The 51,000-nt window shown below is 55.9% G+C and carries 48 protein-coding genes, 1 tRNA gene and 5 pseudogenes; 40 read left to right on the top strand and 14 right to left on the bottom strand.

Going from position 1 to position 51,000, the window contains the following annotated elements; translation table 11 throughout:
• The 10 genes from H6B51_RS06045 to H6B51_RS06000 all read left to right on the top strand — a co-directional run.
• Nucleotides 1-782, top strand: a 782-nt coding sequence (locus H6B51_RS06045) for an AAA family ATPase (protein ID WP_243421159.1), incomplete at its 5' end; no start/stop codon positions are given.
• Between the two features lie 107 nt (nt 783-889).
• Nucleotides 890-1,147, top strand: a complete 258-nt coding sequence (locus H6B51_RS06040; protein ID WP_204882827.1) for a hypothetical protein — start codon at nt 890-892, stop codon at nt 1,145-1,147.
• A 13-nt stretch (nt 1,148-1,160) separates the two neighbouring features.
• On the top strand, nt 1,161-1,298 hold the full coding sequence (locus tag H6B51_RS06035) for a hypothetical protein (RefSeq protein ID WP_204882824.1): 138 nt from the start codon (nt 1,161-1,163) through the stop codon (nt 1,296-1,298).
• Nucleotides 1,299-1,311: 13 nt separating this feature from the next.
• Nucleotides 1,312-2,757, top strand: a complete 1,446-nt coding sequence (locus H6B51_RS06030; RefSeq protein WP_204882823.1) for a DUF3991 and toprim domain-containing protein — start codon at nt 1,312-1,314, stop codon at nt 2,755-2,757.
• A 155-nt stretch (nt 2,758-2,912) separates the two neighbouring features.
• Nucleotides 2,913-4,730 (top strand): type IV secretory system conjugative DNA transfer family protein, encoded by a 1,818-nt coding sequence (locus H6B51_RS06025; RefSeq protein WP_204882822.1) that lies wholly within the window; start codon nt 2,913-2,915, stop codon nt 4,728-4,730.
• A gap of 18 nt (nt 4,731-4,748) precedes the next feature.
• The gene (locus H6B51_RS06020; protein ID WP_204882821.1) at nt 4,749-5,003 is read left to right on the top strand and encodes a helix-turn-helix domain-containing protein; all 255 of its coding nucleotides are present in this window, start codon (nt 4,749-4,751) and stop codon (nt 5,001-5,003) included.
• Nucleotides 5,004-5,255: 252 nt separating this feature from the next.
• A complete protein-coding gene (locus H6B51_RS06015) occupies nt 5,256-6,653 on the top strand; it encodes a helix-turn-helix domain-containing protein (RefSeq protein WP_204882820.1) in 1,398 nt (465 codons plus the stop codon).
• Nucleotides 6,654-6,814: 161 nt separating this feature from the next.
• On the top strand, nt 6,815-7,189 hold the full coding sequence (locus H6B51_RS06010; protein ID WP_204882819.1) for a hypothetical protein: 375 nt from the start codon (nt 6,815-6,817) through the stop codon (nt 7,187-7,189).
• Entirely contained in the window at nt 7,186-15,174 is a 7,989-nt protein-coding gene (locus tag H6B51_RS06005; protein WP_204882818.1) for an S-layer homology domain-containing protein, read from the top strand. The genes H6B51_RS06010 and H6B51_RS06005 overlap by 4 nt, the downstream gene beginning before the upstream one ends.
• 185 nt (nt 15,175-15,359) lie before the next feature.
• On the top strand, nt 15,360-15,533 hold the full coding sequence (locus H6B51_RS06000; protein WP_087339395.1) for a cysteine-rich KTR domain-containing protein: 174 nt from the start codon (nt 15,360-15,362) through the stop codon (nt 15,531-15,533).
• A gap of 57 nt (nt 15,534-15,590) precedes the next feature.
• Here the strand turns inward: H6B51_RS06000 and H6B51_RS05995 are convergent, their stop codons facing one another.
• Nucleotides 15,591-15,941 (bottom strand): helix-turn-helix transcriptional regulator, encoded by a 351-nt coding sequence (locus tag H6B51_RS05995; protein WP_204882817.1) that lies wholly within the window; start codon nt 15,939-15,941, stop codon nt 15,591-15,593.
• Between the two features lie 78 nt (nt 15,942-16,019).
• Between H6B51_RS05995 and H6B51_RS18310 the strand changes: the two genes are divergently transcribed.
• From H6B51_RS18310 to H6B51_RS05975, 4 genes and pseudogenes are all read left to right on the top strand, one after another.
• Nucleotides 16,020-16,283 carry a sigma factor-like helix-turn-helix DNA-binding protein gene (locus H6B51_RS18310; protein WP_204882816.1) on the top strand — a complete coding sequence of 88 codons (264 nt, stop codon included), beginning with the start codon at nt 16,020-16,022 and terminating at the stop codon, nt 16,281-16,283.
• Between the two features lie 452 nt (nt 16,284-16,735).
• Nucleotides 16,736-17,875, top strand: coding sequence for a recombinase zinc beta ribbon domain-containing protein (locus tag H6B51_RS17650; RefSeq protein WP_243421158.1), 1,140 nt, complete (start codon nt 16,736-16,738; stop codon nt 17,873-17,875).
• A gap of 68 nt (nt 17,876-17,943) precedes the next feature.
• Nucleotides 17,944-18,675 (top strand): annotated as a pseudogene (locus H6B51_RS18625) (AlkZ-related protein).
• A 44-nt stretch (nt 18,676-18,719) separates the two neighbouring features.
• A pseudogene (locus H6B51_RS05975) lies at nt 18,720-19,664 on the top strand (Y-family DNA polymerase); the annotation flags it as partial.
• A gap of 273 nt (nt 19,665-19,937) precedes the next feature.
• Here H6B51_RS05975 and H6B51_RS05970 read toward each other — a convergent pair.
• Nucleotides 19,938-22,160, bottom strand: coding sequence for an FG-GAP-like repeat-containing protein (locus H6B51_RS05970; protein WP_204882815.1), 2,223 nt, complete (start codon nt 22,158-22,160; stop codon nt 19,938-19,940).
• Nucleotides 22,161-22,368: 208 nt separating this feature from the next.
• On the opposite strand from H6B51_RS05970, the gene H6B51_RS05965 reads away from it, so the two are divergent.
• The 9 genes from H6B51_RS05965 to H6B51_RS05925 all read left to right on the top strand — a co-directional run bounded on the left by H6B51_RS05965 (nt 22,369) and on the right by H6B51_RS05925 (nt 29,210).
• Nucleotides 22,369-22,617, top strand: a complete 249-nt coding sequence (locus H6B51_RS05965; protein WP_204882814.1) for a helix-turn-helix domain-containing protein — start codon at nt 22,369-22,371, stop codon at nt 22,615-22,617.
• 12 nt (nt 22,618-22,629) lie between these two features.
• Complete coding sequence (locus tag H6B51_RS05960) at nt 22,630-22,983, top strand: hypothetical protein (RefSeq protein WP_204882813.1); 354 nt, start codon at nt 22,630-22,632, stop codon at nt 22,981-22,983.
• A gap of 10 nt (nt 22,984-22,993) precedes the next feature.
• Entirely contained in the window at nt 22,994-23,221 is a 228-nt protein-coding gene (locus H6B51_RS05955; RefSeq protein WP_204882812.1) for a hypothetical protein, read from the top strand.
• A gap of 2 nt (nt 23,222-23,223) precedes the next feature.
• Complete coding sequence (locus H6B51_RS05950) at nt 23,224-23,850, top strand: cell wall hydrolase (RefSeq protein WP_204882811.1); 627 nt, start codon at nt 23,224-23,226, stop codon at nt 23,848-23,850.
• A gap of 207 nt (nt 23,851-24,057) precedes the next feature.
• On the top strand, nt 24,058-24,618 hold the full coding sequence (locus tag H6B51_RS05945) for an MORN repeat-containing protein (RefSeq protein ID WP_204882810.1): 561 nt from the start codon (nt 24,058-24,060) through the stop codon (nt 24,616-24,618).
• A 42-nt stretch (nt 24,619-24,660) separates the two neighbouring features.
• Nucleotides 24,661-25,455 (top strand): J domain-containing protein, encoded by a 795-nt coding sequence (locus H6B51_RS05940; protein WP_204882809.1) that lies wholly within the window; start codon nt 24,661-24,663, stop codon nt 25,453-25,455.
• A gap of 15 nt (nt 25,456-25,470) precedes the next feature.
• A complete protein-coding gene (locus H6B51_RS05935; protein WP_204882808.1) occupies nt 25,471-26,925 on the top strand; it encodes an S-layer homology domain-containing protein in 1,455 nt (484 codons plus the stop codon).
• A 749-nt stretch (nt 26,926-27,674) separates the two neighbouring features.
• The gene (locus H6B51_RS05930) at nt 27,675-27,902 is read left to right on the top strand and encodes a helix-turn-helix domain-containing protein (RefSeq protein ID WP_204882807.1); all 228 of its coding nucleotides are present in this window, start codon (nt 27,675-27,677) and stop codon (nt 27,900-27,902) included.
• A gap of 36 nt (nt 27,903-27,938) precedes the next feature.
• Nucleotides 27,939-29,210, top strand: a complete 1,272-nt coding sequence (locus H6B51_RS05925) for a tyrosine-type recombinase/integrase (protein WP_204882806.1) — start codon at nt 27,939-27,941, stop codon at nt 29,208-29,210.
• A 66-nt stretch (nt 29,211-29,276) separates the two neighbouring features.
• On the opposite strand, the gene H6B51_RS05920 is transcribed toward H6B51_RS05925, so the two are convergent.
• Together H6B51_RS05920 and H6B51_RS05915 are read right to left on the bottom strand one after the other, a co-directional pair.
• Nucleotides 29,277-29,353: transfer RNA gene (locus H6B51_RS05920), tRNA-Pro, on the bottom strand.
• Between the two features lie 101 nt (nt 29,354-29,454).
• Nucleotides 29,455-30,132, bottom strand: coding sequence for a Crp/Fnr family transcriptional regulator (locus tag H6B51_RS05915; RefSeq protein ID WP_204882805.1), 678 nt, complete (start codon nt 30,130-30,132; stop codon nt 29,455-29,457).
• An 84-nt stretch (nt 30,133-30,216) separates the two neighbouring features.
• On the opposite strand from H6B51_RS05915, the gene H6B51_RS05910 reads away from it, so the two are divergent.
• The 4 genes from H6B51_RS05910 (at nt 30,217) to H6B51_RS05895 (ending at nt 34,745) form a co-directional block, all read left to right on the top strand.
• Complete coding sequence (locus tag H6B51_RS05910) at nt 30,217-30,912, top strand: 4Fe-4S dicluster domain-containing protein (protein WP_204882804.1); 696 nt, start codon at nt 30,217-30,219, stop codon at nt 30,910-30,912.
• A 20-nt stretch (nt 30,913-30,932) separates the two neighbouring features.
• A complete protein-coding gene (locus tag H6B51_RS05905; protein ID WP_204882803.1) occupies nt 30,933-31,265 on the top strand; it encodes a cupin domain-containing protein in 333 nt (110 codons plus the stop codon).
• Between the two features lie 19 nt (nt 31,266-31,284).
• Nucleotides 31,285-32,925 carry a hydroxylamine reductase gene (gene hcp / locus H6B51_RS05900; RefSeq protein WP_204882802.1) on the top strand — a complete coding sequence of 547 codons (1,641 nt, stop codon included), beginning with the start codon at nt 31,285-31,287 and terminating at the stop codon, nt 32,923-32,925.
• Between the two features lie 218 nt (nt 32,926-33,143).
• On the top strand, nt 33,144-34,745 hold the full coding sequence (locus H6B51_RS05895; RefSeq protein WP_204882801.1) for an S-layer homology domain-containing protein: 1,602 nt from the start codon (nt 33,144-33,146) through the stop codon (nt 34,743-34,745).
• A 65-nt stretch (nt 34,746-34,810) separates the two neighbouring features.
• Here H6B51_RS05895 and H6B51_RS05890 read toward each other — a convergent pair whose 3' ends face one another.
• From H6B51_RS05890 to H6B51_RS05865, 7 genes and pseudogenes are all read right to left on the bottom strand, one after another.
• Nucleotides 34,811-35,137 carry a TIGR04076 family protein gene (locus H6B51_RS05890; RefSeq protein ID WP_204882800.1) on the bottom strand — a complete coding sequence of 109 codons (327 nt, stop codon included), beginning with the start codon at nt 35,135-35,137 and terminating at the stop codon, nt 34,811-34,813.
• 314 nt (nt 35,138-35,451) lie between these two features.
• Nucleotides 35,452-35,679 (bottom strand): hypothetical protein, encoded by a 228-nt coding sequence (locus tag H6B51_RS18295; RefSeq protein WP_335342115.1) that lies wholly within the window; start codon nt 35,677-35,679, stop codon nt 35,452-35,454.
• The gene (locus H6B51_RS18290; RefSeq protein WP_335342118.1) at nt 35,652-35,837 is read right to left on the bottom strand and encodes an FAD-dependent oxidoreductase; all 186 of its coding nucleotides are present in this window, start codon (nt 35,835-35,837) and stop codon (nt 35,652-35,654) included. The genes H6B51_RS18295 and H6B51_RS18290 overlap by 28 nt, the downstream gene beginning before the upstream one ends.
• Nucleotides 35,838-35,870: 33 nt before the next feature.
• A pseudogene (locus H6B51_RS05880) lies at nt 35,871-36,026 on the bottom strand (redoxin domain-containing protein); the annotation flags it as partial.
• Between the two features lie 128 nt (nt 36,027-36,154).
• Entirely contained in the window at nt 36,155-36,961 is an 807-nt protein-coding gene (locus tag H6B51_RS05875; protein ID WP_204882799.1) for a class I SAM-dependent methyltransferase, read from the bottom strand.
• 28 nt (nt 36,962-36,989) lie between these two features.
• The gene (locus H6B51_RS05870) at nt 36,990-37,772 is read right to left on the bottom strand and encodes a ZIP family metal transporter (protein WP_204882798.1); all 783 of its coding nucleotides are present in this window, start codon (nt 37,770-37,772) and stop codon (nt 36,990-36,992) included.
• A gap of 13 nt (nt 37,773-37,785) precedes the next feature.
• Nucleotides 37,786-38,040, bottom strand: a complete 255-nt coding sequence (locus H6B51_RS05865; RefSeq protein WP_204882797.1) for a hypothetical protein — start codon at nt 38,038-38,040, stop codon at nt 37,786-37,788.
• Between the two features lie 197 nt (nt 38,041-38,237).
• On the opposite strand from H6B51_RS05865, the gene H6B51_RS05860 reads away from it, so the two are divergent.
• Nucleotides 38,238-38,561 carry a helix-turn-helix domain-containing protein gene (locus tag H6B51_RS05860; RefSeq protein ID WP_335342114.1) on the top strand — a complete coding sequence of 108 codons (324 nt, stop codon included), beginning with the start codon at nt 38,238-38,240 and terminating at the stop codon, nt 38,559-38,561.
• A gap of 96 nt (nt 38,562-38,657) precedes the next feature.
• On the opposite strand, the gene H6B51_RS05855 is transcribed toward H6B51_RS05860, so the two are convergent.
• Complete coding sequence (locus H6B51_RS05855) at nt 38,658-38,840, bottom strand: hypothetical protein (protein WP_204882795.1); 183 nt, start codon at nt 38,838-38,840, stop codon at nt 38,658-38,660.
• Nucleotides 38,841-39,161: 321 nt separating this feature from the next.
• Here H6B51_RS05855 and H6B51_RS05850 point away from each other — a divergent pair, with 321 nt between their 5' ends.
• Nucleotides 39,162-39,437 carry a metal-sensing transcriptional repressor gene (locus tag H6B51_RS05850; RefSeq protein WP_204882794.1) on the top strand — a complete coding sequence of 92 codons (276 nt, stop codon included), beginning with the start codon at nt 39,162-39,164 and terminating at the stop codon, nt 39,435-39,437.
• 687 nt (nt 39,438-40,124) lie between these two features.
• Here H6B51_RS05850 and H6B51_RS05845 read toward each other — a convergent pair.
• Nucleotides 40,125-40,520, bottom strand: a complete 396-nt coding sequence (locus H6B51_RS05845; protein ID WP_204882793.1) for a metal-dependent transcriptional regulator — start codon at nt 40,518-40,520, stop codon at nt 40,125-40,127.
• A 162-nt stretch (nt 40,521-40,682) separates the two neighbouring features.
• Between H6B51_RS05845 and H6B51_RS17640 the strand changes: the two are divergent.
• A pseudogene (locus tag H6B51_RS17640) lies at nt 40,683-40,850 on the top strand (NADPH-dependent FMN reductase family protein); the annotation flags it as partial.
• A gap of 117 nt (nt 40,851-40,967) precedes the next feature.
• On the opposite strand, the gene H6B51_RS05840 reads toward H6B51_RS17640, so the two are convergent.
• Nucleotides 40,968-41,255, bottom strand: coding sequence for a hypothetical protein (locus H6B51_RS05840; protein WP_204882792.1), 288 nt, complete (start codon nt 41,253-41,255; stop codon nt 40,968-40,970).
• Nucleotides 41,256-41,531: 276 nt separating this feature from the next.
• Between H6B51_RS05840 and H6B51_RS05835 the strand changes: the two genes are divergently transcribed.
• The 10 genes and pseudogenes from H6B51_RS05835 to H6B51_RS05785 all read left to right on the top strand — a co-directional run.
• A complete protein-coding gene (locus H6B51_RS05835) occupies nt 41,532-41,744 on the top strand; it encodes a FeoA family protein (RefSeq protein WP_204882826.1) in 213 nt (70 codons plus the stop codon).
• A 127-nt stretch (nt 41,745-41,871) separates the two neighbouring features.
• The gene (feoB, locus tag H6B51_RS05830) at nt 41,872-43,908 is read left to right on the top strand and encodes a ferrous iron transporter B (RefSeq protein WP_204882791.1); all 2,037 of its coding nucleotides are present in this window, start codon (nt 41,872-41,874) and stop codon (nt 43,906-43,908) included.
• Nucleotides 43,908-44,078 (top strand): FeoB-associated Cys-rich membrane protein, encoded by a 171-nt coding sequence (locus tag H6B51_RS05825; protein ID WP_204882790.1) that lies wholly within the window; start codon nt 43,908-43,910, stop codon nt 44,076-44,078. Before feoB ends, H6B51_RS05825 begins: the two co-directional genes overlap by 1 nt.
• Before the next feature lie 277 nt (nt 44,079-44,355).
• Nucleotides 44,356-44,658 (top strand): annotated as a pseudogene (locus H6B51_RS18450) (metal-dependent transcriptional regulator); the annotation flags it as partial.
• Nucleotides 44,659-44,721: 63 nt separating this feature from the next.
• Nucleotides 44,722-45,633, top strand: a complete 912-nt coding sequence (locus H6B51_RS05810) for a helix-turn-helix transcriptional regulator (RefSeq protein WP_204882788.1) — start codon at nt 44,722-44,724, stop codon at nt 45,631-45,633.
• A 186-nt stretch (nt 45,634-45,819) separates the two neighbouring features.
• Nucleotides 45,820-46,092: a DUF6110 family protein gene (locus H6B51_RS05805; RefSeq protein ID WP_204882787.1), complete on the top strand. Its 273-nt coding sequence runs from the start codon at nt 45,820-45,822 to the stop codon at nt 46,090-46,092.
• A gap of 52 nt (nt 46,093-46,144) precedes the next feature.
• Nucleotides 46,145-48,259, top strand: coding sequence for a heavy metal translocating P-type ATPase (locus H6B51_RS05800; RefSeq protein WP_204882786.1), 2,115 nt, complete (start codon nt 46,145-46,147; stop codon nt 48,257-48,259).
• A 162-nt stretch (nt 48,260-48,421) separates the two neighbouring features.
• Nucleotides 48,422-49,480: an ABC transporter permease gene (locus H6B51_RS05795; protein WP_204882825.1), complete on the top strand. Its 1,059-nt coding sequence runs from the start codon at nt 48,422-48,424 to the stop codon at nt 49,478-49,480.
• Nucleotides 49,477-50,454, top strand: coding sequence for an iron chelate uptake ABC transporter family permease subunit (locus H6B51_RS05790; protein WP_204882785.1), 978 nt, complete (start codon nt 49,477-49,479; stop codon nt 50,452-50,454). Before H6B51_RS05795 ends, H6B51_RS05790 begins: the two co-directional genes overlap by 4 nt.
• A gap of 2 nt (nt 50,455-50,456) precedes the next feature.
• The coding region (locus H6B51_RS05785) for an ATP-binding cassette domain-containing protein (protein WP_204882784.1) at nt 50,457-51,000 on the top strand (544 nt) is incomplete at its 3' end.

Raw genomic sequence — 51,000 nt, 5'->3', positions numbered from 1 at the left:
TCCAAGTGATTTACCAGACCGCCGAGGACGGGCTGGGCGATACCGTCAAGCCCCGCTTGATAGAAGCCGAAGCCGACCTTGACCGCGTGCTTGTGATTGATGAAGCCAAACGGGAGCTTACTCTCTCCGACGAGCGCATAGAAAAGGCAATCACGCAGAACGGGGCGCGGCTGATTATCCTTGACCCCATACAGGCGTACATGGGCGAAAAGACCGACATGAACAGGGCAAACGAAGTGCGTCCCATGTTCCGCCGCCTTGCCGATGTTGCCGAGCGTACCGGGTGCGCTGTTATCCTTATCGGACACTTGAACAAAGCCGCCGGAGGGCAGAGCGCATACCGGGGCTTAGGTTCTATCGACTTCCGCGCCGCAGCAAGGAGCGTCCTGCTGATCGGGTGCGTGAAGCGGGAGCCGAATGTGCGCGTTATCGTCCATGACAAATCTTCCCTTGCGCCGGAGGGCAAGCCCGTTGCTTTTTGCCTTGACCCGGAAACGGGCTTTTCATGGATAGGCGAATACGACATAACCGCCGACGAGCTGCTATCCGGCGCGGGCGGGAACACCGCCACCAAGACCGAGCAAGCAGAGAAGCTGATACTTGACTTACTCGCAGACGGGAAAGAGCTTGCCAGCGAGGACATTGTAAAGGCCGCAGCCGAAGCCGGAATATCCGAGAGAACAGTTAAAAATGCCCGCCGCAATCTTGATACCCGGATAGAAGTCATACGCCGGGGAAATCAATGGTACTACCGCAGGAACGAAGCCAAGAGTGCAAAGTAAGAATGCAATCCGTAGATACCTTTGCATTGTTGCACCCTTGCACCCTTACCCGATATGACCGCCTCATGTGCCGGCCACATGGGGCTTTATCTTTGAAAGGAGAGCCTATGAACAATGAAACCAGCAAGACCAGCACCCCCGCAGCCGCTTCCCCTCTGACCGCCAAACCCGACCTTGTGAAGAACATCGGCGGCACGACCTTTGACATTCATATGGCAAATATCTTCCGGGAGCAGACTCCTCCCTCCGCTCCCGGCGGCATCCGATCTGGAGTTGACCGAAAGCTGCGGAGGAAAATCTGGGAAAAGAAAATTGCTATGGGCCACAAGCCCGATGACCATGAAGAACCAATGATGAATCTGTAATGGAGGTGCTCTCTTGAAAAAGAACTATCACAATTCCTTCCTGTTCCATGATAAGCGAAATCCCACTCTGGATCGTATTCAGGAGCGGAAAAAGCTTGCGGCAGTACGACAGGTCCCCTATCATCGGCGGATGCGGAAACGGCGGAAATAAGGAGGCGATCTGAATGCCCTACATCCACTTTACCGAGGAGCAAAAGCTCCGGGCCAACTCTGTGGATCTTGCGGAGTTTCTCCGCCGACAGGGAGAAAAGCTCATTCCATCTGGCCGGGACAAGCGTCTTGCTTCCGATCACAGCATTACAGTGCGTGGAAACGAATGGTATGACCATGAGTCGAAGGAGGGCGGCAAAGCCATCTCTTTTGTGCAGACATTCTATGGCCTGTCTTATCCAGAGGCCGTGAAGCGCCTGATGGGCGGCGAGGGAATTGCTTACGCTCAGGCACAGCCGGAACCAGAGGAGGAAAAACAGTTTGCTCTCCCACCCGCCAACCAGACCATGCGCCGAACCTACGCATATCTGCTTCAGGAGCGGCTCATCAGCCGCGACATCCTATCTTCCTTTGCTCATAAGAAATTGATTTATGAGAGCCGGGAATTATCCAAGGATAAGATGAAAGAATACCGCAACGCCGTGTTCGTTGGATTCGACGAGCACGGCGTTGCCCGTCATGCTCACAAGCGGAGCCTATATTCCAAGGGCAAGAGCTATCGGGGCAATGTGGCTGGCAGCGATCCACGGTATAGTTTTCACTGGATAGGAACCAGTAATCAGCTCTATGTGTTTGAAGCCCCTATTGACCTGTTAGCGTTCCTTTCCCTGCATCCAACAGGGTGGAAATCGCATAGCTATGTGGCCCTCTGCGGCACAGGAGAACAAGCCATGCTCTGGATGCTGAAACAGTCTCCCACACTACAGGAAATCATCCTTTGCTTGGATCACGACGCAGCAGGGATCGAGGCCACAGGACGGCTTACAGACATTCTGCGAGAGCAAGGCTATTCCCAGATCACAACTATGCAGTCCCAATACAAGGACTGGGACGAGGATCTAAGGGCACAGCACAACCTGTCCGCCCAGCCAGCTGAGGAACATCCACAGTTGCTGGCTGCTGAATCTGTCTGCGCCCGAATCGCCATGAAATGTGCGGGTATCCAGCCAGATAGAGTGCTTCAGCGATTACCAGCGATGTTTCAGTTTTACCGCACCTGCATGGAAGGAAACAAACTGGACACAGCCATGGACTGCATTGAGGAGATAGCAGCTATGTCTTTGCAGGTCGTACTGCGGGAGTGCCGTCAGCTCGGCGCCGACCTGACGATTACCCAGGGAGGACAGTTCCTCAAAAGTCGTATTCTGCCTCACCAGAATCGCAGTAGCCTGAAACGCCGCACAGAGGAGATTTCAGCATTGATCCAACGGGCAGTTGATCAGAGCGGTGCTCCTGGAATACGCGGCGAGGCAGAGAAAAGAGCGATTGCCGGCGCATGGCTGGATCTGGCTATTGCCTGTGCCAAAGTATCGGTCAAGCAGGATGCGGATGAGAGAAAGCTCATGCATACTGTGGAGGCAACTCCGTCAGAGCAGGAACAATCCATGCAAGCCGGATAGAAGAATCATCATCTCAGGTTGCCTTTACCAAACAGAGATAAGACAAAGGAACCGTCTTAGCCTATCCCAAGCTCTAAAACATGTGATATCATACACAGGAGCGCATTATTCCACCTTCTGATATTGAGACGATCTCATATCAGAAGGAGGAAAATGTGTCGACCCAAATCATTTTTATTGTTGTCTGCGGTCTGGGACTCCTTCTCATCGCTGCAGCCACACATTTTTCCGGACAAGGTTCTCTGGACAGTATCAAATCCAAAACTGTGGGCGATGGACAGCATGGAACTGCACGCTGGGCCACAAAGCAGGAAATCCAGAAAACCTATGCCCATGTACCGTTTCGGCCGGAGCTTTGGCGCAAAGGGAAAAAACTCCCTCAGCAACAGGGTTTTATCCTGGGGTGTGAAGGACGCAAAGACCATGTCATTGCTATAGTCGATACTGACGACATCCACGCTATGGTTACCGCCGCCAGCGGCGCAGGCAAAACCGCATATTTTTTATACCCCAATATCGAGTACGCATTGGCCACAGGAACATCCTTTCTATGCACAGACACAAAAGGAGATCTATTCCGTAACTATGCCGGGATTGCCAAGGAAAACTACGGCTTCCAGATTTCTGTCCTGGATCTTCGAAATCCAACCCGGTCAGACGGGAACAATCTGCTCCATCTGATCAACCGGTACATGGATGTCTATAAGGCCGACCCTCAAAATTTGTCTGCCAAGGCAAAGGCTGAAAAGTACGCCAAAGTGCTTTCCAAGACACTCATCAACACCAGCGGTGGGGACAGCTCCCAGTATGGGCAGAACGCCTACTTCTATGACGCAGCCGAGGGCCTTCTGTCCTCCATGCTGATGCTGGTAGCAGAGTACCTACCTACCCAGGACAAGGATGGCCATCCCATCGAGGAGAGGCACATCGTCTCTGTATTCAAACTGGTTCAGGAATTGCTGGTTCCCAGTCAGATCAAAGGGAAAAATCAGTATCAGCTTCTCATGGATAAGCTGCCGGAAAACCACAAGGCCAAAATGCTGGCTGGTTCTGCGCTCACCACCTCCGACCAGGCTATGAAGTCAGTGATCTCCACGGTGCTCTCAAGATTGAATGCTTTCCTGGACAGCGAGATGGAACAGATCCTGTGTTTCGATACTGCCATCGATGCAGAAATCTTCTGCAATCAAAAATCCGCAATTTTTATCGTGCTTCCGGAGGAGGATCAGACCAAGTATTTCATGGTCAGCCTGATTCTCCAAAATCTCTACCGAGAGATACTCACTGTTGCGGATGATAACGACGGCCGCCTAAAGAGGCGGGTTGTATTTTTTGCAGATGAGCTTGGAACCTGCCCGCCCATCCAGTCACTGGAGCTGATGTTCTCTGCATCCCGCTCCCGTGGTCTGATGCTGGTGCCCATCGTGCAGAGCATCACAGGCCAACTCCAAAAAAACTATGGCAAGGAAGGCTCGGAGATCATAGTTGATAACTGCCAGGTAAACATCTTCGGCGGCTTTGCACCTTCAAGCCAGACAGCGGTGGAGGTCTCCAAGGCGCTTGGAAGCCGAACAGTCATGAGCGGCTCCATCAGCAGAGGAAAGAACGATCCGTCCCAAAGTCTCCAGATGATAGAGCGCCCCTTGATGACACCGGACGAGCTGAAGACCATGCCCAAGGGGAGCTTCATTGTAGCCAAGACGGGCGTCCACCCCATGAAAGTGCGGCTGCGGCTATTTCTTGATTGGGGCATTCGATTTGGCAAACCATATGAAGTGCCTGAGCGGGTCCAGCGGCCCGTGGCCTATGCCAGCAAGCAGGAGTTGGAGGATGCGATTTTACTCCGTCACCATGCACCCCAAGTTGGGGACACAATGGAGGAGAAGCAGGCTTCTGAGTCTGCAACAAATGGCGGAGCATCCGCTGCACCCTTGGAGTATGAGGAAGCACATAAAACCGCTGTCCGGCTCTGAAAGGGGGGAAAAGCATATATGACAAATTTTCGAGCTATTTATTCTTCAGACCTGAACCACCGAGCCAGAGTGGTCTATATGTATTTGGCAGATCGAGCTGACCGGGACGGAAAATGTTGGCCAGCTATCAAGACTATCGCATCTGAACTGAACCTCTCCCGCTCCACCGTCAAGCGGGCGCTCGATGACCTGTGTAGAGCAAAACTATTGACCAAGGAGACACGCTGGCGGGAAAACGGCGGTCTGACCTCAAATCTCTATCGGATCTCCTGACAAAGAAGCAGACTCTCCCCACCAAGGGGAGAGTCTGCCTTTTTAGTGGACTGAGGAACGGTTCATCATGAACCATCCAGAAGGACCCACTCTATCAGAGATTTTAATACAGAGAATAACTACCTCTGGATTCACACAAGAAAGTCGATACGGCTGGAAATTGTACACAGTCTATGCTATAATACAAACTCAACCAGAATGATCTGTCAGAACAGGTACGTGATCCTTTCGCTGCGGGGAGGTGAAGCAGGTATGATACAACAGAAAAACGATCCCATTTGGAATCTCACCCGGGAACAGTGGTTCCAGGCCGTCTGCTTCGCCCTGTGCTTTTTGGCCTTCATGCTGGCGGAGGCGGCGGTCAATGCCCGGGCGGCGGTCCTTCTGGGGCCGGAGCGGGTCAATGCCGTCTACGCCCTGGGGCTGGTCTGCACCGGCCTGGGTTTCCTGTCGTTTGCCTTGCTGCGGAAACTGATCCGTGGGGAGCAGGGACGGAAATATGCCGCCTTTTTGGCGGGGGCGCTGTGCGTGGCTTCCGCCGTTTTGTTCCTCATTACCAACCAGACCACGCTCTTTTCCCTGTGCGCCGCGCTGTGTCTGCTCTCCTGCGGCCACATAGGAGGCTGCGTCTACTACAACCACGCCATGACCTTCCAGGGCAGCCGCTGCACCGGCCGGATCACCGGCATCGGGATGGGTCTGGCCGTGCTGCTCCAGTTCCTGATCCAGAGCGTCATCCCCCTGGATGTCATTTTCCTCATCAGCATGATCGGCAGCATTTTCCTGGTGGTGTTCCTGATGTCCAGGGCGCCCCGGGACTGGGTGCTGGCCGACCCGCTGCCCTATTCCGCGGAGAATGAGACGCCCCGGCGCACCGCCCTGATCCTGCTCTTCGCCGTGGCGCTGATGAGCCTGGTGTCCGGTCTCATCGACGGGGTGATCACCGCCTTCGACAGCGCCGGGACCTATGACATCTACCACGGCGTACGGCTTTTCTATGCCCTGGGGCTGATTCTGGCGGGCTGGGCGGCGGACCTGCGGAGGCGGAGGCTGCTGCCTCTGGCCACGGCCTGTGTGATCCTGCTGTCCTCTGTCTCCACGGCGCTGCTGTCCTCCCCGGCGGGGTACTTTGCCGGCGTGGCATTGATGTATGTGTACAGCGGTTTCTATGTGATCTTCCTGACGGTGCTGTTCTGCGACTTCGCCCCCAGGACCTCCCGCCCGGAGCTGTGGGCGGGCCTGGGGCGGGCGGTCCGGAGCTTCGCCGTGGCGGCGGTGGTGCCGTCCATGCCCTGGCTCTATGACGCCTGGGGCAGCACTGCGCTGACGGTGGCCAGCTGCCTTCTCTCCGTGGCGGTGCTGCTGGTGCTGCTGCCCTGGATCAGCCGGGGCGGGCAGAGAGAGCAGTCCCTCTCGCCGGAGCAGGCGCTGGAGCGGTTCTGCGCAAGCTGCCGCCTGACGCCCCGGGAGTCGGAGGTGCTCTGCAAGCTGCTGGAGAGCGACGACAGCCTGCAGCTCATCGCCGCCCAGCTGGGTATCTCGGTGCGGATGGTGCAGCGGTATGTGACGGCCATCTACGAAAAGACCGGGGCCAAGTCCCGCACGGGACTGCATCAGCGCTATACGCAGCACATGTTGGAAAACCGCTGAATGCTGCAAAAAACAAAACATTTTTCCCACAAAACCAGGGGGTTCGTAAATACGAACCCCCTGATTTTTCATTTTGGCGGGAATACGGCCTGCACAAATCGGCCCTGGTGAGCTACAATGGCGACATCCAACCAAGGCAATACGGAAGAAAGGAGGAGGCCATGAGCGAATATCGCGTATGCCGCCTGCTGCCCTATAGCCGGCATCTGGTGAGCCTGGCTGTGTGCGACGTGCTGGAGCAGGAGGGCTGTCTGGACTTTGTCCGGGAAGAGCCGGACGGGGCCATCCTGGCCGATGTCACGGTCTACGAAAACCCCGGCCGGTTTTCCATCGCCGTCCGGGACGGTCCGGCGGGAACGGAACTGACCGTCTCCATCACCCAGCCCCGTCCGGGGCTGTCCCCGGAGGGACAGTGCCGGGCGGAGAACTACCTGGCCGACCGGGTGGAGCAGCTGCTGGAAAACGAGCTTCAGCTGGAGCCGCTGGTCCGGCCCGGAGCAAACCATCCGACAGAGAGAGGAAGGAGATGCGTATGAAAACACGAACACGAAACCTGAAGCGGCTGCTGTCCCTGCTGCTGTGCCTGTGCCTGGTGGCCGGGCTGCTGCCGGTGACGGTTCTGGCGGCGGGAGAATCCGCCCCGGCAGAAGACGGGTTCCTGTGGCTCACCACCGATGTGGTGGCAGACAACGTGGAGCCCGCCAATGGCACAAAGCTGTATCCGGGCGGCGGCACCACGGAGGGCGCCGTCTACGACCAGGGCACCAACACCCTGACCCTGACGAATTTCAGCGGCTCCGACCTGAACCTGATCGCCCGGGCGATGGGCAGCGGGTTCAAGATCGTGGTGAATGGGACCAACACCCTGAAATGCGTCCGGGTATACGGCGGCATCCATGGCGGCGCCCTTACCATCGAAGGGACCGGCACCCTCACCATAAACAACTCCGCCGATACCGCCTATTACGCCGGCATCGACCTGCGGGGCGAGGGGGTGGAGACCGCCCTGACCATCGGGGCGGAGGTGACCCTCCACGTCACCGGGCGGAGCGGCTCGGGCGCGGTGTCCGTGGCGCCCGCCCTCACCGATTCCACGCCCATCACCTGGGGCGGCACCCTTTCCAACGGGCAGCTGGCCGGCAGCCCGATCATCCTCTCCCTGCCCGCCATGTATATGGAGAACCCCTATGATAAGTACAATGTCTACCGGGACGGGGCAGGCAAGTACTATGGGCTGAAAATGGACCGGGGAACGGCGCCCTCATACGATTTTGTCTATTCGGTCTATGAAGTCACCTACGCAGACGGAACATACACCTTGGGTGCCGACACGGTGCCAGGAATGGTGGGCATCTCCGAAGATGATAAGAACACCTGGCTGGCCGATAAGACCCCCGTGTGGTCGGATTGGTCCAACTGGACCATCTCCAGCGATGCCACCATGGCGGGGCGGCTGGATACCCTGTCCTTCCTGCCCGGCGTCAGCCAGGGGCCGGTCATCACGGTGACGGGCAGCGTCCCCGCCGAGATGAAGGTGGGGGACTCCTACAATGTCAGCCTGTCCGCCACCGGCAGCGGCACCATCACCTGGAGCAAGGAGGGACAGTGGCCCGCCGGGATCGACCTTAGGGACAACGAAGACGGCACCGCTGACATTACCGGCAGCCCCACCGCCGCCGGGATCTACACCTTCTCCGTCATGGCCACCGACGGCAGCGGGCAGTCCGCCACCCGGGAATTCACCCTGCGGGTGACCAACGAAGTCAGTCAGCTGAGCTGGACCACCGCGAAGCTGGCCCCGTCCACCGTAAGTCTGGACCAGGTGAACGACTATACCCTGACCCTGGTCCCCAGCGAAGCCCTCACCCTGCCCGCCGGGACCGTGCTGTCCATCCGGGCCCAGGGGGTGGACTTCACCGACGCCGCGGTGAGCGACAGCGGATTTTCCGTATCCAATGGCGGATCGGGCGCGGTGGGCATCCGGTGCGATCAGGACGCTACTATCCCCGCCGGGGGCGTGACCCTCACCCTCACCGAAGTGAAAAACCCCGGCGGGGAAAGCCAGATCTACCCAACTCTGGGTGCGCTGAGCTGGGACGCCGGCGGCGTCACCTACCAGCTGCCCGAGACCACCATGGAGTCCATCCGCTACACCGGGCGGGTGCTGCTGGAGGGGGGCGTGTGCTATCTCGTCAAGGGGAACCAGATCTACTTCAGTGTGTCGGCCTACGGCGACGGGGATGTCACCGCCACCCTCCACTACTCCACCGGCAGCGATGAGCCAAAGACCAAGGCCTATATTCTGGAGCGGAATTCCGTCGACCCCACCGCCGAAGGCACCGTGAATTTCCCGGCGGACGCCGCCAGATTGGTCAAAACGGTCTTTTCCCTGCCCGGAGCGGAGCCGATCGAATGGACGTTTGACATGAACCGCAATACCGCCACCCCCCAGATGGAGGTCACCGTCCACGCGGCGGCGGGGGTTCCGCTGGACGGGGCCTGCATCCTGATTCAAGAAGAAAATAATGAGAAAACCGGCAGCATGGCATATGACCCCTCCTCCGACCAGCCGTTCACCATGGAGCTGGATAAGAGTTGGATAGACAGAGCTGTCACGGTCTCCCTGGCGGTCTATCAGGGGGAGTACATCAAACTGGCCGAAAGCGGTTCCCTCACCATCTCGGCCGCGAAGCTGAACCAGGTGACGCTGACGGTAGAGGAGACCGGCTACCAGAGCTATACCTTGCGCTTCCAGACAGCGGACGGTGAGCCGGTGGATGCCTCCGGCCTGTCCGGCACGCTGGAGTGGAAGGGGACATCCCTTGCCCGGCGGGAGAGCTATCTGTTCCAGAATACGCTCCAGGCCGGGGACCTCACCCTGAAGGTCTCTAACCCCGGAGAGGAACTGGCCCGGGACTACAAGATGAAGGAGACCTACACCGAAGGTACCGGCCTGGCTGTTGACGAAGGGACCATTACCATTACCCTGGAGGCATGGGACCGCTCCGCCGTCATCACCGGCGTGGTCACATGCGGCGAGGGCGACGATCCAGAGCCTGTGGCGGGGATGCGGGTCTCCGCCGAACAGACCCTGGACGGCCGCTCCTTCCAGTCGGTGGCCGTCAGCGGCGCGGACGGCAGATACACGATCCCCAACCTGGTGCCGGGGGAGGAGGCCAAAATCACCGCCGCCGCCGTGGGCTACCCGGACTATGAGGGCACCGTCAGCGGCGACAGCCTGACAGAAAACGGAACATACAACCACAACATCACCCTGAGCGGCACTCAGGGCACCATCTTCGTCTCTCTGAGCCAGCTGCCCATCCCGGGCACCGCCGCCAACGGCAGCACCGTCCAGTCGCCCACCTTCTCCGTGTGGCAGCCTGTTCCGGTGACGGAGGGAGAGGACGACAAGCCGGCTGCGCCCGATGAAACAAAAACGGAGAATGAAGCGATTCAGGTGACCCAGGTGGCCACCACCGGCGGCTACTACCTCACCCTGCCCGAGCTGCCCGGGGACAACTGGGGCGAAAAAGAGGTGGACGTCACGGTGACCGCCCCCGCCCTGGCCCAGACCGGCTCCGTGGTCTCCCAGGGCCGCGGCGGCGTGATCCGGGTGCAGCTGGACCAGCGGGGCTATGGCCGGGCGTCCTTCAACGGCCTGGTCCAGATGGGCGTGGTCAACCTGGGCACCCCCACCTCCCGGGACCTCTACTATGTGTTCGTGTATGACAGCGAGGGGGCACTGACCAGCGTCCTGTCCCCCACCGTCTCCAAGTCCATCCAGCTCCCGGCGGGGGAGTACACCGCCTACTTCCTGGGCTCCCTGCGCTGCACCGAGGAGGTGGCCGCCGCGGCCAGGTGGAGCAGCTCCTGGAGTGAGATCCAGGCGGCTGAGCTGGTGGCCGCCGGCGCGGTGAAGCAGACGTTTACCATGGCGGACGGCAAGGAGACGGTGCTCCCCGACCTCACGGTCCCCAGCGACGCGGACGAGGCCCTGCCTGGCTCCTATGTCCGGGCCCCCCACGTGACGCCGGAGGGCGAGATCTACGAGATCACCGGCGTCATCAGCCTCCCCGCGGGGGCCCGCCTGAGCACCATCCAATGCTCTGACCTGGCCCTGATCTCGGCGGCCAAGGTGGGGGGCAAGACCGCCGCGCTGAGCCTGGGCGAGATCTCACCGGCCTCGGGTTCGGACACCGGCGTGATTCCCTTTACCATCTACTGCCGCACGGCCACGAATTCGGCCAGCGCCCAGAGCGAGGGGACGGTCCACAAGGTTGACGTGACCTATGCTGACGCCAACGGCGCAGAGAAAACCGTCACCCTGGGCGTCCTCTCGGTGGCCTACAGCAAACTTCTCACCCTCCAGGCTCCCCAGCGGGTGGACACCGCCGGGCTGACGGTGTCGGGCCGGACCGAGGCAAACGCGGTGGTGGAGCTCTATCTGGAGCAGACCCTGCTGACCACCGTCCAGGCCGACGGCAACGGCCGCTATACCGCCACCCTCACCCTGCCGGTGAACGGGAACCGGGCCTCCGACCACCTGATCATGGCAAAGCTCATGAGGTATAAAAATACCGTGGCTTACGCCCCCGTCTCCTACGTGCCCGGCGAGGCCATCCTCACCGGATTGCTCATGTGGGTGGAGAACACTGTCCTGGGCGATGAACAGGAGATCCCCATGAGCGTCAACGGGGGCAGCGTCAACCTCATCACCCAGGGCTCCCACGACCACAGCTTCCAGTTTACCGCCACCTTCGAAAACGCCGACAAGCTCCGGGAAATCGGGGACGGCGCCAAGGTCCTCCTCCGGGTGGATACCGACGCGGACAGCCGGCTTCTGGTGGCCAAAGATATTGGCAACGGCGTGTTCCAGACGGATGAGGAGGTCTTCCCCTCGGGGGCCATGCCCACCCAGGTGACCCCCCTCTACGCCTCCAAGCTGCCCGACACCGCCGCCGACCTCACCGCGGAGGAGGCGGTCCTGGCCGGCGTCCAGGCGGCGGAGGGGCAGAAAGCCCTGGAAGCGCTGCTGGATGCCTATGACCTGACGCCGGAAAACGCCGACCGCAAGGATCTGCTGCGGGCCTACGCCAGCATGTATGAGAACGTGGCGGTGGCGGGGGACCCGGATGCGGCAGACGCCGACATCATCCTCTCCGACACCGCCCCCACCGCCGCCGGGGAATATGAGATGACCTTCACCACCCAGACCGGGATGGTGACCGACACGCGGGCCGAAGCTCTCGTTCAAAGTCTGAAAAACGACTCCAATTACCAGAAGTCCGCCGTCAACGGCAGCCTCAACGTGGGCAACACGACCTACAACAGCGTCACCAACTACACCCGCCTGTTCTTCTGCGACAAGGCCGGACAGCCCATCACCGATCCGGAGACCATCGCCGCCGGCACCTTCGCCGGGACCGTCAGCCTGACCTTCACGGTGGGGGTATCCAACGGCGGCACGGAGGTCTGCTGGACCCGGATCACCACCCTGACGCCGGGGGCCAAATTCCCCAGCTACAGGGACAACGGAACCCTGTCTGGGTTTGAGCCCGCCGCTGCCACTGTGCGGAACGGCGGAATCGCCGCCATCCTCCTGCAAAGCGTTCCCCTGTTCACAGGCGAAGCCCAGGTGCTGGCTGACGGCGAGGGCACCACCACCACGACCACCACCACCGAGACCCGCCGCCTGAACCAGGAGGAGATGCAGGTCTACTTTGACTCCGGCGTGGCGGGCAGCGACATCTCCTACGAGACCTACGCCAATTTCGTCATGGACGCAGTGCCCCTCAGTGACGATGCCAGATTCATGGGTCAGACATTCGATTACTTCAAGAACACCAAGGCCCTTTTCGGCGAAGCCACCGAATGCGAGCAGCTGGGCACCATCGCCGACGTGCTGGAGGGCTACCGGAAGAACCTGCTGGAGATCTACGACACCTTCAGCGGCCTGCCCACCGACCAGTGCAAGGACCTGGCGAAGCTGGCCCAGATGTCCCTGGATGCCTTGGGGGACGTGAGCGAGATCGTGGATCAGGCCCAGGTGACCCATCTGGCCGTCAGCCGGATCACCGATGAGATGAGCAAGGTGGGCATCCTGGTGGGCCCGCTGGAATTTACGGGGGCCGGCACCCTCTACAATGTGAGCACCGCCTTTGTGGGCCTGGCGGCCAACGCCACCAACGACCAGACCAAGGCGGAGGCCCAGCGGCAGTTCATCGGCTTCAGCTACCTCTACGAGCAGGTGTATAACCGGGCCACGGCCATGGGCTACAAGCAGGGCAGCGGCGGCGACGCCGGCAATATCGAGGAGGTCACCACCGTCACAAAGACCGTCACCACCAACCGGCAGCGCCACTATACCTGGGTGGAAAACGGCCAGCTCTGGGCCCTGGTGAAGGTCATCGAGACCACCACGACCACCACCACCGTGGAGCTGCGGATCACCTACTACACCGGCGTGTACCGCACGATCCCCATCAGCTCCGATACCGTGGAGACCCAGAGGTACTGGGAGGAGAAGGAGGTCGTCGAACCGGGCAGCGACGGCTGGTCCTCGGACACAACGACCGAGGTGACGGAGAACGGCGAGTCCGTGCCCCCCAGCGGCGGCAGCGGCGTGGAGATCAAGCACGACCCCAGCGGCTATGTCTACGAGGCCGTCCTCTCCAACCCCGTGGCGGGGGCCACCGTCACCCTGTACCAGAACGCCATTGAGTTTGAGCCGGAGTATGCCGGCGGCGACATTGGGAACCCGGATTACAGCCATGTTATCAACACGGATGTTCAGGCCACCAACGACCGCAAGCCCTATGTGGACTACACCGACGCGCCCCAGATCAACCCCATGACCAGCGACCAGGAGGGTCACTACGGCTGGGACGTGCCCCAGGGCCTGTGGTATGTGGAGGCGGAAGCGGCCGGCTATCAGCCCGGCAGCAGCAACAACGACAAGGCGGCCATCGTAGCCATCGGAAACGTCAACTGGCTCCCCGTCCTGCCGCCCCAGCTGGACGTCAACATCCCCATGGTGGACTACTCGGTGCCCACGGTCACCAAAGTCACCCCCCAGACCGACGGGGTCTACATCCAGTTCAGCAAGTACATGGAGGAGGACACCCTGACCGCTGACAGCTTTCAGCTGTGGGTAGACGGGCAGACCCCACCCTTTACCCTGGAAAAGGTGGACAGCGAGCGGGCTCCGGACAACATCAAATACAGCGGCACCGCTCCCAGCTACACCAGCCTGGTGCGGCTGGTCCCGGAGACGCCTCTGACAGCAGGCCAGCAGGTCAAGGTGGCCGTGAATGTGGCTAAAAATAAGGACCTGAGCAGCTACGCCGGCACGGACTTCCCCAACACCTACTTGAGTGACCCGGCCCCTGTGGTGCAGCAGGCGTCTGTGGAGGCCCCTTCCGCCGCTAATATTTCCAGCGGAACCTACTACGGCCCCCAGCAGGTCACCCTCATCTGCAACACCCCTGGGGCGGAGATCTGGTACACCACCGGCAGCGGAGCGTTTGATCCCGACACCTGGACCCGGTACACCGGCTCCATCCCCGTCAGCAGCAGCGTCACCCTGTCCTTCGTCGCCGTCAAAGACGGCATGCTGAACAGCGCCATTCAGACCATCACCCTGCAGATCGCGACGCCCGTGATCTCCGGCGGCGACACCCCCAACCCCGACCCCGGTCCCACTCCCGGCGGCGGCGGAACCGTCACCTATGGGGTGAGCGTGCCTGAAGGGACCACCGGAGGGTCTGTGTCCGTCAGCCCCAGCAGAGCATACAAGGGAAGGACTGTCACCATCACGGTGAAGCCCGACGAGGGCTATGAGCTGGACACCCTCACCGTCACCGACAGCAAGGGCAACGAGCTCGAGCTCACCGACAAGGGGGACGGCAAGTACACCTTCAAGATGCCCGCCTCCAAGGTGGAGATCCAGGCATCCTTCCGGGAGATCGTGGTGGAGCCTGTGAACCCCTTCACCGACGTGTTCGAGAGCGACTACTACTATGACGCGGTGCTGTGGGCGGTGGAAAACGGCATTACCAAGGGCACCAACCAGTCCGGCACCCTGTTCAGTCCCGATGTGACCCTCACCCGGGCGGAAATGGTGACCTTCCTGTGGCGGGCCGCCGGCTGTCCGGAGCCCACCGCGACCGAGCACTCCTTCGTGGACGTGGACAGCGAGGCCTTCTACTATGACGCCATGCTGTGGGCGGTGGAGAACGGCATCACCAACGGCACCGGCGACGGCACCACCTTCAGCCCCAATGTGACTGTGACCCGGAGCCAGGCGGTGACCTTCCAGTGGCGGGCCGCCGGCTGCCCCGAAGCCTCCGGCAGGCGCTTTGAGGACGTGGCGGCGGACGCCTGGTACACCGACGCCGTCACCTGGGCGGTGGAAAACGGCATCACCATCGGCACCAACCAGTCCGGCACCCTGTTCAGCCCCGGGATGGACGTGTCCCGGGCCCAGGCGGTCACCTTCCTGTGGAGAGAACTGGCCTGAGCCGGTGAGCACAGGAAGCCAAAACAAACGGCGGGAGGGACCGGCATCGTCCGGTCCCTCCCTGCTATACGAGAATCTTACAGACGGCGGTTTGAGTACCAGGGCATGCTCTTTCTCCAACAAGAGAGCGTTCCCAAAGGTTCTGGCTTATTTGCATACATCATAGGAGGGCTGAAATTAGCACAATGAATCAATCATATTGGCTTCGCTGTCCAGTTTGCGGGGAACGTTCAAAAACAAAAGTGTATGCAGATACCGTACTGGTCAGGTTTCCGCTGTACTGTCCCAGATGTAAAAAGGAATGCCGAGTAGATGTTGTACAACTGAAAATGATTTTGAGCAAGGAGCCAGACGCTTAAAGCGCAGAGCCTGCTGCCCTATAAATAGGGTCGCAGGCTCTTTTTTTATTTGGATCACTATTTGATTTGTATGTACTGTTCCGAGCGCAAAGCCTCCAACACGGCCTCTATAACAGGGATCAGCGCGGTTGCCTCTTGCTCGGAACAGTTCTCCAGCAAACAGCGAAGCCGGATGATCACAGGGTTTTCGCATTGCAGTTCGGGATAAAAAATTTCATTCGCATCTATGCGGAGTGTACGGATAAAGGGCCAGAGCACCTCTAACTTTGGATTTGCCCTGTAGTTTTCTATGTTGACCACCGTGCGGACATCGATCTCTGCCTCTTCCGCCACACGGTTCTGTGTCCAGCCAAGTTCATTACGCGCCCTTTTGGCGGCGTCACCCAGAGTTTTAGAAAAATCACGCACTGCAGTTCACCTCGAAGTGATTTTACAATGCTTTCCGCTGCATGAAAATGTACTGCAATATCGGATGAGGGGCAGAGCGTGCGGTCTTCTCTCTTAAAAAAATTTCCTGCGTTATCCACTACCTTCGACGAACAGGATTTCCCTGGCCAATATGCCTGGATCGACACCATTGAAGACCCCGACCTTTTCCGAAAAATCAATTTGCTCTCCAACGCCGACCTGGAACTGCTTACATTGCTTGTGATTCATGGATACAGCGAAGCAGAGATCGCCAGGCAGCGGGGCTGTAGTAGAAACACGATTTCAAAAAAATTTGCTCGGATCAAAAGATTTTTGAAATAAAGGGTTACAAAAGCGTCCTCTCACTGCCTACGCAGTGAGGGGACCTTTTCCCTCTGTGTGCTTTGAAAATCAAATATCCGATCGTCTGAATACCTTCCTGGCGGGGCCCTCCGGAAAAGGGCAAGCGACGCTGGAGGATGCGCCAAGACCACCTGTAGAGGTTCCGGTACAAGCTGCAAACGAAGTCACCCTCACAATATTTGTTCGGTTATGTCAGTTTGCCGGATATAACCTCTATCAACGACGGCCAAACAAGGTGCCAAGCGGGTCCATCCGTCCATAAAACAGCCTGTGGCAAGCTGTATCGCGATGATTCCGTCAGGGACAATGATACTTCCGTCCAGTCCCAGACTCAAGCAAGGAGGGCGGCCGACAGAGATCCTGCCGGGGGTGGAACTCCCATGACGCAGTGAAGCCAGCTGCGGTTCGGATGGTCGCCCTATGGTTTCCGATTGGTCAAAAAGGGCCGTCTTGGGAAAAAGAACCGTGAACTCTACGACATTGAGATCAATCCAGAGGAGGCCATCGCCGTCAAGCGTATGTTCGATCTAACCGACCGCTATGGCTACGGAGGGCGAAAGATCTCGACCGTTCTGAAAAGCGAAGGCATTGTCAACCTGCGGACAGGGGAACCGTTCCACTACTCCACGATTCAACATATCCTCTCAAATATCATGAATGTTGGGATTCTGCGCAGCGGAGAGACACAGTCAGAGGTATTTCCGGATCTGCAGATCATCCCGCTGGAGCAATTCCAACGGGTAGCAAAAGCACGGAAACAGAGATCCATCAATTACGCCATTCAATGCGGATGGGAACCGGAAACAGTAACACTTGCGGATGGCAGTGAAGCCACCGTGGTCCGTTCTTCCGGAGCCTATCCGCGCAGAATCGTCGGCAAAGCTCTCCTCTCCGGGAATGTCTATTGCGGTCACTGTGGTGGCCGCATTTTTGCTACTACCGCAAGGAAGAATCACTACCCCACGCAGAACCCGGAACGGATCGCAGTTTATAAGTGCTACAACCGAACCCAGCATAAGGAGCAATGCGACGGTCCATCCACCTACTGTGCAGAGAAGGTGGACCGTGTCGTGGAGTCTGTGCTCCACGGCATTTTCGAGAGAGCCAAGCAGGTGAATGAAGATACATTCCTGAAACATCAGGTTCAAGCATCCACCAAGCACTACCAAGAAAAACTGACTATTATGAAGGCCGAATATACCAAAGCCACAAAAGAATTAAGCAAATGGGAAGATATGATGTTGGACTCCATGGAAGGAAACTGTGTATTTACATCAGAACAAATAAAGAAACGGATGGATACTGTACAGGAACGGATAGTCCGGTTGATTCAGGACATCGAATCTATACAAAGCAGTTACGGAGAGGCCAAGTCCATTGCCGAAGAAATTGCCATGCAGCATCAGAACCTTCTCTCCTGGGCGCAGATATTTGACGCGGCCAGCATCCCGGAGAAAAAAGTCATTGCCTCCCAGATAATCAAGGCCGTGACTTTGACCAGAAATTACGGCATTCAAATCGAGTTCCGTATCTCAGAGGCACAGTTTTTGAACGGTATGGATATGTCGTAAGCCGCGGGGATGGTATCCCACACCCCAACATGCTATAATGAAGACAAAACGATGAAGGGGGCGACACCATGGCCATTGAGAACGGCGAGTGGATCATGCGGGGCATGGCTTGGGATGATCCCGCCCGCATCCAGAGCTGGGAGGAGCTGATAGGCTGGATCAATGAGATTGGTTTTCTGCCCCTGTTCAAGAATGAGGTGGCTGGCTTCTCCGTGGAGGAGCACACCGCCCCCCTCTACTGGTGGTCCGGTGATGCGGAGCAGGACCCCTGGGAGTGGCGTTGCCTCATGGCTCGGAGCGGTCAGGCGGCCTACGGCAAGTTTTTCGGGAAAAAGGCCGGCTTCATCTCCAAAGCCTGGTTTCCCCACTTCGCCAACTGGCGGCGGGACAGCTATGACTTTGACAGCCGCTGAGAGGACGAGCTGGCTCCCATGCGGCAGAAGCGGATCATGGACTGCTTTGCCGGGCAGGACGAGTGGTTCTCCTTCGCCCTGAAACAGCGGGCCGGCTTTGGCAAGGGCGGGGAGAAAAACTTCGAGGGCACGGTCATCGACCTCCAGATGGGCGGATACCTCCTGATCCGAGACTTCCGGCAGCGGATTAACAAACGGGGTATCCCCTACGGCTGGCCCATTTCCGTCTACACCACGCCGGAGGCCCTGTTGGGCTATGACCATGTTTCTTCCGCCTATGCAGCGGCGCCAAAGATGTCCAAGGCTTTGATCTACCAACAGATCCGCAAAAATTTCCCGGAGGCCGCCCAGAAAGAACTGTATGCCGTGCTGGGATGGTCCCGATAACTGGACTGAATTTGTGAGATACTATTGATGGAGGGGGGAGAGATATGAAAGAGCGGACCTATATCTGCTGCGACCTGAAAAGTTTTTACGCCAGCGTGGAATGTGTGGAGCGGGGATTGGACCCTATGACCACCAACCTGGTGGTGGCAGATCAGAGCCGCACGGACAAAACCATTTGCCTGGCCGTCTCCCCCTCTCTGAAAGCCTACGGCATTGGAGGACGGGCCCGTCTCTTTGAGGTGGTTCAAAAGGTTGCCGAGGTCAACGCCAAACGCAAGTGGAGCGCCCCGGGGCATCAGCTCACCGGCTCCTCCTGGCACGACCCGGATGTGCAGAGTGATCCCTCCCTGGCCCTGGACTATATCGTGGCCCCGCCCCGGATGGCCCACTACGTTGACTGGAGCACGAAGATTTACAGTGTTTATCTGAAATATGTAGCTCCAGAGGACATCTTCACTTACTCCATCGACGAGGTGTTCATGGACCTCACCAATTACCTGGACACCTACAAAATGACGGCTCGGGAGCTGACCCGCACCATCATTCTGGACATCCTTAAGACTACCGGCATCACCGCCGCAGCGGGTATGGGGACCAACTTGTACCTGGCCAAAGTTGCAATGGATATTGTGGCCAAGCATGTCCACCCCGATTCGTTCGGGGTGCGCATCGCCAAGCTCAACGAGATAAGCTATCGGCGGCTTTTATGGACCCACCGTCCCCTCACTGATTTCTGGCGAGTGGGCAAAGGATACGCTTCCAAGCTGGAGGCCCACGGCCTGTACACCATGGGGGACATCGCCCGGTGCTCCATTGGCAAGCCCGGGGAGTATCATAATGAGGCGCTCTTATATAATCTCTTCGGCATCAATGCGGAGCTGCTCATTGATCACGCCTGGGGGTGGGAGCCCTGCACCATTGCAGATGTGAAAGCCTATAAGCCGGAGAACAAGAGCATTGTCTCCGGCCAGGTTCTCAAGTGCCCTTACGACTTAGGGTTGCCCCCCTTCATTTGGTTGTCCGCAAACACCATTGTAAGGGCGCATCCCCTATGAGTCCACTTCTTTCTTACACTGTTGCACTTGTATTGTATATGCGCCATTAAGCTTTTTTCGTGCCTGCGGGCACGAACTCCGCGAGGCTTTTTTGACAAGCAGAAGGGGCTGCTGCGCTGGTGCGCAGCAGCCCCTTCTGGTATTACAGTTCACAGCGGGCATCTGCCGGACTTTTCCGGCGACTCTCTTGTCGGCCCGCCAGGGAGATCACACCACCAGGCCCACCATCCGGTAGAGGAAGGTCATGGCCTCAGTGCGAACACAGGGCGTGTTGGGCCCGAAGCTGTACTCCCCGAGGAAGCCGTCGGTGAGATGGTTTTCCACCGACCACATCATGGCGTCATAGAAATACTCCGTACCGTCCACATCCCGGAAGGGCTCCCAGGTAGAGCGGTAGCTGGGCTCACCCATAAAGCGGTAGAGGAAGGTCAGAATCTCGGCCCGGCTGCACTGCCGGGTGGGGGAAAAGAGCCCGGCGCCGGTACCGGTGGTGATGCCGTTCTCCACCGCCCACAGCACGGCGTCATAGTAATAGGAGCCGGCGGGGACGTCCGAGAAGGGATTTGTGGTGGTCTTGGGGGTGGGGCTGCCGGCGGTCCGCCACAGGAAGGTCATGATCTGGGCCCGGTCGCAGACGGCGTTGATGCCGAACAGGGTGGAGCTCACGCCGGTAGTGATGCCCTTGTTCACCGCCCACTTCACCGGAGCCTCGTAATAGGAGCCCGCTGCCACGTCGGAGAAGGTCTTGCCTGCGTCGTAGTCCAGCTCATAGCAGCACAGGGCGTAGTAGGTGGTGTTGAGCAGCACCTCGTACTTGCCGTCCCCGTCCACGTCCTCCACCAGAGGAGTGGCCATGCAGCCGTTGTGCATCGAAACAGTGCCGCTGTAGCTGGCGTAGCCGTCGTGGAGGTCGTGGCTGGCCAGCAGGTTGCCGTCGCAGTCCAGCACATACAGCGCGCCGTTGACCTTGGTATCGGTGCGGTCGTTGTTCTCGGTATAGGAGGCCACGATGACCTCCAGCTTGCCGTCGCCGTTGATGTCCTTGCACACCGGCGGGCAGGCAAACTCAAACGCCGTAGAGGTGCTCTTGGGCAGGGTGAAGGGCCACTGGCCGTGCTCCGTGCCGTCCAGGTTGAAGCAGTGGAGCTTGCCGTTGTAGGAGTTGAAGAGGATCTCCTGGTACCCGTCCCCGTCCAGGTCGGCGCACACCGGCTCGGAGAAGACGCCGCCGGCCAGGGAAACCTTGTCATAGGACTTCAGGCATCTGCCCAGATCCCGGGGAGCGGAGGTCCAGTCAAAGCCCAGGGCTTCATTGACGTAGCGGGTGCGGTCCTGGTTGAAGATGAAGGCGGTCATGTACCGGGTGTCTTCCAGAGTGGCGTCGTTGGACTGGTTGTAACCGGTGCGGTCGAACACCAGTCCGGTCACCACTACCTCCGAAACACCGTCGCCGTCCACGTCGCTGTAGGTCGCCGCGGAGTGGCCAAAGGTGGCCCGGTAAAGCTCGGCACGGGTCTCATCCCCGTCCACGGGGTAGCCCCAGCCCTCGTTTTCGCAGGAGATCTCCTGGTCGTAGTCCTCATAGACCGCCACCTTGCCCCAGCTCCGGCCTTCAAACAGGTCGGAAGCGGTCACCAGGGAGCTGTCCCCGTAGTAGGCGCCGATAAAGGCGGTGTCATTGGGGACGATGATCTCAGGGACGTTATCCCCGTTCAGATCGCCCAGAGCAATAGAGTTGGCAAATACGCCGTAATTGTAGGCATTGCCCGTAATGGTACTCTGGGAGTAGTTGGCGTTCTGGGAATCTGCCAGTTGAGGCCAGCCCGGCAGAATGGTGCCATCGCTACGATAGACCCACACACTTACCGATGAAGCGATTCCCACGCCTACCACGATCTCCAGCTTGCCGTCACCGTTGACGTCCCCCACCGCCAGGGAGCGAATGGGGCTGCTGGTGGGCTTCTGAGGCCAGCCCGGCTCAAAGTATCCCTCGCTGTTGAGCACAGACAGGGAGCCGTTGCCGTACCCGATGACAATTTCCAGCTCACCGTCGCCGTCCAGATCCAGCACTTTGAAATCCGCGAACACTTGGCCCGATGCCACGTTGCCGTAGTCGGAATAGGGGGTGGAGCGGTCTTTACCCGCATTGATTCGCCACTTTTCCATACCAGTTACCGCGTTCACCACAGAAAGGGAGTAGGCGGCGTTGATGGCCTCCAACGCTCCGTCGCCGTCCAAATCCACCACCACCGGAGTGGCATAATAGGCCTCTTCGGTGTAGTAGTCGTTGTTCCGGCCGGCAAACAGATACTCCTCCTCAATGGCCAAGGATGATTGCCCCGGCTGTGCTTTGGCCGCCGGAGACACTCCGGAAACCAGGCCAGTGGCCATACAGAGCGCCAATGCGGCAGCTCCTACTCGACGTAACATAATCCCACATCTCTCCTTATACCAAAATTCCCGATATTAAATACCGTATTTTGATATAATACCATAATATGCTTGAGAGCACAAGGTATTGCTGACCCTTCCAGCCATCCCGTGAGATAGTACATTAAATGCAGAAAAGGTTAAACGACCTTTTTCTGCATTATTTTTTTGCTGCCGGGGGCAGGTCCGGCGGAAACGAGGTGAGAACGTGAGCAAACAGAGGACATTGACCATGCAGGATCGGAGGGTCCTGGCGAGGCGCTGGGAGGCCGGAGACGGCGCTGTTGAGATTGCGGTCGATCTCGGCTTCTCCCCTGCCGCCATTTACAGCGAGCTGAAGAGAGGAGACACCGGCGAGCTGGACCAGAACAAGCGGCCGAAGTATGACCCTGATAAAGGGCAAGAGGTATACCAGAAGAACCTGCGGAACAGAGGACGCCGGAAGGCGGAAAAGTAAGGAGGAGCTATTATGGCAAAGTTCAGGACCTGCGAGAAGTGCGGGGTGTCATTGGATCACGGTGAGGTCTGCGACTGCAAGAGAGGCACAGAGAGGCGGAGCGTGGCCTATAAGGCCAGAGAGGCTGCCATCAAGGAAGCGGTGGACGCTGAAGTGATCATCACCCTGGAGAAGAAGAAGGGCAGCGAGACCTTCAGACGGGAGATCCAGGCGTCAAGCGCGTCGGCCGCCCTGAACGGGCTGGCCGTGCTGCTGAAGGAGCACGCAAAAACCGTGGGGGTGAGCACCGTGCAGGTGCTGGCCATCCTGGCGACGGTGCTCACCGTGCCGGAGATCCGTGACGGAGACACCGGGGCGGAGAAGTGAGGAGGACGCCATGAAACACTATGAGATCATCATTGAAAACAGGAACTACCCCCTGACCTATCGTTGCAGTACGATTGCGGAGGCCTTCGGCTGCCTGATGGAGGTGTCCGGGTGGGCGTCTCACGTGCGGTTTGATCCGGACGGGCTGATGGAGACGCTGGTGAGCATGCGGTTCGGAAAGACCATCTCTCACAACGGGTGCGGCTATTACATTTCGGTCAAGGACGGGGAGGTATAGACGTGGAGCAGCAGTTCTTCACAATCGAGGTGCAGGTGCAGCCGTCCAGGATGGAGCGGCTGCGGCAGAGGCGAGAGCTGGCGAGGCTGAAGGCCGCCCTGGCTGCGGCCTGCCTGGTCTCCCTGGTGCTCACAATACTGCTGATCAGCTCCAGCTGTTCGGCGGAGAAAGAGATCGAGGCGGAGAGCGGATGGACGGTAACGGTGCAGCTGCTGGCGCCGGAAGAGACGGCCGGGCAGCAGGCGGAAGCCGAGGAGCCGCAAAGCAGGTATGGGGAGATCACAGAGGACGAGCGGGAGCTGATCGCAAGGGTGATCTACCTGGAGGCGCGCGGTGAACCGGCAGAGGGACAGCAAGCCGTAGCCGAAGTGATCCTGAACCGGGTGGCCGCGGACAACTTCCCGGGGAGCGTGAAGGGCGTGATCTACCAGGAGGGGCAGTTCTCAACGGCGTCCGCCATTCCGGAAGCGGAGCCGGGGGAGGCTCAATACGCGGCGGTGGATGCCGCCATGTACGGAGATCCGGTGCTTCCCATGGATGTGGTCTACTTCTCCAGAGAGGGGGAGAACGACGATGTGTGGGGAACAATCGGAGCGCATGTGTTCTGCTACCAATATGAGTGGGAATAGGAAAACCCGTCTGATGATGGCCCGCCGGGCACGGGCCGAAACGCTCCCCAGCGGGGGCGTCACGGGAGCCCGTCGGCAACGTGGGGAACCGCCGCCACGATGATATATGCACTTTGAAATCTGAAAACGGAGGAACGAGCATGAAGGAAGGATAACGAGCCGGATGGCTTTGGCATGTTATCGGCGCCCTCCGGGAGTCTTTCCGGAATGGAACGGATCCTGTACATAGGCACATTCCGTGAGGGAAAGTATCACGGCTATGGCCTGCTCTTTGCAGAACCGACCTCGGAGGACGAAAATGTGGTGCTCAATCTGTCGTACCGGGGAATCGGGGAAGAAGAGCTCCGGACAATCTATCATTCCTTTGCTAATTATGTGTGCTATGAGGGCGAGTTCAAAGACGGAGCCCCAAATGGGCAGGGGAATCGCTTTTCCTGCAGCCTGTATTACTCGGTGCTGGCAAGCCAGATGAGCGGGGCGGACAGTCTGCGGTTGGACGATATCGGTTTTACAGTCACCGTGGGAAAATTTCGGGACGGCAGCGCCAACGGTCCGGTGAAACAATACCGCTCCGGCATGCTCTCTTATGAGGGAGAAATGAAAAACGATAAGCGGGACGGCAGAGGTGTTCAATACCAGAGCGGGAGTACGGCAGTTCTGTATGAGGGGGAATTCAAAAATGATGCGTACCATGGCAGGGGCACCCTATATGACGAAAACGGACAGGTGGTGTACAGCGGCAAGTGGAAGAACGGCGATTATGCCTGAGGCTGTACGGTTACCATCCCCGGGTGGGGAGTGTGCGAGGCATTGAAAGACTACTATGCCGTTCTGGGGATCAGGTACGGGGCATCCGCCAAAGAAATCAAGGATGCCTATCGGGCCATGATCCTGCAGTATCACCCCGATGTCTATCAGGGTGATCCACAGGAGGGGACCCGCATCACCCAGCAACTCAACGAGGCCTTTGAGATTTTGGGAGACGAACAAAAAAGGACGGAATATGATCTGCTGTGGAAGCAGACACAGCCAGAAGCGGAAGATGCCAAATGCCAGGAGCCTGACGCAGGTCAACAGGAAGAACACCGGCAGGATGATGCCGCGCCCAACACGAAAGACGAGGACAGGCCGACCGGAAGATGTGGCAGCATTACACTGATGAATCTGCTGTATTCAGCGGCGGCGATTTGTTTGGCAATCACACATTTTCTTGTCCCCTGGGTGCGCATCAATGACTTACAGCTCGTGATATGGGAGGTATTCGCAGGCCTTTTCGGCGTATATGGGGAGCTTTCCACAGCAAGCTGGGTCATGCTGTTTCTCTCCGCCCTACTCCTCAGCGGCTTTCTCCTATCCTCTCTGCAAGCGGTCAAGCAGATCTGGTCGGCTGATGACGGCGGCAGCGCCTATTATGAGGCGAAGGGGATTGCCGGCTTGGTGGCTCTTGAAAACCTATTTTTTCGGGCAATTCTGTTCGTCGCGTCGCTGCTTTTCCCCACCACGCAGGTGTACAGCACAGCGGTTTCAATTCCATATCTCGTGGTCGGACTGCTCCTCCTGCTGATCCTATATCTGGGCTGGGGCGGATATTCAAAAAATACATAAACTGGGGGTATCTCTATGAAAAAACGATCGATGTTCTGCGCGGTGCTGCTGCTCTTTGCCTTCCTGGCCGCGCCGACCAGCCGTGCTGTGGGAGTGCCGGCTCCTTCCTTTTCAGATGTTACGGAGACAAACTGGGCCTACGAGTATATTGAGGCGATGTCCGGGCTCGACATTCTGAGCGGATACACAGACGGGACCTTCCGCCCGGATCAGGTCATGCGCCGGGATGAATTTGCGAAGGTACTGGCCTGTATGCTGGAAATCCAGGGGATCGAGCCTGCGGACGCCGAGGCCGTGCCAGCCCCGACCGACATCGATTCAAACTGGGCGAAGGACTATATCCTGGCGGTCCAGTCCTATATTCCCTATGACGGCGCCTCCTTCCGGCCGGAGGAAGTTATCACCCGGGAGGATATGGTAACCGCAATCATACGGGCAATGGGCGTTGATGTCAGCACAGCGGATCTTTCCAGGGCCCAAAACACCTTCTCGGATTATGCTGATATCACCGAAGCACTAAAGCCCTACGTTGCCTATTCCCTGGAGCATGAAATCGTGACCGGCTACCCGGACGGCTCCTTCCGGCCAGGGGAGGGCGTGTCCCGTGCGGCGGCGTGCGCGGTCCTGTACCGCTCGTTTATGCAATATCCCTATGGCATGATGACCCTTCTGGACGGGATGGGCGGCCTCCGCTCCATGGTGCTGACGAACGACAATCAAATGGTTCTGACGGACGGGATCGGCGTCTATTTCCTGGATCCGGAGGATAGCTCGGCAGAAGGCATTGAGCTTGGCGGAACATGGGAAAACGCCTGCCTGGCCTATGACAGTGCCCACGACATCATCTATCTAGCCCTGGGCGATCCACTGGAGTTGTATGATGTCAGCGATCCCTACAACCCGGAGCTGGTTTACAGCATCTCTGAGCACGAGGATGATCTGCGCCGCACCGGCGGGCGAATCTCCGACACGAGATGTCTGTACGTTCTGTCGGACGGCTCCATCCTGATCCCTTTCGAGGAGAATGGAACCTGGAGGTTAGACCCAAACACAGGAGCACTCCGTACAACCTCCCGGGCATATGAGCCCACCAGCGGCTATTATTACAGTATCCTGGGCGATACGCTTTACACCTTCCGCCAGGGCGACTCCGCAGCAACCGCAAGGGATCTCCTGACAGGGCAGGAATCAGCCCTTACCCTGTCCCAGGGGGCGCCAGTCAACAATGCCCAGAGCATTGCCGCGGGTCCGGACGGGTTTTACTTCTGGGACTCTTCGACCGGTTTGATGAAGATTGACCACGCGGGCAACTTCCATGTGGTCGCTGGGCTGGATGAAATTGAAAATATGGATGGATCTTCTTTCCCCTATAATATCTGGAATGCCTGTGTGAACAGCCAGGGGGTCTTTGCGTTCTATGATAACTCTTCTAACAGCATCGGCGTCATCTACGAGCAAAACGGAGGCTGAGACCAAACAGAACGCTCCACCTACAAATGGACTCCGGCCTGTTAAAAGGGTCCCAGCTGCAACAAACGGCAGCTGGGACCCTAATCTATACAGAGGAAAAAGATATACAAATCCAAGGCTAACCTGTCTGGGTCAGGGAGGCAGAAGAGTAGGCAACCGAAGTACGGCCAACACAAGCTACGGCGGATATAAGGTCGGTATACTGTGACCTGGATGGAAAAGATGATAGGTATCAAGAAAGAAGATGGCATAAATTCTCGTGACTAAATCGGGGAAATATGGATGATATGGTACAAAAAGACTTTACAATATGGGATTTTTTTGCTATATTATACACATATAAAGAGCCACATGGGCAAAGAACGATATAAGCTGTGTATTGTCGTTTCATGAATTTGTTCTAGCCATTTATGCTATGCTTCATGTGATAACAGCGAATATGCGGTTTAGCCTTGGAGTGGTTCTTCACTATCCCTCAAACCGGAGCGGTACAGGTGCTGTCTATTCTAAACTAGGAGACATTATTTAGGGTAGTACAGCAACCCCAGAGTTCGACGCTCTGACGGATTATACTGTTGTCAGTTTGCCGTGAGAGGGGTTTTTTTGCTTTTTTGCCGACGGACTGGTAATAGTCCGTCGGTTTTTTGTTTTCTGTACGGTGCTGGCAACGCAAAGAGGTGATTCAAAGGCAATCTTTTAGACAAACACCTTTATCTGCGCGATCAGACAATTATCAGGGAGGAGTAAATATGAATAGTGATAGAAGCGGGCTAGCACCCAACGGGTTGCCTTTAGTATTGCGAGTGCCTGATGTAGCCAAGGTATTATGCCTCGGCACAGGAAAGGTCTATGAACTGGTACGTTGCGGGCGCCTGCGCAGCATCAAGGTGGGTAAGAAAATTCTGGTTCCGCGAGCAGCAATCTTTGAGTTCCTCGGGATGGCTGAAGAGACTGCTTTGGAGCCGGGAAACGGCTAAGCCTATCCCAAACAAAGTAGGGAAGAAAGTGATATCATGGCTAAGAAAGGCTCAAAGCGGGGTGCCCCAGGTGGGGGCTCGCTCCGAAGGAAACAGGTCAAGAAGGGTGAAAAGGTCTACGCCTACTGGGAGGCTCGTATTACAACGGGGTTCGATCCGGGTACAGGCAGACAGACACAGAGATCATTCTCAGGAAAAACGCAAAAAGAGGTCCGGGAAAAGATGCAGGCCGCGTTGGTTGAATTGGCCCGCCATGAATACCGCGAGCCGACAAAGATCACTGTGGGGGAATGGCTTGACATATGGGAAAAGGACTATTTAAATTCTGTCAAACCCCTTACACGGCTGAACTACGCGCAACATATCAAAAACCATATTCGCCCTGCCCTGGGCGGGAAAAGGCTGGATGAACTGGTTGGGGCGGATATCCAGAGGTTCTATAACCAGTTGATAAAGACTGGCCGAAAAATGCCTAAGCACACCAAGAGCGGGAACTCTGCGAAGAAAGACGGGAAGAACGTCTGCGTGTCTGCTTCGCTGTCTGCCAAGACCGTAAAAAATATCCATGGTGTGCTGCACAGGGCGCTTCAACAGGCAGTAAAGCTTGGCTATATCCGTACAAATCCCGCAGATACCTGTGACCTGGCCAAGACAGAGAAGAGGGAGATCACCCCCTTGGATGCTGATGCGACTGCCAAGTTTATGGATGCCATCCGAGGCCATACCTTCGAGACCCTGTACCTGACCATGCTATTTACAGGTATGCGTCGGGGAGAGGCCTGCGGACTGCTGTGGGATTGCGTCGATCTGGACAAAGGGACAATCACCATCAACAAGCAGCTCCAGAATATCCCTGGAGAGCGCGGCTGTTATCGCTTGGTCTCTACAAAAAATGGCAAGGGTCGGACTCTGAAGGTGGCCTCCTTTGTGGTGAATCTGTTGTTGCAGCATATGGAAGCACAGGAAAAAGCTAAACTCAATGCTGGTCCCCTATGGCACGATGAAGGCTATGTGTTCTGCAACGACATTGGAGAGCATCTGTCCCCCCATACGGTCTACCACAATTTCAAGCGCATTGTGGCGTCGATCGGTATGCCGAATGCTCGGTTGCATGATCTTCGGCATAGCTACGCTGTGGCATCATTGCAGGCTAGAGATGATGTCAAAACGGTGCAGAGTAACCTTGGACATCACACAGCCTCGTTCACGCTTGACGTGTATGGGCATGTCACAGAACAGATGAAGCAGGCCAGCGCAGCTCGGCTAGACGAGTACATCAAGCTTGTCCAGCACGAAAAGGGAAACTAAAAGGGAAACTCAGGCTCATAAACGGGAAAGGAGCCTTGAAACCATTGCAGTTTCAAGGCTCCTCCGTGGTCCGAGTGGCGGGATTTGAACCCACGGTCTCTTGGACCCGAACCAAGCGCGATACCAAGCTTCGCCACACCCGGATGAACTTGACTACGACCAGGGTGCATACAGAACGCTGCTGCTCTGGGCGCTAATGGTTATTATAGAGACTTTTATGCTGGTTGTCAAGGTGAAAATGGGATCACAGGGCCATTTCACGAAGGAGAGAATGGTCCACATTGAGCAGTCGGAACTGGTTTTTGCGGAAGGTCAAAATCCCCTCCTGCTTCATGCGGCCCAATTCCTTAGACAGGGCGCTGCGTTCCACATTCAGATAGTCGGCCAGCTGCTGGCGGTCAAAGGGAATGGTGAGTTCCATGGAGCCCCGGCGCACCGCCTCGGAGGACAGATAGGTCATCAACCGGGTGCGGATATGCCGGGAGGAGATACAGAACATCCGGTTAGACCAGGCAAGATTTTTCCGGGTGGATAGGGTCAGCAGATTGTACAGCACCTTGGTGTACCAGCTCTTTTGGCTTTGGGCGGGGTCGAGCAAGATACCCAGATGGATAAACAGCACCTTGCAGGCATCCACAGCCACCACGTCCACCATCATGGGGGTCCGACTGAAGGCGTAGCTCTCAGCGAAGGCCTGGCCGGGGGCGATGTTGTGGAGGATCATCCGGTTGCCCCACAGATCCAGATTTTCAATGTGGACGCAGCCCGACAGCAGTACGCCAAACTCCGCCGTCATATCCCCGGTATGGAAAATGGGGGATTCCTTGGGGTAGTCCACTTGGCGGATGGCCCCCAGGGCCTCCATTTGCGCGTACTCGTCTGGGCCTACCCCCTGAAAAATGGGATTTTTTAAGACCATCATAAAAACCTCTATTCTGTGGTTATAACCACATACATTTTTTCTGATTGTACTATACTGTACCCAGAAAAACAAGGAGGGGATTTCATGATCCGCAAAATCATTAACATAGATGAAGAAAAATGCAACGGCTGCGGCGCCTGTGCCCAGGCCTGTCATGAAGGGGCCATCGGTATGGTAAACGGCAAGGCCAAACTGCTGCGGGATGACTACTGTGACGGTCTGGGGGATTGCCTCCCCGCATGCCCCACTGGGGCAATTTCCTTTGTGGAACGGGAGGCGGCGGCTTACGACCAGAAGGCGGTGGAGGAGCGCCAGCGGCAGCTGGGGAAGGCTCCTGTCGATGGATGTCCCGGCCGGCAGGCCATGAGTTTGCGTCGGCATCTGGAGGCGCCCGCCCCGGCGGCAGGTCCCAGTGTATCCCAGTTGGGCCAGTGGCCCTGCCAGATTAAGCTGGCTCCCATCAACGCCCCTTACTTCAACGGATCCAAGCTTCTTATCGCCGCCGACTGTACCGCCTACGCCTATGCTAACCTGCACCAGGAGTTCATGCGGGGGAAGATCACCCTCATCGGCTGCCCCAAGCTGGACAGCGTGGATTACAGTGAAAAGCTCACCGAGATCCTGCGGCTGAACGACATCCAGAGCGTCACCATCCTGCGGATGGAGGTGCCCTGCTGCGGTGGGCTGGAGCTGGCCGCAAAGAAGGCAATCCAGGACAGCGGCAAGTTCCTGCCCTGGCAGGTAGTCACCATATCGGTGGACGGAAAGATTTTGGACTGAAAACAGAAAGGACGAGCCATATGTGTGAAAAGATGAAAAACATTGCCCAGTCTGAGGTGCTGGTCCTGAAGGACCAGGTGGCCTGCCAGCCCGGGCAGGTGGTGAGCAAGACCCTGGCCCAGAACAGCGCCCTCAGCGTCACCCTGTTTGCCTTTGACAAGGGGGAGGAGATCAGCACCCACGCCTCCGGCGGCGATGCCATGGTCACCTGTCTGGAAGGGGTGGGGAAGATCACCATTGACGGGGTGGAGTACCTGCTGCACCAGGGAGAATCCATCGTCATGCCGGCGGGCCATCCCCACGCCGTCTACGCTCAGGAGAGCTTCAAAATGCTGCTGGTTGTGGTATTCTAATAGAATAAGGAGTTTGAGCATGGAAACCAAGATGTTTTGCTATCAGTGTCAGGAGACTGCCGGCTGTACCGGCTGTACCCGAGTGGGGGTGTGCGGCAAGACCCCCGAAGTAGCCGCCTTACAGGATCTGCTGGTCTACGTGACCCGCGGCATCTCCGCCATCACCACCGCCCTGCGGGAGAAGGGCGGCGCGGTGTCCCCGGAGGTCAACCACCTGATCACCCTCAATCTGTTTACCACCATCACCAACGCCAACTTTGACGGGCAGAGCATTCGCACCCGGATCACCGCCACCCTAGAGACTCGGAAGGCGCTGCTGACAGAACTGGGCAGCTCTGCCGGGCTGCCGGAGGCCGCCCTGTGGGACGGCTCCGGCGACTGGGAGGAGAAGGCCCACACCGTGGGGGTACTGTCTACCGGGAACGAGGATATCCGCTCCCTGCGGGAGCTCATCACCTACGGCCTGAAGGGACTGTCTGCTTACTCCAAGCATGCCAACGCCCTGCTCCGGGAGGATGGGGAGGTGGACGCCTTCCTGCAGAAGACCTTGGCGGCCACCCTGGACGACAGTCTAACGGTGGATCAACTGGTGGCGCTCACCCTGGAGACAGGTAAATACGGCGTCCAGGGCATGGCTCTGTTGGACCAGGCCAACACCGGAGCTTACGGCAATCCGGAGGTCACCAAGGTAAACATCGGCGTAGGGAACAAGCCTGGTATCCTGGTATCCGGTCATGACCTACGGGACCTGGAGCTGCTGCTGGAGCAGACCCAGGGCACTGGGGTGGATGTGTACACCCACAGCGAGATGTTGCCCGCCCACTACTATCCCGCCTTCAAAAAATACCCCAACTTTGTGGGCAACTACGGCAATGCCTGGTGGAAGCAGAAGGAGGAGTTCGAGGCCTTCCACGGTCCCATCCTTATGACCACCAACTGCATCGTACCCCCCAGAGACAGCTATAAAGACCGGCTGTATACCACCGGCGCGGCGGGCTATCCCGGATGTAAACATATTCCCGGCGAGGTGGGGGAGAAGAAGGATTTCTCAGCCCTGATTGCCCACGCCAAACGGTGTACCCCTCCCATGGAACTGGAGCAAGGAGAAATCGTGGGCGGTTTCGCCCACGCCCAGGTGCTGGCCCTGGCCGATCAGGTGGTGGAGGCGGTCAAAAGCGGGGCCATCAAAAAGTTTGTGGTTATGGCGGGCTGCGACGGACGGGCCAAGAGCCGGGACTATTACACGGAATTTGCCAAGGCCCTGCCCAAGGACACGGTGATCCTCACTGCCGGCTGTGCCAAGTACAAGTACAACAAGCTGCCGTTGGGGGACATTGGCGGCATCCCACGGGTGCTGGACGCCGGCCAGTGCAATGATTCCTACTCCCTGGCGGTCATTGCTCTGAAGCTGAAGGAGATCTTTGGACTGGAGGATATCAACGACCTGCCCATCGTGTACAACATCGCCTGGTATGAGCAGAAGGCGGTCATTGTGCTGCTAGCCCTGCTCTATCTGGGGGTAAAGAATATCCACCTGGGGCCCACCCTCCCCGCATTCCTCAGCCCCAACGTGGCCAAGGTGCTGGTGGATACCTTTGGGATTACCGGGATCGGCACCGTGGAGGAAGATATGACTCTTATGTTCGGGGACAGAACCTGAAACCCAGTCATTTAGCAATTATAATTTATGTTAACGCAACAGCCCCGGACCACACGGCTCGGGGCTGTTTGCCTGCCGCCGGATGAACAGGAAGGGATTGGATGGGGAAAAAGCGGAAAAAGGGGAAAATGGTGCTTGTGGAACAGAGCACTTTCTGATATGCTATAAAAGATCATGTAAGTAAAGTACCATAATTGCGTATACAGAAAGGATTTCCAATGACAAAAAGACGTTTGACCTCCAAGTGGCTGGCCGGCTTGCTGGCGGCCATCTTACCTCTGTCAGCTCTTCCTGTGGGGGCTGCTGCCGCAGGGAGCGGTTTTGTAGATGTGAACCCCGGTGTGTGGTACGCCGGCGCGGTAAGTTATGTTTACGAGAACGCTTTAATGAGCGGCGTTACCTCCAGTGTGTTTGCACCGGAGGATACCATGAGCCGGGCCATGCTGGCCACAGTACTCTACCGTATGGCGGGCAGTCCGGAACTCAGCGGTGCCATTCCCTTTGATGATGTGGAGGCGGACGCATGGTATACTGCCGCGGTCCAGTGGGCGGGAGTAGAGGGTTATATGGAGGGCTACGGCAACGGGCAGTTCGGTGTGTCCGATCCGGTGACCCGAGAGCAAATAGCCGCCATTCTATGGCGATATGCAGGTAGCCCATCCGTGCAGAGTGAGGCGGATTATACCGATGCCCAGAGCATTTCCGAATGGGCCTCCGACGCCGCCGATTGGGCCAGTGAGGCAGAGATTATCAGCGGCAAGCCGGGCAACTACTTTGCTCCGGCTGAGGAGGCCACCCGGGCGGAGGCCGCGGTGATTCTGACCCGTTATGACCAGAGTGTGTTGACGGATCCCACACCGGAGGTGACGCCCACACCGGAGGCGACCCCTGAGGTGACGCCTACGCCGGAGGCGACCCCTGAGGTGACGCCTACGCCGGAGGCGACCCCTGAGGCGACGCCCACACCGGAGGCGACCCCCGAGGCGACGCCCACGCCGGAGGCGACCCCCGAGGTGACGCCCACGCCGGAGGCGACCCCCGAGGTGACGCCCACGCCGGAATCCACGCCGGAAGAGGAGCTGCCGACAATCACCCCGGAGCCTACATCCATGCCCGTGCCTGCCAACCCCTACAAGGATGAATACTTTACCATCAACGAGGACGGCTTCCTGTACTATGAGGAGGAAGGAGTTCCCTGCTACGTGGGCATCGACGTATCCACCTATCAGAAGGAGATCGACTGGGACAAGGTGGCGGCCGCCGGTGTGGACTTCGCCCTGATCCGGGTGGGATTCCGTGGCTATGGTAAAGCGGGTAACATCGTGATGGATAACCGTTTTAAGTACAATATTGAGAACGCTTTGCGAGTGGGAATTGATGTAGGTGTTTATTTCTTCTCCCAAGCCATCAATGAGGAGGAGGCTATCGAAGAGGCTTACCAGACCCTGGAGTGGATCAAGGGCTATGATGTGACCTATCCCATCGTCTTTGACTGGGAGTATATCAGCGACAGCAGCAGCCGGACCTATAATATGACAAACGATGAGATCATTGCCTGTACCAAAGCTTTCTGTGAGGTTATCAAGGCCGCTGGTTATCGGGCCATGACCTACGGCAATCCCAGCATGGTCAATAGCGGCTATGACCTGTCCCAGCTGCTGAACTATCCTTTCTGGCTGGCGCACTATACATACCAGTGGACCCCCACCGGATTCCCCTATTACTACACGATGTGGCAGTACTCCTGTACTGGTCGGGTAGATGGGATCGAAGGCGATGTGGATCTGAATATCTGCATGGCTGATTTGAAAATGTGGTAGCTCCTGTAAGATTGAACATAAAAATGGACCGCTGCCTAGTGCCCTGCCTGCTCCGCCTCAAACGCTCACATAAATATGGGCGCTTCGTCTTCTGTCGCCTCCAGAAGAAAACTGACCGGGCGGAAACCGTCGTTACAGGATGCAATAAAAGCCTTTTGGTCTTTTAATTCTCCATTGTAGAAATTGCCTCCGCCATGGGCCAAAGTCATGGCGTACTCCATCATGGATTTCCAGGCATTATCACACATTCCCTCGGGCTTCTGCCAGCCATTGGAGTAGTAGACCTGACCGGGCTGGTGGTAATCGCAGGGGCGCAGCCCAGGAGAAGCATATTTCTCCACCAGATCCTCATGCCAGGCACATTTCAGCACAGTAATTTTAACCATTTTCATTGTATTATCCCTCCGAATCCGTATGACCTCATTTTATGTGGTAGCCAATCGTTCCAATTGCACATATAAGCAAACTGAGCAAAAGATGCATCCGGGACCGCTTTAAATGTGCAACCATGACGATACTTACTTTACCGCATATGTGGGATAAAATCAACATTCAGGTCCTCCGCTTATGCTGAACAAGAGCGTCATCATCTGCCATGATGACGCTCTTGTTGTGGATTTAAGAAGATAAATCGTCCTGTCAGCCAGCTTATTTTCGGATCACAAGGATATCCTGGGTCCCGGAACAAAGTTGCTCCGTACGGCTCTCAATTTTGGTGAATCCCGCCGCCCACCACAAAGACATCCCTTCCGGTGAAAAACTCTCCGTCGCAAGTGGCGCAGTAGACCACGCCCCGGCTCCGGAACCGCTCTTCACCCCGGAAGTCCACCCTGCGGGGATGGGCGCCGGTGGCCAGCTGTACACCAAAATTCCACACCGAAGCCTTCTGCCTGCGCATGGTCTCGGTCAGCGCAGCACCGCTGGTGCGCTCCACGCCGGGGTAGTTGACCACCTCCGAGGTAATGGTGATCTGCCCACCGAGCGTTCCTGTTTCACCACCGCCACCCGATAACGGGCACGAACCAGGTAGAGGGCGGCGGTCCGTCCCGCCGGGCCTCCGCCGATAACCACCACGTCGTAGAGACGTTCCATCTGTTCCATAGCTTACAGCTGGCTCACCAGATTCTCGTAGAGGTTGGCCAGCTCCTTCAGCTCCGTGTGGCAAACGAAGGTGAAGTCAGCGGGATAGAAGAAAAACATGCTCCATTTACCCCGCACATCCGACTTGCTAACAGCGTGGAAGGCGTTGTTCTAGTAGCACTGAACGGTAAAATCGGCAATTTATTTCTGAATCACTGAGAGCAAACATAGTAGCGGTAGGGAAAGGATTTTCCGTTGGACAACACCAGTGTGTCTGTCGGGTATGTTTGGCAAAATTCCGCTACATTCATCGTTAATTCCCCCACTTTTTACAATTTGAGCTGTATCATCTTCACCATACACCAACGATCCGAAACTGCCATGCTGACCTTTGTGAAAAATTGCAGACCGTCTCTGGGGATATGGCGATAGTAAGGTTCCTGGGCAAGAACCTCGGTCCCACCGCCGATTTTCCCGGCCAGTTCCGCCGCTGAATCCACATAGAAAAACATCCGGGCATCGGCGTGGCCTACCTGCTGCATGTACCTCTTCCGCATCATGGACATTCCACTTTTGCTCACAGCATCAAAGACAAATTCGATCTCTCCGAATTGCTGCAGCATTTGGAACAGCCCCACAACCTTAGCCTCCTCAAAATAGTGGAGCAGCCCACCAGCGGTAACCAGGATAGGAGCATCCGGCACATCGGTGCGGATCCGCCTGATCCAGTCCTCGGCGAAGGCATCCCCAGCGAGGCAGGTTTCCCGCTCCGTCTCCGGCAGCAGCTCCCGCCGGTATTCCACCACATGGGGCAGATCCACCGCGTACCAGTGGGTGTGGCCGTTGTCGCAGCGATGATATGCCGTTTCCAGACCGCATCCAAGCTGGACAATGACACCGTCCGGCCTGCGTTCCAGAAATGCCCGGATGAACCGGTCCATATTGGCCGAGCGAACGGCAGAGGCCAGTAAGGTGTACTGACTCTGGTCATCCGGCTTCATCAGACCGGACGGCAACTTCCCTTTTAACTCCAGTGCCTTTTTATCGTACAAGATCTGGGGACAACGCTCGCTGGTATAGACCCTGCCCAGCATGGGAACAAACAGCGTATCCTCTACAATCCCTAGATGGGACATTTGATATTCTCCTTCCAAGCAAACTGCCTCAGCCCAGCGCCACATCCAGCATCATCATGAGGGTAAATCCGACTGTAAACAGAATGGTTCCCACATTAGAGTGCTTTCCCACTGACATCTCCGGGATCAATTCCTCCACCACCACATAAATCATCGCTCCCGCGGCAAAGCTCAGGGCGTAAGGCAGCACCGGAACTAAAATTCCAGCCAGAAGGATGGTCAGGATGGCGCCTAACGGCTCTACTGCGCCTGACAGCATCCCATACAGGAAGGAGCGGGGTTGGGAGAACCCCTCCGCCTTCAAGGGCATGGATATGATTGCGCCTTCGGGGAAGTTTTGAATGGCCATCCCCAACGAAAGAACCAGTGCCCCTGCCAGTGTGATCCCGCTGTCCCCGTAAAGCCACCCGGCGTAGACCGCACCCACCGCCATCCCTTCTGGGATGTTGTGTAGCGCCACAGCCAGAGTCAGCATGGTTGTCTTCCCAAGACGGCTTTTGATGCCCTCGGCCTCCGAGCTCCCACGATGCAGATGCGGGATCAGCCGATCCAGCCCCAGCAAGAATAGGATGCCGAGCCAAAAACCCACAACGGCGGGGACAAAGGACCATCGGCCCATGTCTGTTGCCTGCTCCATCGCGGGCAGCAACAGGCTCCAGATAGAGGCTGCCACCATGACCCCTGCCGCAAAGCCGGTGAGCGCACGCTGTACCAGCTCACTCAAATTGTTCCGCATAAAAAAGACACAGGCCGCACCCAGCGTTGTCCCCACAAAGGGAATCAGCAATCCTTGCCATAGTTCAATGGGCATATTCTTCTCCAATCTAATCGTGACTGTATTCTGCAAAGTCGATCCGGACGATCTGGAGGCGCATCGGTCCGTCGGCCAGCTTCGCCAGTAGTCGGTGTATAGGCCGAACCGCTGGATCATGAAGCGATTGATAGCCCAGCATATAGCCCCGACTGGAAACAGAAAAAAGCTGCGACCAGGGCTTCAGCTCCTGCCTGGCGTCCTTTATGGAGAAATAGGCGCCAACATCCTGAATACCCGCCTGCTTCACCCACGTTTTCAGCATCAATCGGACTGCCACTTGTCCAGCGGCATCAAAAACAAGCCGCCCTCCTGGGAATTGTTTTCCCTTTACAAATAAATTTTTCTCTCGCGTTCAATACATTGTCCCACAATAGATTGAGCGGACTTTTTCCTTGGAATTTTCCAGATTTGAAAGATTGAGCATGGTTTTCTCCTTTTTCTGTGCGTAACGCAGGGTTTGATATGCTTCACCGCCGGAATGATCCACATAGAACACCGCGAGATTGCTTCGACCCGCCAGCTCTCGGTTACAGATCTAAATGGCAAGCATCGGTGATGCGGACGGGGTTTGCAAAACGCTGTATCACTCTGGGTTGGAAAATTGCATATTACAGCAAAAAGGCGGGGTTGACACAGGAGTTTCTTGCTGAACGATGCGGAAAAAGTGTCAATTTCATTGGTCAGGTAGAAAGTCCGGGAACGATTCGGGGTGTTTCTCTGGAAACCCTGTTCAAAATCGCCCAAGTGCTCAAGCTCCAACCCTCCAAGCTGTTGGAGGATGACTGATCGAAACCGTTAAAAGATAGAATGGGAGCGTCCCATCGGACAGCTCTGATGAGGACGCTCCCATTTTCACTGATATGTGACAGCATCTATTTGGCATCAATCAGACGTCTCATCCGGTCTGTTGCCATAATTGCGATGATGCTTTCCGCAACAGTGGTGCCCGTCGTGCCCGCCGCAGCAGCAGTGGCCTTCCGGGTTCGAGGGGTCAAAATGAAGCAGATCAACTTTCTCGACAGAAACCTGAGTATCCATGGCGTTGGTATTCATGTATTCCTGCATAAAAACACTCCTCAATTGTAGATTGTATCATTTTTTCCCATTAGGGAATTATCATAACGCATGCAGTTAGTCATCGCTAATCGTCTCAGATTTTATCACACTATCACATCCATGTCAATTGGAAGTACCCTCTGAAGGGCAGAAATGTTTACACATGCACATGAGAATATAGGGAATGGATCTATTTCTTAAAACAATCAAAGAGGGATGGTCACTTCCTTGCAAATTCTCTCTACACTGCGCCTTTTTGAAGATTTATTGACATTGTGCCACAGGCAAAGTATTATATACACATACCCCTAATGGTACGGAGGTGTGAGAATGAGGCAATGCATGGACGCAGACAATTTGCACCGTCGTTTGAAGAAAATTATCGGTCAGGTTCAAGCAATTGACAGGATGGTCGATGAGGATGTAGCCTGCGAAGATATCCTATCCCAAATCAATGCGGCAAAATCCGCTCTGCATCGGGTCGGTCAAGTTGTCCTGGAAGGACACATCAAGCACTGTGTTCGAGATGGCATTGAGCACGGCGACCCAGACAAAACAATCGAGAGTTTTACAAAGGCAGTTGAGCGTTTTGCCAACATGCAGTAAGAACACAAAGGCAGCCTGTGGAGGCTGCCTTTTCTATTTCTCTTAATAAGCCCACACCTTTGTCTGGGGAAAAGGCCGTTGGGCCAGATTTCGGCTCTGGATCATGGGCCTGTCAGGGTTTCGGGTCTATCATCAATGGAATGTTGGAGAGCTTATGTTATACCTATCGGAACGCAGTTATTCCGTTGTGCACTACCAGCTTCTCGGCAGTCCATTGGCACCGCTCTGCTGCCTGACTGCCCGGAAGATTACAAATAAACGAGCTGCCGTCCTATCTGTACCATTCAATCATACAAAGGCTAAGGAGAAATGAGATACCATGTGGAAGTACACAGTAAAAGTCAACGGGATAATGTGTGGAATGTGTGAAGCCCATGTGAATGATGGCGTACGCAAAGTCTGCCCAGTTAAAAAGGTAAATTCTTCCCAAAGCAAAAACCAAACGGTGCTCCTCTCCGAAACAGAGCTTGACACGAAGATTCTCGGGAACGCTATCCGTAGCACAGGATCTGAGATCGGAACGATCCAAAAAGAGCCACACAAAAAAGCAGTTTGTTTGGTTTAATTTTCTGAGAACCAATCAAAAAAGAGGAGGAGGCCTAACAAGGTCTCCTCCTCTTTTGCGCTATGTCAAATAGCGGATAAGCCATTTATTACTTAACAAAAGACAACCGAATTCACATAGCATCATTGGTCACGAGCTTCCACCCTCATTTTTGTTACCTGCTCCATATGTGCCTGCACCGCAGCAAAGGATTTTTCACTGATCACATGCTCGATCCGGCAGGCATCTTCAGTTGCTGTTTGCTCATCCACACCCAGTTCCATCAGCATTTTGCTCAATACAGTATGGCGGGTGTACATGGTTAGCGCAATGTTCAGTCCACTTTCGGTGAGGGTGATTGCTCCGTCCTCATCCACATTTACATATCCGTCCTTTTTCAAAATGGACATGGCTCTGCTGACGCTGGGCTTGGAAAAACCCATCTGTTCACCGACATCAATGGCCCGCACATACGAATTCTTCTGTAAGAGAATATAAATGGTTTCCAAGTACATCTGGCCTGATTCGTGAATTGCCATACGCACCTCCATAATAGAACGAAAATCTTATTTATTATAACACAGGTATCAACAAATTCCAATTTTATTATTCAGAGCATGGTAACCCCTGACATACCGGAGTACATTGTATATAATCACGTCACGTGATTAGTTATCGCTAACTATCAGGTTTTTCATTTTGCGCTGTTCGGCTCCTATGGATGGGGCGATGGCGAATGGATGCGTAGCTGGGAGTCCCGCTGCAATGATGACGGCGCTAATCTCGTTTGTGACAGTGTCATTTGCAATAAAGCTCCGGATGATGACGCTCTGTCGGCTTGCCGAAATTTGGGCGCTTCTCTGGTCTGAGCAGAAAAAATACATCGTTCAGCATCAAATTAAGGTGGCCGGTATGGAGAAATTTCATGTTGGCCACCTTCCTCACCGCCCTGCTCATGGGGCGCGTGCAGAGGTTCCGGGGATCGCTTACCATGATTGGACACAGAACTGGAACAAAACCTCGTCAATTTTTTCAGTGGACAGCGCCAGCGTCTGGCGGTTGCCCGTGTACTGCTCCACGGCAGCCCCATCCATATCTTCGATGAGGCCACCTCCAACATTGACATAAAAAGCAAAAATGCCATTATGGGACAAGTCAAAAGGCTCGCCCGAAATAAAACCGTCTTTCTGATCTCCCCCGGCTGGCCAATGTGGCTGACTCCGATTAGATTTGTGTGCTTGTGGCAAGGAGTCATTTCCGAACAGGGTACCCATGAGGAACTGCTATCCCGACGGGGCGAATATGCACATCTGTGGAACGCCCAGCAGCAGCTGGAGGCTTGCAGAGAAAGAGACAAATAACCAGCGCAAAGAATCTCTGGAGCGGGCTTATTGTAAGCAGCGCCAAAATCATCCATTCTGCCCTTGACAAACCCGATAGGGTGAGGTATTATTTGTAGTGTCGTGGTTAGGAACTGCTAACCTCTTTTTTATGAACCCCGGTTACCTTGCACTAACCACAGCTTTATGACAGGAGAACAGGTGAAGATCATGACTTTGAAAGATGCTCAGGAAGGAAAAGAATACCTGATTCAGCGAATTGAGACAGACGATGAAGAACTGGACGCCTTCCTCTTTTCTCTTGGCTGCTATGCTGGGGAACCTATTACTGTGGTTTCTCATCTGAAGGGCGGCTGCGTCGTCTCCATTAAGGATGGACGATATAATATTGATTATCAGCTGGCAGAAGCGATCCTGATCTGATTTTCCTCGCAGCCCTGCCGGCGCCAAAATAGTTGTTTACTGCACATATAGGTTAGCATTAAGCAACCGCAGTGTGTTGTAATACGGTTTATATTTGATAGACTATCAGAAAGAGGAGGAGATAACCATGCGTATTGCCTTAACCGGCAACCCAAACTCCGGTAAGACCACCATGTACAACGCCCTTACCGGGCGGAACGAGAAAGTGGGCAACTGGGCCGGAGTGACGGTGGAAAAGAAAGAACACCCCATTAAAAAAGCCTATTACAGCGGAACAGAAGAATTGATTGCCGTCGATTTGCCCGGCGCCTATTCCATGTCTCCCTTCACTTCGGAGGAGAGTATCACCAGTTCCTATGTGCGCAATGAGCACCCCGATGCCATTATCAACATCGTGGATGCCACCAACCTGAGCCGCAGCTTGTTCTTCACCACGCAGCTGCTGGAGCTTGGCGTCCCTGTGGTGGTTGCCCTGAATAAGAGCGATATCAACGCGAAAAAGCAAACCACCATTGACACTGCTGCTCTCTCTGCTAAGCTGGGCTGTCCCGTGCTGGAGACCGTATCTACAGCCGCTGAGGGACTGAAGGCAGTGGTAGAGGCTGCGGCAGCGCTCAACGGCAAAGGTCAGAAGGCTCCATATCATCAGGGTAATATCGACTTGACCGATAAGAAGGTCGTGGAAGAAGCAGACCGCAAGCGTTTCGCCTTTGTCAACCAGTTGGTCTCGCAAGTGGAAAAGCGGAAGGTACTTACCCGCGAAAAGGGAACTGGAGATGCTATCGACGCTGTCCTCACCAATAAGTTTGTCGGCATTCCCATCTTTGCCGTGGTCATGTTCCTGGTGTTCCAGATCTCTCAGGTCTGGGTTGGGCCGTTCATTGCTGAGGGTTATGAATTTGCCAATGGCACCACCATTCCGGGCCTGGTGACCCTGATCGACGGTCTGAAGGGCTCTGTGAGCGAACTGCTGGCCGATGCCAACCCCCTGCTGACCGCTCTGCTGGCTGAGGGTATCATCGGCGGCGTGGGCGCTGTGGTGGGCTTCCTGCCCCTGGTGATGATCATGTACTTCCTGATTGCCCTGCTGGAGGACTGCGGCTATATGTCCCGTGTCTCCGTGGTGCTGGATCCCATCTTCAAGAAGGTGGGCCTCTCCGGCAAGTCGGTGATCCCCTTCGTCATCGGCACGGGCTGCGCCATCCCCGGCGTCATGGCCAGCCGCACCATCCGCAACGAGCGTGAGCGCCGGGCCACCGCGATGCTGACCCCCTTCATGCCCTGCGGCGCCAAGATCCCTGTGATCGCCCTCTTTGCCGGCGCCTTCTTTGACGACGCGGGCTGGGTGAGCTTTACCATGTACTTCACCGGCATCGTCCTCATCTTCCTGGGCGCCCTGCTGGTCAACAAGATCGCCGGTTACAAGAACCGGAAGTCCTTCTTCATTATCGAGCTGCCTGAGTACAAGGTGCCCTCCCTCTGGTTCGCCTTCAAGGCCATGTGCGCCCGGGGCTGGGCCTACATCGTGAAGGCTGCCACCATCATCCTGCTGTGCAACACCGCCGTGCAGATCATGCAGACCTTCAGCTGGAACTTCCAGGTGGCCGAGACCTCTGACAGCTCCATCCTGGCCTCCATCGCCGGTCCCTTCGCCTACCTGCTGGTGCCCATCGTGGGTGTCCTCAGCTGGCAGCTGGCCGCCGCCGCCGTCACCGGCTTCATCGCCAAGGAGAACGTGGTGGGCACCCTGGCCGTGTGCTTCGTGGGCCTGGAGAACTTCATCGACACTGACGAGCTGGCCATGATCGAGGGCTCCGGCGCCGAGGTGGCGGGCATCATCGCCATTACCAAAGTCGCCGCCCTGGCCTACCTCATGTTCAATCTGTACACGCCCCCCTGCTTTGCCGCCATCGGCGCCATGAACTCCGAAATGAAGAGCGCCAAATGGCTCTGGGCCGGCATCGGCCTGCAGCTGGGCACCGGCTACACCGTGGGCTTCCTGGTCTATCAAATTGGTACTCTGATCACCACTGGCGCGGTTGGCGCAGCCTTTGTACCCGGTTTGATCGCCGTGATCGTTTTTGTTGCGATTCTCACTTATCTTTGCCTGAAAGCTGATAAAGATCTGAAGCGCGAATACGCACTTGGTGGAGTGAAAGCCTGATGATCGACTATCTCATCATTGCGATTCTCGTGGCCATCGTTGGAGCTGCCGCTTTTTATGTCTATAAGGCAAAGAAAAGTGGGAAAAAATGCATCGGATGCCCAGACGGCTGCTCTTGCAGCTCTAAAAAAGGCAATGCACATTGCAGCTGCGGCGAGCACCGTTCATAGAATCTATGCCTTGGATCGCGGCTTTTCCCTTGGAAAAGCCGCGATCCTTTTTCAATATGGAGCAGGCGTCATTCTTTGCAAATAAATATAAGGAATCCACAGGAGCAGGAAAAGTCGGGCAACCCCATTGATAACCATCTTGCATACGGCTTCTGCATCAAGCAGTTAGAAACCACTAACCTTCTGTGCTCCATTTTTGTTCCCCTCATCAAACCTAAGGAGAAGGATGGTAATCGCTCTATAAAATCAAAACAGGCCACAGAAAGACTATGAAAAGTCAATTTATACGCTGTCACACAAAGGAGAAGTCCGTTGTTACCAGCTAGCCGAATGCTTTTCTGTTTCCCGCCCCACAGTTTCCCTTTCCATTAAAGCACTGTCGGAAGCAGATCTTGTCTATACAGACGATACAAACGGCATTCACTTGACGGAAAGCAGACTGGCTATTGCGAAAGCAGGAAAAGAACGGCGTCGGGTCTTGTGCGATCGTTTGGTCAGGCTTGGAGTTGATGAAGCGATCGTCTCCAGAGATGCGTGTGGGATGGAGCATGTACTCGGCAGGGAAATCTTTTTGCGCTAGAGTCACTAACACAATGAATGATGAGCATCGGTATATGTCCGTATTTAGAAACAGGTGTTAGATATGTTGATTGAGTATCTGCGGAGTAACGCCCCCGCATACACGAAATGGATCAATATCATGCCAGGTGTGCGTGTTTGTCAGTTTAAATTAACAGAATTATCAGAAAAGAGATTATTGACACTTCAAAAATATGAATCTTCCGATACATTTGAGGTTTTCTTTTGTCTGTGCGGCCAAATTACTGCCATGCCGGCAGGCATGGAATCACAGAAAATTGAAAAGCATCACATCCTCGTCCTTTCTGATGCATCTGATCTGCTGTCCTTAAAAATCAGCCAGGATCTGCATGGAATTTTGGTGGCAATTGATCTTCCGTCATTCCAGCAAGATCCGCCATCTCTCCTTCCTAGCTCAGGGCTAAGCATTGACCTTTACCGCCTAAAATCAAATTTAGCTGTACAGCATGGTTCTGTCGCTCTCTGCAATCGTTGTTGGAGTCAGGCAGTATTTGATTTGTGGGGATACTTACCGGATGACATGTTTTGCAGATACTGCGTCTTCAAAGCCTTGGAATTGCTATACATTCTTTCTGCAAAGAGTTTTCGTATGGAACGTTTGACAACAGGACCTGAGAATCAGCAAAACCCTCAAACCATCTTGCGTATACGATTATACCTGGAAACACATTTGTCCGAAAAGATTACGATTGCAGACTTAAGCCGCATGCTTTCTGTCTCACCCACCTATCTGAAAACTGAGTTCCGCCGCATATATGGAATATCCGTTCATCGCTGTCTGATCGATTTGCGTATGCGAAAAGCCGGCGAGCTAATTCTCTGCACAAACCGGCCCCTGTATAAGATCGCTCAGGATGTTGGCTATGAGGGGATGAGCCAGTTCAGTGTAGTGTTTAAGAAATATTACGGAACAACCCCTGGACAGTTTAAAAAAATGTCGAAAACCGGAATATAGTGTCCATTTAAATAATGACAATAAAAAACTGGACCGCTATAATTACAAAATGCTTAACTGTATCCCGAATCAAAAGGAGTGATTGCAATGAAACAGCATCGTTTCTGGGCCTGGGGTGCGGTCATCTGCATGATCATGGTCATGGTCACAGGCTACAAAAGAAAATAAGGGAAAGGAAGTATCACAATGAGTGTCTACACAAAACTGGCCTGCTTTGCCGGCGGTGCGTTGTTTGGTTCCTTTGGCATCAAGCTGCTGTCCAGCAAGGATGCCAAGAAGGCATACGCCCATGTTGCGGCCGCTGGCCTGCGTATGAAGGACTCGGTCATGGAAACTGCAACTACGGTTCAGGAGAATGCCGCAGATATCCTGGCCGCCGCCAAGGATTTGAATGAGGCTCGCGCCGCCAAGGAAGCAGAGGAAGCCGCCGTTTCCAATCTGGAAAGCGAAGAAGCCTGACATCCGCAGAGGGAGCCGCTTGCGGCTCCCTCTTTTCTTGAAGGAGGAGCTTATGAACGCAACGATTTTACATGAAAGTCGCGGCCGCATCCGGCTCAGGATTCGTCAAAAGCAGATGAGCCTTGCTCAGGCTGATCTTTTGGCGGCGTGGCTCCAGAGAAAGCCATGGGTCCGGCAGGTCACTGTTCACGAGCGCACCTGCTGTGTCATTCTCCATTATGATGGTATGCGTCAAACCGTGTTGGATGAGATCCGGCACTTTTCCTGGCAGGAGGCGGAGCAGGTCACTGCGCTGCCCGTACACAGCAGCCGAGCGCTCAACCGAGAATTTGAGGAGAAGCTGATAGGCAAGGTTCTCTGCAAAGCCGCCTGCACGCTGTTTCTCCCATCGCCCCTTCGGATCGCCCGTATCCTTTGGCACATGATTCCTTTCGTGCGGCGGGGGGTGCACTGCCTGCTGCGCCGCCGCATCAAGGTGGAACTGCTGGATGCCCTGTCCATCTCTATCTCCGCTTTCCGGCAGGATTTTGGAACCGCCGGAATGGTGATGTTCCTGCTGGAAGTGGGCGAGCTGTTGGAGGAATGGACCCGGAAAAAGTCTGTGGCAGATCTGGCTCAGTGTATGTCGCTGAATGTGGATCGGGTCTGGCTGCGCACTTCCCAGGGCGAAGTGCTGACCCCTGTATCCCAGATTCAGCCGGGGGATGCCGTGGTGGTGCGTGCAGGCGGTATCATTCCCATGGATGGTCTGGTACTGGAGGGCGAGGTCACTGTCAATCAGGCGTCCCTCACCGGAGAGTCTATCCCTGTGCCGAAACGCCCTGGTGGATCGGTTTATGCCGGAGCTGTGGTAGAGGAAGGCGAATGTGTGCTGGAGGTCAAACAGGCCTCCGGACAGAGTCGCTATGACCAGATCGTTCACATGATCGAGCAGTCGGAGCAGATGAAGTCTGCGGCCGAAAGCAAGGCCGCTAATCTGGCCGACAAGCTGGTTCCCTATACCTTTGCAGGAAGCCTGCTTAGTTTTGTTCTTACCCGTAGTGTGGCCAGAGCTCTTTCGGTGCTGATGGTGGACTTCTCCTGTGCACTGAAGCTGGCCATGCCTTTGGCCGTCCTATCCGCCATGCGGGAGGCAGGTCGCTCCCATATCACCGTCAAGGGCGGTAAATTTCTGGAGGCCGTGGCTACCGCTGATACCATTGTATTTGACAAGACCGGTACCCTGACCCATGCTTGCCCCCAAGTGGCACAGGTAATCCCCTTCGGTGGCAAGGAGGAACAGGAGATGCTGCGATTGGCTGCCTGTCTGGAAGAGCACTTCCCCCACTCCATGGCCAATGCCGTGGTGGAGGAAGCCAAGCGCCGCGGCCTGACCCATGAGGAATATCACTCCAAAGTAGAATATCTGGTGGCCCATGGCATTGCCAGCACGGTCAACGGGGAACGGGTTCTGATTGGCAGCGCCCATTTCGTGTTTGAGGACGAGCATTGCCGGATTCCGGAGGGAGAACAGAAACGCTTTGAAGCGCTGTCACCGGAGTATTCCCATCTGTATCTGGCTGTAGGCGAACAGCTGGCTGCGGTGATTTGCATTTCTGACCCGCTGCGGGAGGAATCCGAAGAAGTGCTTGCCACACTCCGTGAGCTGGGAATTTCCAATACGGTTATGCTCACCGGGGACAGCCATCGGACCGCTGCGGCCATTGCCGCTCAGGTTGGTGTGGACGACTTCCGATCCGAGGTACTTCCTGCGGACAAGGCAGACTACGTGGCCCGACTCCGGCAGGAGGGGCACACTGTCCTGATGGTAGGTGACGGCATCAACGACTCCCCAGCCTTGTCCGAGGCAGATGCCGGCATTGCCATCAGCGATGGCGCCGCCATCGCACGGGAGATTGCGGACATCACCATCGCTGCCGACAGCCTTTGGGAGCTGGTGGAGCTGCGTCGGATCGCTATGGCCCTCATGGAGCGCATCCAATCCAATTACCGCTTCGTCATTGGCTTTAACGGAACCCTGATTGCTCTGGGCATGGCTGGAATCCTTCCTCCCGCCATCTCGGCCATGCTGCATAATGCCTCTACTCTGGGTGTCAGCCTGCGGAGTATGAGCCGACTGACACGGGAATCAAAATCTCCTCAATATATGGATTTACAAAAGCAATAAAATTTTTGCTAGTGTTGATGAAAGCTTGTGCTTTTTTACACAGTTGCACACAGCTAACTACCTATGCTGTAATATCCATATAATGCGCAGTGCGTGATGCATAGTAAGTCCGATCACCGCTGCGCATTGTTTACAGGATATAGTTAGTTATTGCTAACTATCATGAAGGGAGAGGATACTATCAAGCTGTTTCGTTCAACCATGATGTTATCTGTAATACTTGCTGTTTTGTCCTGCTGCTCACTCTTTGTAGGCGTGATAGACCTTGCGCCAGATGAACTGTTGTCGGGAAATTTGGAGCAGTTGGAAATTTTCATGGTCTCACGCCTGCCCCGCCTTCTGGCAATCTTATGTACCGGTATCGGTATGAGCGTGGCAGGACTCATTATGCAGCAGCTGTGCAGCAACAAATTTGTGTCACCCACAACAGGCGCTACTATCTCCTCAGCGCAGTTCGGTATCCTGCTGGCGTTGCTGTTCATGCCTTCCTCCACTTTATGGAGCCGTGCTATTTTCGCTTTTACCACAGCTGTTCTGGGTACCTGGATTTTTGTTTGGTTCATTCAGCGAATTCAGTTCAAGGATGTGGTTATGGTGCCTCTGGTGGGCATTATGTTCGGCAATGTCATCGGCGGCGTCACCAACTATCTGGCGTACAAGTATGAAATGACCCAGGCCCTTTCCTCCTGGCTGGTGGGCCATTTCTCGCTGGTACTGAAAGGCCGGTATGAGATCGTCTGGCTGACGGTCCCGCTGGTGGTGCTGGCCTTCCTCTTCGCCAACCATTTCAACATTGTGGGACTGGGCAAGGATTTTTCCAAGAACCTGGGTGTCCCGTATAACCTGGTCCTCTTTTCCGGGCTCACCATCGCCGCCATGATCACTGCCAGTATCGTAGTCGTGGTTGGCGCAATTTCCTATATCGGTCTGATCGTACCCAATGTGGTGGCTATGTACAAAGGTGACAAGATCCGGGGAACATTGGTGGACACCGCTCTGTTCGGCGCCATCTTCGTGCTGGTGTGCGATATGATCGGCCGGGCGGTGATCTTCCCTTATGAGCTGCCCATTGAGCTGATCGTGGGTATTCTGGGGAGCTTGCTCTTCATTGCCCTGCTGTTTTATCGGCTCAAGCACGGCCGGAAGGCCATCTGCCTGGGTAGCGCCGGAACGGGCGGCTGTTCTACAATGCCCAACCTGAAGGGAGGTGCGAACCAGTGAATACTGCAGCCATACGCTCCAACCGGCACAAGCTGCTGATCCTGACGGCGCTCGTCCTTCTCTGTGGGTTGGGATATATGCTGGTAGAGGTCAGCTTCTCCAATCCCAAGCTGTTTGCCTATGCCATGAAGCTCCGTGCTCCGAAGCTTATTGTTATGCTCATCACAGCTTTTACCATTGGTGGAGCATCGCTGGTGTTTCAGTCCATTATCAACAACACCATTGTCACACCGTGTCTGCTGGGGATGAATTCCCTGTATACCCTCATTCACACGACAGTCGTGTTTTTCCTGGGCTCATCCAGTATCATTGCCTCCAACGCAAATCTGTCCTTCGGCGTGGATGTGATACTGATGGGTATCGCAGCTACTGTTATTTACAGTTGGATCTTCAAAAAGACGAGGCACAATGTGCTCTATGTACTGCTGGTTGGCACGGTCCTGACCTCCTTCTTCGGCAGCATCCAGACCACACTTACCCGGTTGATGGATCCCAACGAGTATGACAGCCTGCTCAACACCCTGGTTGCCAGCTTCAGCAACATCAATTCCGAGATCATTGTATTTTCCCTGATCCTTCTGGCGGCGGTCATCTTCGCGCTGCGAAAAGAGCTGGCTTTGCTGGATGTATTGACGTTGGGCAAGGAACAGGCCATCAATCTGGGAGTGGACTACGACCGCTGCATCCGCCGCCTGCTGCTGGGCGTGACCCTCTGCATCGCCGTAGCTACCGCTATGGTCGGACCCATCTCCTTTTTGGGGCTGATCATTGCCAACCTCTCCCGACAGCTGCTCAAGACCTTCCGGCACACCCAACTGGTGCTGGGCTCGGCCTTGTTCGGCATGATCGTGCTGGTAGGCGGACAGCTCATTGTTGAGCATGTATATTCCTACTCCGTACCGGTGAGCGTGTTTATCACTGTTGGCGGCGGCCTTTACTTCCCCTATCTCCTCCTGACAAGAAAGAAGGTATGACCATGCGCATACAGGAATTGACCAAACAGTATGACGGGAAAACCGTGGTGGACGGCGTGACCTTCGCTATCCCCAAGGGGAAGGTAATCTCTCTCATTGGCCCCAATGGCGCGGGCAAATCCACCGTCATGGGTATGATCTCCCGGCTGATCGCCCACGACAGCGGACTGGTAGACTTTGAGGGCAAGGACATCGGCAAATGGAAAAGCAAGGAGCTCTCCAAGCGCCTGGCAATCCTGACCCAAAGCAACAACATCCAGATGAAGCTGACCGTGCGGGAGCTGGTGACCTTCGGCCGCTTTCCCTATTCAGGCAACCGGGTCACCCCAGAGGATCAAAGGATCATCGACCGTGCCATTGCCTACATGGAGCTGGAAGAATTTCAGGATCGCTTTATCGACGAGCTCTCCGGCGGCCAGCGGCAGCGTGCCATGATCGCCATGGTCATCGCCCAGGACACCGAGTATGTGCTGCTGGATGAGCCCACCAACAACCTGGATATCTATCACGCCACCAACATGATGAAAATCGTCCGCCGCCTCTGCG

This window comes from Pseudoflavonifractor phocaeensis (assembly GCF_016901955.1).
Lineage (GTDB): Bacteria > Bacillota > Clostridia > Oscillospirales > Oscillospiraceae > Flavonifractor > Flavonifractor phocaeensis_A.
This window is presented reverse-complemented; position numbering and strand designations above follow the sequence as displayed.

Bases quoted from the DNA above. Each gene is read 5' to 3' on its own strand.
- H6B51_RS05875 (WP_204882799.1), bottom strand. From the start codon at position 36,961: ATGTCCCATCTAGGGATTGTAGAGGATACGCTGTTTGTTCCCATGCTG.
- H6B51_RS05955 (WP_204882812.1), top strand. From the start codon at position 22,994: ATGAAACACTATGAGATCATCATTGAAAACAGGAACTACCCCCTGACC.
- hcp (WP_204882802.1), top strand. From the start codon at position 31,285: ATGGAAACCAAGATGTTTTGCTATCAGTGTCAGGAGACTGCCGGCTGT.
- H6B51_RS05800 (WP_204882786.1), top strand. From the start codon at position 46,145: ATGAACGCAACGATTTTACATGAAAGTCGCGGCCGCATCCGGCTCAGG.
- H6B51_RS05795 (WP_204882825.1), top strand. From the start codon at position 48,422: ATGAAGGGAGAGGATACTATCAAGCTGTTTCGTTCAACCATGATGTTA.
- H6B51_RS05845 (WP_204882793.1), bottom strand. From the start codon at position 40,520: ATGGCAATTCACGAATCAGGCCAGATGTACTTGGAAACCATTTATATT.
- H6B51_RS05835 (WP_204882826.1), top strand. From the start codon at position 41,532: ATGACTTTGAAAGATGCTCAGGAAGGAAAAGAATACCTGATTCAGCGA.
- H6B51_RS05850 (WP_204882794.1), top strand. From the start codon at position 39,162: ATGAGGCAATGCATGGACGCAGACAATTTGCACCGTCGTTTGAAGAAA.
- H6B51_RS06020 (WP_204882821.1), top strand. From the start codon at position 4,749: ATGACAAATTTTCGAGCTATTTATTCTTCAGACCTGAACCACCGAGCC.
- H6B51_RS05805 (WP_204882787.1), top strand. From the start codon at position 45,820: ATGAGTGTCTACACAAAACTGGCCTGCTTTGCCGGCGGTGCGTTGTTT.
- H6B51_RS05935 (WP_204882808.1), top strand. From the start codon at position 25,471: ATGAAAAAACGATCGATGTTCTGCGCGGTGCTGCTGCTCTTTGCCTTC.
- H6B51_RS05905 (WP_204882803.1), top strand. From the start codon at position 30,933: ATGTGTGAAAAGATGAAAAACATTGCCCAGTCTGAGGTGCTGGTCCTG.
- H6B51_RS06005 (WP_204882818.1), top strand. From the start codon at position 7,186: ATGAAAACACGAACACGAAACCTGAAGCGGCTGCTGTCCCTGCTGCTG.
- H6B51_RS05810 (WP_204882788.1), top strand. From the start codon at position 44,722: ATGTTGATTGAGTATCTGCGGAGTAACGCCCCCGCATACACGAAATGG.
- H6B51_RS05925 (WP_204882806.1), top strand. From the start codon at position 27,939: ATGGCTAAGAAAGGCTCAAAGCGGGGTGCCCCAGGTGGGGGCTCGCTC.
- H6B51_RS05910 (WP_204882804.1), top strand. From the start codon at position 30,217: ATGATCCGCAAAATCATTAACATAGATGAAGAAAAATGCAACGGCTGC.
- H6B51_RS05895 (WP_204882801.1), top strand. From the start codon at position 33,144: ATGACAAAAAGACGTTTGACCTCCAAGTGGCTGGCCGGCTTGCTGGCG.
- H6B51_RS05930 (WP_204882807.1), top strand. From the start codon at position 27,675: ATGAATAGTGATAGAAGCGGGCTAGCACCCAACGGGTTGCCTTTAGTA.
- H6B51_RS05870 (WP_204882798.1), bottom strand. From the start codon at position 37,772: ATGCCCATTGAACTATGGCAAGGATTGCTGATTCCCTTTGTGGGGACA.
- H6B51_RS05840 (WP_204882792.1), bottom strand. From the start codon at position 41,255: ATGGGTACCCTGTTCGGAAATGACTCCTTGCCACAAGCACACAAATCT.
- H6B51_RS05825 (WP_204882790.1), top strand. From the start codon at position 43,908: ATGATCGACTATCTCATCATTGCGATTCTCGTGGCCATCGTTGGAGCT.
- H6B51_RS05890 (WP_204882800.1), bottom strand. From the start codon at position 35,137: ATGAAAATGGTTAAAATTACTGTGCTGAAATGTGCCTGGCATGAGGAT.
- H6B51_RS05970 (WP_204882815.1), bottom strand. From the start codon at position 22,160: ATGTTACGTCGAGTAGGAGCTGCCGCATTGGCGCTCTGTATGGCCACT.
- H6B51_RS05960 (WP_204882813.1), top strand. From the start codon at position 22,630: ATGGCAAAGTTCAGGACCTGCGAGAAGTGCGGGGTGTCATTGGATCAC.
- H6B51_RS06015 (WP_204882820.1), top strand. From the start codon at position 5,256: ATGATACAACAGAAAAACGATCCCATTTGGAATCTCACCCGGGAACAG.
- feoB (WP_204882791.1), top strand. From the start codon at position 41,872: ATGCGTATTGCCTTAACCGGCAACCCAAACTCCGGTAAGACCACCATG.
- H6B51_RS06040 (WP_204882827.1), top strand. From the start codon at position 890: ATGAACAATGAAACCAGCAAGACCAGCACCCCCGCAGCCGCTTCCCCT.
- H6B51_RS05860 (WP_335342114.1), top strand. From the start codon at position 38,238: ATGCTTCACCGCCGGAATGATCCACATAGAACACCGCGAGATTGCTTC.
- H6B51_RS05855 (WP_204882795.1), bottom strand. From the start codon at position 38,840: ATGCAGGAATACATGAATACCAACGCCATGGATACTCAGGTTTCTGTC.
- H6B51_RS18290 (WP_335342118.1), bottom strand. From the start codon at position 35,837: ATGGAACGTCTCTACGACGTGGTGGTTATCGGCGGAGGCCCGGCGGGA.
- H6B51_RS05915 (WP_204882805.1), bottom strand. From the start codon at position 30,132: ATGATGGTCTTAAAAAATCCCATTTTTCAGGGGGTAGGCCCAGACGAG.
- H6B51_RS06010 (WP_204882819.1), top strand. From the start codon at position 6,815: ATGAGCGAATATCGCGTATGCCGCCTGCTGCCCTATAGCCGGCATCTG.
- H6B51_RS06030 (WP_204882823.1), top strand. From the start codon at position 1,312: ATGCCCTACATCCACTTTACCGAGGAGCAAAAGCTCCGGGCCAACTCT.
- H6B51_RS06000 (WP_087339395.1), top strand. From the start codon at position 15,360: ATGAATCAATCATATTGGCTTCGCTGTCCAGTTTGCGGGGAACGTTCA.
- H6B51_RS05945 (WP_204882810.1), top strand. From the start codon at position 24,058: ATGGAACGGATCCTGTACATAGGCACATTCCGTGAGGGAAAGTATCAC.